The 56,023-nt window shown below is 67.1% G+C and carries 52 protein-coding genes (2 of these 52 running past the window's edge); 26 read left to right on the top strand and 26 right to left on the bottom strand.

Going from position 1 to position 56,023, the window contains the following annotated elements:
- The 6 genes from JOF47_RS14230 to JOF47_RS14205 all read left to right on the top strand — a co-directional run.
- Positions 1 to 1,064 carry the end of a Tex family protein gene (locus JOF47_RS14230; protein ID WP_209999586.1) on the top strand. Its footprint begins 1,366 nt before the window's first position, so only the last 1,064 of its 2,430 coding nucleotides appear in the window; its start codon lies beyond the left edge, outside the window; the stop codon is at positions 1,062 to 1,064.
- Positions 1,065 to 1,197: 133 nt separating this feature from the next.
- Entirely contained in the window at positions 1,198 to 1,668 is a 471-nt protein-coding gene (locus JOF47_RS14225) for a hypothetical protein (protein WP_209999585.1), read from the top strand.
- Positions 1,665 to 3,335 carry a multicopper oxidase family protein gene (locus JOF47_RS14220; protein WP_209999584.1) on the top strand — a complete coding sequence of 557 codons (1,671 nt, stop codon included), beginning with the start codon at positions 1,665 to 1,667 and terminating at the stop codon, positions 3,333 to 3,335. Before JOF47_RS14225 ends, JOF47_RS14220 begins: the two co-directional genes overlap by 4 nt.
- A gap of 96 nt (positions 3,336 to 3,431) precedes the next feature.
- Positions 3,432 to 3,803: an SdpI family protein gene (locus tag JOF47_RS14215; protein WP_209999582.1), complete on the top strand. Its 372-nt coding sequence runs from the start codon at positions 3,432 to 3,434 to the stop codon at positions 3,801 to 3,803.
- Positions 3,804 to 4,044: 241 nt separating this feature from the next.
- The gene (locus tag JOF47_RS14210; protein ID WP_209999580.1) at positions 4,045 to 4,539 is read left to right on the top strand and encodes a ferritin; all 495 of its coding nucleotides are present in this window, start codon (positions 4,045 to 4,047) and stop codon (positions 4,537 to 4,539) included.
- Positions 4,540 to 5,136: 597 nt separating this feature from the next.
- A complete protein-coding gene (locus JOF47_RS14205) occupies positions 5,137 to 6,090 on the top strand; it encodes an SH3 domain-containing protein (RefSeq protein ID WP_209999579.1) in 954 nt (317 codons plus the stop codon).
- A gap of 36 nt (positions 6,091 to 6,126) precedes the next feature.
- Here the strand turns inward: JOF47_RS14205 and JOF47_RS14200 are convergent, their stop codons facing one another.
- Complete coding sequence (locus JOF47_RS14200) at positions 6,127 to 6,414, bottom strand: hypothetical protein (RefSeq protein WP_209999577.1); 288 nt, start codon at positions 6,412 to 6,414, stop codon at positions 6,127 to 6,129.
- Here JOF47_RS14200 and JOF47_RS14195 point away from each other — a divergent pair.
- Positions 6,320 to 7,969, top strand: coding sequence for an SH3 domain-containing protein (locus JOF47_RS14195; protein WP_342592859.1), 1,650 nt, complete (start codon positions 6,320 to 6,322; stop codon positions 7,967 to 7,969). The genes JOF47_RS14200 and JOF47_RS14195 overlap by 95 nt on opposite strands.
- A gap of 107 nt (positions 7,970 to 8,076) precedes the next feature.
- Here the strand turns inward: JOF47_RS14195 and JOF47_RS14190 are convergent, their stop codons facing one another.
- On the bottom strand, positions 8,077 to 9,336 hold the full coding sequence (locus JOF47_RS14190) for an AI-2E family transporter (protein ID WP_342592794.1): 1,260 nt from the start codon (positions 9,334 to 9,336) through the stop codon (positions 8,077 to 8,079).
- Between the two features lie 373 nt (positions 9,337 to 9,709).
- Between JOF47_RS14190 and JOF47_RS14185 the strand changes: the two genes are divergently transcribed.
- Positions 9,710 to 10,072 (top strand): META domain-containing protein, encoded by a 363-nt coding sequence (locus tag JOF47_RS14185; protein ID WP_209999574.1) that lies wholly within the window; start codon positions 9,710 to 9,712, stop codon positions 10,070 to 10,072.
- A 205-nt stretch (positions 10,073 to 10,277) separates the two neighbouring features.
- On the opposite strand, the gene JOF47_RS14180 is transcribed toward JOF47_RS14185, so the two are convergent.
- The 4 genes from JOF47_RS14180 to JOF47_RS14165 all read right to left on the bottom strand — a co-directional run bounded on the left by JOF47_RS14180 (position 10,278) and on the right by JOF47_RS14165 (position 14,903).
- Positions 10,278 to 11,687: an NAD-dependent succinate-semialdehyde dehydrogenase gene (locus JOF47_RS14180; RefSeq protein ID WP_209999573.1), complete on the bottom strand. Its 1,410-nt coding sequence runs from the start codon at positions 11,685 to 11,687 to the stop codon at positions 10,278 to 10,280.
- Between the two features lie 214 nt (positions 11,688 to 11,901).
- A complete protein-coding gene (locus JOF47_RS14175) occupies positions 11,902 to 12,966 on the bottom strand; it encodes an aldo/keto reductase (protein ID WP_210001706.1) in 1,065 nt (354 codons plus the stop codon).
- Between the two features lie 334 nt (positions 12,967 to 13,300).
- The gene (locus JOF47_RS14170; protein WP_209999572.1) at positions 13,301 to 13,438 is read right to left on the bottom strand and encodes a hypothetical protein; all 138 of its coding nucleotides are present in this window, start codon (positions 13,436 to 13,438) and stop codon (positions 13,301 to 13,303) included.
- 277 nt (positions 13,439 to 13,715) lie between these two features.
- Positions 13,716 to 14,903, bottom strand: coding sequence for an acetyl-CoA C-acyltransferase (locus tag JOF47_RS14165; protein WP_209999571.1), 1,188 nt, complete (start codon positions 14,901 to 14,903; stop codon positions 13,716 to 13,718).
- Positions 14,904 to 14,954: 51 nt separating this feature from the next.
- On the opposite strand from JOF47_RS14165, the gene JOF47_RS14160 reads away from it, so the two are divergent.
- The 5 genes from JOF47_RS14160 (at position 14,955) to JOF47_RS14140 (ending at position 21,194) form a co-directional block, all read left to right on the top strand.
- Positions 14,955 to 15,752, top strand: a complete 798-nt coding sequence (locus tag JOF47_RS14160; RefSeq protein ID WP_209999570.1) for an alpha/beta fold hydrolase — start codon at positions 14,955 to 14,957, stop codon at positions 15,750 to 15,752.
- 66 nt (positions 15,753 to 15,818) lie between these two features.
- Entirely contained in the window at positions 15,819 to 16,637 is an 819-nt protein-coding gene (locus JOF47_RS14155; protein ID WP_209999569.1) for an ABC transporter ATP-binding protein, read from the top strand.
- A complete protein-coding gene (locus JOF47_RS14150) occupies positions 16,634 to 17,368 on the top strand; it encodes an ABC transporter permease (protein ID WP_209999567.1) in 735 nt (244 codons plus the stop codon). The genes JOF47_RS14155 and JOF47_RS14150 overlap by 4 nt, the downstream gene beginning before the upstream one ends.
- Before the next feature lie 34 nt (positions 17,369 to 17,402).
- Entirely contained in the window at positions 17,403 to 20,081 is a 2,679-nt protein-coding gene (gene hrpB, locus JOF47_RS14145; RefSeq protein WP_209999565.1) for an ATP-dependent helicase HrpB, read from the top strand.
- Positions 20,082 to 20,195: 114 nt separating this feature from the next.
- On the top strand, positions 20,196 to 21,194 hold the full coding sequence (locus JOF47_RS14140; protein ID WP_209999564.1) for an intradiol ring-cleavage dioxygenase: 999 nt from the start codon (positions 20,196 to 20,198) through the stop codon (positions 21,192 to 21,194).
- Between the two features lie 113 nt (positions 21,195 to 21,307).
- Here JOF47_RS14140 and JOF47_RS14135 read toward each other — a convergent pair whose 3' ends face one another.
- The 3 genes from JOF47_RS14135 to JOF47_RS14125 all read right to left on the bottom strand — a co-directional run bounded on the left by JOF47_RS14135 (position 21,308) and on the right by JOF47_RS14125 (position 23,943).
- On the bottom strand, positions 21,308 to 22,540 hold the full coding sequence (locus JOF47_RS14135; protein ID WP_209999562.1) for an acyl-CoA dehydrogenase family protein: 1,233 nt from the start codon (positions 22,538 to 22,540) through the stop codon (positions 21,308 to 21,310).
- Between the two features lie 89 nt (positions 22,541 to 22,629).
- Positions 22,630 to 23,223, bottom strand: coding sequence for a GNAT family N-acetyltransferase (locus JOF47_RS14130; RefSeq protein ID WP_245356376.1), 594 nt, complete (start codon positions 23,221 to 23,223; stop codon positions 22,630 to 22,632).
- A gap of 36 nt (positions 23,224 to 23,259) precedes the next feature.
- Positions 23,260 to 23,943 (bottom strand): TetR/AcrR family transcriptional regulator, encoded by a 684-nt coding sequence (locus JOF47_RS14125; protein WP_209999560.1) that lies wholly within the window; start codon positions 23,941 to 23,943, stop codon positions 23,260 to 23,262.
- Between the two features lie 253 nt (positions 23,944 to 24,196).
- Between JOF47_RS14125 and JOF47_RS14120 the strand changes: the two genes are divergently transcribed.
- Positions 24,197 to 24,646, top strand: coding sequence for a DoxX family membrane protein (locus tag JOF47_RS14120; protein ID WP_209999559.1), 450 nt, complete (start codon positions 24,197 to 24,199; stop codon positions 24,644 to 24,646).
- A gap of 101 nt (positions 24,647 to 24,747) precedes the next feature.
- Here JOF47_RS14120 and JOF47_RS14115 read toward each other — a convergent pair whose 3' ends face one another.
- The 3 genes from JOF47_RS14115 to JOF47_RS14105 form a co-directional block, all read right to left on the bottom strand.
- Positions 24,748 to 26,187 carry a DHA2 family efflux MFS transporter permease subunit gene (locus JOF47_RS14115; protein ID WP_210001701.1) on the bottom strand — a complete coding sequence of 480 codons (1,440 nt, stop codon included), beginning with the start codon at positions 26,185 to 26,187 and terminating at the stop codon, positions 24,748 to 24,750.
- Between the two features lie 194 nt (positions 26,188 to 26,381).
- Complete coding sequence (locus JOF47_RS14110; RefSeq protein WP_209999558.1) at positions 26,382 to 27,377, bottom strand: PhzF family phenazine biosynthesis protein; 996 nt, start codon at positions 27,375 to 27,377, stop codon at positions 26,382 to 26,384.
- A gap of 182 nt (positions 27,378 to 27,559) precedes the next feature.
- Positions 27,560 to 28,117, bottom strand: a complete 558-nt coding sequence (locus JOF47_RS14105) for an AMIN-like domain-containing (lipo)protein (RefSeq protein WP_209999556.1) — start codon at positions 28,115 to 28,117, stop codon at positions 27,560 to 27,562.
- Between the two features lie 175 nt (positions 28,118 to 28,292).
- Here JOF47_RS14105 and JOF47_RS14100 point away from each other — a divergent pair, with 175 nt between their 5' ends.
- The gene (locus JOF47_RS14100; protein ID WP_245356375.1) at positions 28,293 to 29,399 is read left to right on the top strand and encodes a mechanosensitive ion channel family protein; all 1,107 of its coding nucleotides are present in this window, start codon (positions 28,293 to 28,295) and stop codon (positions 29,397 to 29,399) included.
- Between the two features lie 48 nt (positions 29,400 to 29,447).
- Here the strand turns inward: JOF47_RS14100 and JOF47_RS14095 are convergent, their stop codons facing one another.
- Entirely contained in the window at positions 29,448 to 30,098 is a 651-nt protein-coding gene (locus JOF47_RS14095) for a YqaJ viral recombinase family protein (protein ID WP_342592791.1), read from the bottom strand.
- 272 nt (positions 30,099 to 30,370) lie between these two features.
- Between JOF47_RS14095 and JOF47_RS14090 the strand changes: the two genes are divergently transcribed.
- Positions 30,371 to 31,237: a sugar phosphate isomerase/epimerase family protein gene (locus JOF47_RS14090; protein ID WP_209999550.1), complete on the top strand. Its 867-nt coding sequence runs from the start codon at positions 30,371 to 30,373 to the stop codon at positions 31,235 to 31,237.
- 30 nt (positions 31,238 to 31,267) lie between these two features.
- On the opposite strand, the gene JOF47_RS14085 is transcribed toward JOF47_RS14090, so the two are convergent.
- Entirely contained in the window at positions 31,268 to 31,528 is a 261-nt protein-coding gene (locus JOF47_RS14085) for a thioredoxin family protein (RefSeq protein ID WP_209999549.1), read from the bottom strand.
- 140 nt (positions 31,529 to 31,668) lie between these two features.
- Here JOF47_RS14085 and JOF47_RS14080 point away from each other — a divergent pair, with 140 nt between their 5' ends.
- Positions 31,669 to 32,442, top strand: coding sequence for an ABC transporter ATP-binding protein (locus JOF47_RS14080; protein WP_209999547.1), 774 nt, complete (start codon positions 31,669 to 31,671; stop codon positions 32,440 to 32,442).
- A complete protein-coding gene (locus JOF47_RS14075; RefSeq protein ID WP_209999545.1) occupies positions 32,442 to 33,770 on the top strand; it encodes a permease in 1,329 nt (442 codons plus the stop codon). The genes JOF47_RS14080 and JOF47_RS14075 overlap by 1 nt, the downstream gene beginning before the upstream one ends.
- A gap of 83 nt (positions 33,771 to 33,853) precedes the next feature.
- Here JOF47_RS14075 and JOF47_RS14070 read toward each other — a convergent pair whose 3' ends face one another.
- From JOF47_RS14070 to JOF47_RS14040, 7 genes are all read right to left on the bottom strand, one after another.
- Positions 33,854 to 35,320, bottom strand: coding sequence for an amino acid permease (locus JOF47_RS14070; RefSeq protein ID WP_209999543.1), 1,467 nt, complete (start codon positions 35,318 to 35,320; stop codon positions 33,854 to 33,856).
- Between the two features lie 320 nt (positions 35,321 to 35,640).
- Positions 35,641 to 35,967: a hypothetical protein gene (locus JOF47_RS14065; protein WP_209999541.1), complete on the bottom strand. Its 327-nt coding sequence runs from the start codon at positions 35,965 to 35,967 to the stop codon at positions 35,641 to 35,643.
- Entirely contained in the window at positions 35,968 to 36,150 is a 183-nt protein-coding gene (locus JOF47_RS14060) for a hypothetical protein (protein WP_209999539.1), read from the bottom strand.
- 341 nt (positions 36,151 to 36,491) lie between these two features.
- A complete protein-coding gene (locus JOF47_RS14055; RefSeq protein ID WP_209999537.1) occupies positions 36,492 to 37,250 on the bottom strand; it encodes an iron ABC transporter ATP-binding protein in 759 nt (252 codons plus the stop codon).
- The gene (locus tag JOF47_RS14050) at positions 37,247 to 38,323 is read right to left on the bottom strand and encodes an iron chelate uptake ABC transporter family permease subunit (RefSeq protein ID WP_245356374.1); all 1,077 of its coding nucleotides are present in this window, start codon (positions 38,321 to 38,323) and stop codon (positions 37,247 to 37,249) included. Before JOF47_RS14050 ends, JOF47_RS14055 begins: the two co-directional genes overlap by 4 nt.
- Complete coding sequence (locus tag JOF47_RS14045; protein ID WP_209999535.1) at positions 38,316 to 39,356, bottom strand: ABC transporter permease; 1,041 nt, start codon at positions 39,354 to 39,356, stop codon at positions 38,316 to 38,318. Before JOF47_RS14045 ends, JOF47_RS14050 begins: the two co-directional genes overlap by 8 nt.
- 25 nt (positions 39,357 to 39,381) lie before the next feature.
- Positions 39,382 to 40,326: a siderophore ABC transporter substrate-binding protein gene (locus JOF47_RS14040; RefSeq protein WP_209999533.1), complete on the bottom strand. Its 945-nt coding sequence runs from the start codon at positions 40,324 to 40,326 to the stop codon at positions 39,382 to 39,384.
- 668 nt (positions 40,327 to 40,994) lie between these two features.
- Here JOF47_RS14040 and JOF47_RS14035 point away from each other — a divergent pair.
- Positions 40,995 to 42,041 (top strand): ABC transporter substrate-binding protein, encoded by a 1,047-nt coding sequence (locus JOF47_RS14035; RefSeq protein ID WP_209999532.1) that lies wholly within the window; start codon positions 40,995 to 40,997, stop codon positions 42,039 to 42,041.
- A 97-nt stretch (positions 42,042 to 42,138) separates the two neighbouring features.
- Here JOF47_RS14035 and JOF47_RS14030 read toward each other — a convergent pair whose 3' ends face one another.
- Positions 42,139 to 42,945, bottom strand: a complete 807-nt coding sequence (locus JOF47_RS14030; protein ID WP_245356855.1) for an MBL fold metallo-hydrolase — start codon at positions 42,943 to 42,945, stop codon at positions 42,139 to 42,141.
- Between the two features lie 146 nt (positions 42,946 to 43,091).
- Between JOF47_RS14030 and JOF47_RS14025 the strand changes: the two genes are divergently transcribed.
- The 3 genes from JOF47_RS14025 (at position 43,092) to JOF47_RS14015 (ending at position 47,391) form a co-directional block, all read left to right on the top strand.
- Positions 43,092 to 44,192, top strand: a complete 1,101-nt coding sequence (locus JOF47_RS14025; protein ID WP_209999528.1) for a FecCD family ABC transporter permease — start codon at positions 43,092 to 43,094, stop codon at positions 44,190 to 44,192.
- Between the two features lie 194 nt (positions 44,193 to 44,386).
- Positions 44,387 to 45,358 (top strand): FecCD family ABC transporter permease, encoded by a 972-nt coding sequence (locus JOF47_RS14020; protein WP_209999526.1) that lies wholly within the window; start codon positions 44,387 to 44,389, stop codon positions 45,356 to 45,358.
- Between the two features lie 8 nt (positions 45,359 to 45,366).
- Positions 45,367 to 47,391: an SIP domain-containing protein gene (locus JOF47_RS14015; protein ID WP_209999524.1), complete on the top strand. Its 2,025-nt coding sequence runs from the start codon at positions 45,367 to 45,369 to the stop codon at positions 47,389 to 47,391.
- A 107-nt stretch (positions 47,392 to 47,498) separates the two neighbouring features.
- Here the strand turns inward: JOF47_RS14015 and JOF47_RS14010 are convergent, their stop codons facing one another.
- Positions 47,499 to 47,951, bottom strand: a complete 453-nt coding sequence (locus JOF47_RS14010) for a MarR family winged helix-turn-helix transcriptional regulator (RefSeq protein ID WP_209999523.1) — start codon at positions 47,949 to 47,951, stop codon at positions 47,499 to 47,501.
- A gap of 106 nt (positions 47,952 to 48,057) precedes the next feature.
- Between JOF47_RS14010 and JOF47_RS14005 the strand changes: the two genes are divergently transcribed.
- Positions 48,058 to 50,031 carry an ABC transporter ATP-binding protein gene (locus JOF47_RS14005; protein ID WP_209999521.1) on the top strand — a complete coding sequence of 658 codons (1,974 nt, stop codon included), beginning with the start codon at positions 48,058 to 48,060 and terminating at the stop codon, positions 50,029 to 50,031.
- A 102-nt stretch (positions 50,032 to 50,133) separates the two neighbouring features.
- On the opposite strand, the gene JOF47_RS14000 is transcribed toward JOF47_RS14005, so the two are convergent.
- Positions 50,134 to 51,882: an HNH endonuclease signature motif containing protein gene (locus JOF47_RS14000; protein WP_209999519.1), complete on the bottom strand. Its 1,749-nt coding sequence runs from the start codon at positions 51,880 to 51,882 to the stop codon at positions 50,134 to 50,136.
- Positions 51,883 to 51,966: 84 nt separating this feature from the next.
- Positions 51,967 to 52,434 (bottom strand): MarR family winged helix-turn-helix transcriptional regulator, encoded by a 468-nt coding sequence (locus JOF47_RS13995; protein WP_209999518.1) that lies wholly within the window; start codon positions 52,432 to 52,434, stop codon positions 51,967 to 51,969.
- Positions 52,435 to 52,561: 127 nt separating this feature from the next.
- Between JOF47_RS13995 and JOF47_RS13990 the strand changes: the two genes are divergently transcribed.
- The 3 genes from JOF47_RS13990 (at position 52,562) to JOF47_RS13980 (ending at position 55,570) form a co-directional block, all read left to right on the top strand.
- Complete coding sequence (locus JOF47_RS13990; protein ID WP_209999516.1) at positions 52,562 to 53,137, top strand: NADPH-dependent FMN reductase; 576 nt, start codon at positions 52,562 to 52,564, stop codon at positions 53,135 to 53,137.
- 245 nt (positions 53,138 to 53,382) lie between these two features.
- The gene (locus JOF47_RS13985) at positions 53,383 to 54,534 is read left to right on the top strand and encodes a glutathione S-transferase family protein (RefSeq protein WP_210001697.1); all 1,152 of its coding nucleotides are present in this window, start codon (positions 53,383 to 53,385) and stop codon (positions 54,532 to 54,534) included.
- 109 nt (positions 54,535 to 54,643) lie between these two features.
- Positions 54,644 to 55,570: an SDR family oxidoreductase gene (locus JOF47_RS13980; protein ID WP_209999514.1), complete on the top strand. Its 927-nt coding sequence runs from the start codon at positions 54,644 to 54,646 to the stop codon at positions 55,568 to 55,570.
- Between the two features lie 57 nt (positions 55,571 to 55,627).
- Here the strand turns inward: JOF47_RS13980 and JOF47_RS13975 are convergent, their stop codons facing one another.
- A protein-coding gene (locus JOF47_RS13975; RefSeq protein ID WP_209999512.1) for a class I SAM-dependent methyltransferase crosses the window boundary here: on the bottom strand, positions 55,628 to 56,023 show its 3' portion. 339 nt of this gene lie beyond the right edge of the window; only the last 396 of its 735 coding nucleotides appear in the window; its start codon lies beyond the right edge, outside the window; its stop codon occupies positions 55,628 to 55,630.

Genomic DNA, 56,023 nt, shown 5'->3' with positions numbered 1-56,023 from the left:
CGATCGCCCGCCGCCTGCAGGACCCGCTGGCCGAGCTGGTGAAGATCGAACCCAAGTCGATCGGCGTGGGCCAGTACCAGCACGATTTGACCCCCGCCAAGCTTGACCGCTCGCTGGACGCCGTGGTGGAGGACTGCGTGAACGCCGTGGGCGTGGACGTGAACACCGCCTCCCCGGCGCTGCTGGCCCGCGTGGCCGGCGTCGGCCCGCTGCTGAGCCGCAACATCGTCGACTACCGCAACGCCAACGGACCCTTCGCCACACGCAAGGCCCTGCTGAAGGTGCCGCGCCTGGGCGCCAAGGCGTTCGAGCAGTGCGCCGGCTTCCTGCGCGTCACCGGCGGCAAGCAGCCGCTGGATGCCTCGGCCGTGCACCCGGAGGCCTATGGCCTGGCCGAGGCGCTGCTGGGTGCTGCGACGGCCAAGAACCAGTCGGTGGCCACCCTGAACGCGGCCGACTTCGTCACCGAGCAGTTCGGCCTGCCCACCGTGCAGGACGTCATCTCCGAGCTGGTCCGCCCCGCCCGCGACCCGCGTCCCGACTTCAAGACCGCCAACCTCAAGGAAGGCGTGGAGAAGATCGGCGACCTTCAGGTCGGCATGGTCCTGGAGGGGACGGTTTCCAACGTCGCCGCATTCGGCGCGTTCGTCGACGTGGGGGTGCACCAGGACGGCCTGGTCCACGTCTCGGCGATGAGCAACAAGTTCATTTCCGATCCGCGCGAGGTCGTCACCTCCGGGCAGGTCGTCAAAGTCAAGGTGCTGGAGGTCGATCCCGCGCGCAAGCGCATCTCGCTGACGCTGCGCCTTGACGACGAGCCCGCGGCCAAGCCCGCACGCGGCGGCCAGCGCCCCGAACAGCGTGGCCCGCGCCAGCCACGCGGCGGCGATTCACGCGGGGATTCACGCGGGGATTCACGCGGCGAAAATGCACGGGGCGATCGCGGCACGGGCAACGGTTCCCGCCCGGGAAAGCCGAAGCAGGCCAACGCCACCGGCGGTGCCGGTTCCAACGCCAACACCGCCATGGCCGAGGCGCTGCGCCGGGCCGGCCTGGGCGGCTGAGACACGACCCCGGGCGCCGTTCCCTTGCCGGGCGGATGGCGCTCAGGGTCATCCCCGATTGTGTCCCGGAACCATCCCTGAAATCACCTGTTTCCCGGCATCGGGGCCCCGTGCCGGTGGCACGCTGGAAGGCATGCAACCGCCACTCGCCTCCCAGCCGCACCCCATGTACCAGTCGCCCCTCCCGGGGCAGACACCGAAGCGCAGCGCCCTGCTCTGGGCGCTGCGCTTCGCCTCGCTGTTCCTGGTACTCGAACTCTTCCTGCAGGCCATGCTGGCCGCCCTGTTCGTGGGAGGCAGCGTCGGTTTGCTCTCGCTGCATGGAATCAACGCCTTCTTCATCACCGTTGTCGTATTCCTGTGCATGGTGCTGGGTGCCTGCTACCGCTGGGTCGCCCGCGGGCCGTGGTGGCCCATGCTGCTGGGCGGGCTGTTGTGGCTGGGCCTGTTCATCCAGGAAATCCTTGGCTACACCCGCATTGTCCCGTTGCACATCTTCTGCGGCGTCCTGCTGATCACCCTGTGCACGGTGTACTGCCTGGCCTTGTTCAGGCACGTGCACGCACCGCGTCCGTGCCGCGCCGCAGCAGGTGCCCGGGCATGAACGACGGCGACAACACACTGACACTGACCGCGGCCGGGCCCGGGCGAAGGACCGTGCTGGCCGCGGGGCTGGCCGTAAGTTTGGCCTGGGCCGGGGTGCTGGCCGGGTGCGGGAACCTGTTCGCGCGCAAGGAAGCGGTCTCGGCCCGCACCGGCACGGTGCTGCCCAGTGCCATCACGCTCCCTGAACCCTTCGCCGTCCGGCTCCCCACGGTGCCGGTCCTCAAGCCCGTGCGCAGGGACGCGGACACCGACTACTACGAGCTCGCCCAAAAGGTCGCCACGGCCGAGATCATCCCCGGCACGCGGACCGCCATCTGGGGCTACCACGGCATCTTTCCCGGCCCCACCCTTGAGGCGCGCTCCGGGCGCGCGGCCGAGGTGCGCGTCCGCAACGAACTTCCGGTGCCGACCTCCATGCACCTGCACGGGGGAGTGGTCGAACCCGGCTCCGATGGCTACCCGACCGACCTGGTGGTGCCCGAGGGCTACGCCAAGCGGGTTGATGCCTCCATGGTGCGGATGCACGCCAGGGCAGCGGGCCGCGGAAACGCCGTGCACGCACACCAACCGGTGCCGGAGGCGCCGGACCCGGGCATCTGGACGCTGCACGAAGGCGAAAAAACCTACAAGTACGCGTTCGGACAGCGTGCGGCAACCCTCTGGTACCACGACCACCGCATGGACTTCTCCGCCCCTCAGGTGTGGAAGGGCCTGGCCGGCTCCGCCATTGTCCGCGACGCCGAAGAGGAAGCACTTGGCCTGCCCGCCGGGGACCGGGAACTCTCGCTGATGGTCTGTGACAGGTCCTTCGACGCCGAAGGCCAGTTCCTCTACCCCGCGCTGGACCCCGAACTCAGCGACCCGGCCGGGGTCGAACCGAAGTACATGGACGGGGTGCTGGGGGATGTCATCCTGGTCAACGGTGCCCCGTGGCCGGTGAAGCACGTCGGTACCGGACGCTACCGGCTGCGGATCCTCAACGCCTCCAACGCCCGCCCCTACAACCTCGAACTCACCGGCCCCGACGGCCAGGTCCCGTTCACCATGATCGGCAGCGACGGAGGGCTGCTTCCGGCACCCCAGCGCCTCGAGTCGGTTCCCATGTCACCGGGGGAACGCTTCGACGTGGTCGTCGACTTTTCCCGCCTTTCGCCGGGCGACGAGGTGGTGCTGGGCAACACCCTGGGGGAGAGAAACACCGGATTGGTCATGAAATTCCTGGTGGACAAGGCAGTCGATCCCGGGCCGGCGGTCCCGGCGGTGCTCTCGGCCGGCTACGAGGCGCTGGAGCGCGGGAAGGCGCTGCAGGTGCGCCAATTCGACTTCAGGCTCGCACCAGGGGACGTGTGGACCATCAACGGCCAACCCTTCGACCCGGGAGCCTTGCTGGCCTCAGCGAGGCTGGGCACCGTGGAATTGTGGCGGTTCACCAGCGATTTCAACCACCCCGTCCACACCCACCTGGCGCACTTCCAGGTGATCTCGCGCGACGGGCGCCGTCCCGGCCCGGCGGACGCAGGATGGAAGGACACCGTGAACGTCACCCCGTACGGGGTCGTCGAGGTTCTGGTCCGCTTCACCGGGTTCCGCGGGAAGTACATGCTGCACTGCCACAACCTCGAGCACGAGGACATGGCCATGATGGCAAACTTCACCGTGGTGTGAGCCCAGAGCGCCGGGTCGCGTAGCGTTGACGGGGTAAACCGACGAAGTACACGCACAAGGGATGACACCGTTTTGGATGGCTGGACATTGACCGAATTGATCACGACCGTTTTCATGCTGCTGCTCATGGTCGGGTTGGGTTGGTCCATGAAGGCCGCGGCGACAGGGCAGATCAAGCGCAACTCCTGGATCGGCATTCGCACGGCAGCCACCATGCACTGCGACCAGTGCTGGCTGCTGGGGCACCACGCAGCGGCCCACAAGGGCATGTTGGGGGTTGTCGCGGCAGGCGTGGTCATGGCCCTGGGCAGCGTGGCTGCGCTCATCCCGGCGATGCCCGGGTTCCTGTACCCGGCCTCGCTGCTGCTCGGGTGCGTGCTGCTGCTCTCCGGTGTGCTGCTGGGTGCGAAGGATGCACGTTGGGCCACCTCCAAGATCCACGCGGGTGAGCAGAAGTCCCCAGCCTGAGCGAGGACCGGAATGCCGACCTTATCTGCAGCGTCCTGAAGAGTCTCTTTGCCAGGGCCGTGCGGCCAGGGACGCGACCCGGCACATTGCACCCGGAAGCCTGCACAGGCTGGAGTCCGTGGCAAGGTGAGCATCACCTTGCCACGGTGCCTGAGAGCTTAAACATGTGCCATATTTCTCTCCCGGTAAGTACGGCCATACTTCGGTGACAAGGTACGAAACAACCCGTAGCGTGGTCAGCATGGAACTTACAGGAAAGCTTGCAGACGCATTCAACGACCAGATCACCCTCGAACTTCAGGCGGCCACGGTATACCGCCAGCTTGCCATCGAGATGGATGTGCTGAGCCTGCCCGGCATCGCCGGTTGGTTCCGCGCCCAGGCAGCCGAAGAGCTTGAGCACGCCGAAAAGTTCACCACCCACATGGTTGATCGCGCAGCCCACCCCCGCATCGGCACCCTGAGTGCACCCGAGGTTTCCGTTGAAACCGTTCAGGACGCATTCGTTGCATCGTTGGCGCACGAAAAGAAGGTCTCCGAATCCATCCGCGATCTGTACCGATTGGCGCAGAACGAGGGAGACATCGACTCGGTGCCGCTGCTGAACTGGTTCATCGAAGAGCAGGTTGAAGAGGAAGCCACCGTTGGCGGCATCCTCGACCGCGTGAAGATGATCAGCAACGAAGGCAACGGCTTGCTGCGACTGGATGCAGAATTGGCGACCCGCCAGGCATAACGCACCAGTCATATCACCGCACGCGGGATGGCTCGGGCACAATCTTGCTCCGGAAGACCTAACCGGCCCCGGCATCTGAGCACCAGGACTCGGAGCGACTGATGAGTGAAGCAGCAGCCCCGTTGAATCCGGTAATCGGAGATTGCCTTGATGGTTGGGGACTCGAAGAACGCGGTCGGCAAGCCTGAACCCCATACTCGAAGACCTCCGCGTCGCTGGAATGCACGATCGCCACCGGATCATGGGTGCTTGGGGGATGCATGAGCCGGTCCCGTTGGGGACATTGGAACGGCGTGCGGCCAATCCATTGGAAAACACAAAGATCTAAGTAAAAGTACGGCTTGATTCCATGTCCCCAAGTGGGTGTGACAAAGGCCCCCGGTCGCTGACTGGGGGCCTTTGCCATGTGTGCAATAACATGTAGGTACGTACACGTAGCTTTCGGGCATTTTCGCGTGTTCCCGCCAGTGCCGCGGATCCCGGCGCCACCCAAATTTTCCAATTCACCCAGTGAGGTCATCAGAACGTGTTTCACGTATGTGCAATCCTCACCGCGAAAGAAAGCACCCCATGTGTTGCCCGAATTGCGGGTAATCCATGAAAAAAATCGATTTCGCGCGCACCAACCCGATCCCCATTCAGGTTGTCGTTGCCGGTCCTACGCATCGAACGACGACGGAGCTCAAGCTTCGCAAGGGGGCCGGGCGGCACTACGCCACACAATGCATGTTGGCCGAGGGATCGGAAGTCTATCTACTGCGTATCAGCGGTCTGTGGGCCAGCGTGCAACACCATCAGACCTTCGGTTGGCTGCCGGCTCAATGCCTGGAACGTCTTTCCGTCGGGCAACCGGCGAAACCGCCGGTTGCCCGTGCGTTAAAAGCCGCCCCCGTGATTACCCAAGGCTTCACCCCGCGCAGTGCGGCAAGTCCGGCTGAGCCCGTGGATGACGATTTTATCCCCACGCATCGCAGCACCGCGGACCTGAACCTGCGCAAGGGTTCCGGAACCAACTATCCGGTGTTGCGGGTGCTGGCTGCCGACGTGCTCATCCGCAAGCTTGACGAGGCCGGAACCTGGACCAAGATTTCCACTGGGCAAGACACCGGATGGGTTCCCAGCGCATACCTTGAACAAGTCAAGATCCAGCGCCCCGCCACCGGAATCCAGCCCCTTGCCCCCGTCGAATTCACGACAACGGTCCGTCTAAATGTGAGGACGGGAGTGGGCGATCAGTATCCCGTCATGCGAATCCTGCAGGCTGGAACCGCGGTCCGCGTGAACGGGTCTCTGGGTGCTTGGCGCAGGATCGTCATTGACCAGGATCACGGCTGGGTCCCCGCCAGCCAGCTGCAGCCCCGGTACCTCTCCTCAACCACTCCCGTGACCGCCGTGCAAACGACCCTGTATCAGGGCGCCTCGGCCAACTACCGCGCCCTGACACAGATCAATGCCGGGGAAGAACTACTTGCTATTGCCAATCGAGGGCAATGGACCAAAGTTCAGTACGGACGTTTCGACGGTTGGGTAAATACCGCCCACCTGCGTTAGAAACGCCGTAAAAAAGGGTTCTTCCCTGCTCGGTAATCACTTCTTGCATAAGGTAAAGAAGGATGCGATTAATCGCGTCAAAGATACCGGCAGCATTTTGGGTCCACAAGTGGGCCCAAAACTCTTGAGGGGGAGACCACTAGTGAAGACCGCACCGCGATATTTACGTGCGCTATTTTCCGGGGCAATTGCCGCCTCGTTGGCGTTCAGCACACTACCGGCCACGGCGATGGCGCCGATGGATACCGAGAGCGAAGCCCAGACTCGAACGCCGGCTTTCGTGCTGCCACTCAAGGCCGAAAAATATCGGATGACCTCGCCCATGGGGCCGCGTTGCATCCCGGTGGTCGGTGGATCAACATTCCACCTGGGTCAGGACATGGGTGCAAGTGACAACGAACCGATTTATGCCATCGCCGCCGGCAAGGTTCGCTCGATCGTAAAGGGCACCAACTCCAAGACCGGCATCATCGTTGTCGAACACTATATAGACGGTGCCAAGTATGAATTCGCCTACATGCACATGTGGCCCGAAGACGTCATGGTCGAGGTCGGCGACAAGGTCAAGGCTGGAGAAAAAATCGCCAGGGTAGGTGCCTCGGGGCCTGCAACGGGCCCCCACCTGCATCTGGAGATCTGGAAGGACAGGTTCTATTCTTCCGACGCCAATGTGGTTGATCCCGTCGCGTTCCTCAAGAAGCGCGGCGTGGATCTGAAGGCCAATGCCCAGGCGAACTTCGGCGAATACGACAGGAATTGCACCTATTTCGCGCGGGGCAAGACAGAAGTGTTTGCCTCCGCCTCCGCCGCTTCGAAGGTCTTGGGTCGTCCGGGACGAAACACCGAGGTCAGCAGCAAACCCGGTGCGATCAACGGGTTGCGCAATGGCGACTTCGTCAAGGTCAAGTACGGCTCGCTTTCCGGGTGGATGGACCGCTTTGCCGTCTCACCCGGAAAGCTTGCGGAAGCTCCCGTCGGATCGCTGACAACCGCCGGGACAGTGACCAACGGCGTAAAAATCCCGTTTGCGACCTACAGGAACTCCGGCGTGGTGAACATGCGTTCGGGTGCGGCCAGCTGGTACTCAAGGATCACGACCCTGCCCGCAGGCTCAACCTTCAAGGCGTATGAAAGCGCGAGTGGCTGGACTCGTGTGAAACACGGGAGCAACGAAGGATGGGTTTCGTCCGCGCTCATCAGCAAGATCTCAAACATTGATCCTGCGACGGTGGCAACGAGCCATCAAGTGGCCAGCGACCTGAAGCTCCGCAGCGGAGCCGGGTACACCTACAAGGAGACCGACGCGCTCAAACGCGGAACAAAGGTGAGCATCCGCCGTACCGTAGGCTCTTGGTCCCAGGTCCAGGCCGGGAAGCTCTCCGGGTGGCTCCGGACTGCGGACCTAAAGAAGATCAGTTCCGCCGCACGGCCTTCGACCGAAAAGCCACCGGCCGCGAGCAAGCCAGCGCCCTCCAAGCCGAAGCCGCCGGCAGTGACGTCCCTGAAAAAGAAGTCCTACACGACGAAGGCGAAGGTCACGCTACGGAAGTCTTCAAATTCCAAGTCGGCATCGGTTCGCAGCATCTCGGCGAAAAAGAAGGTCACCGTAAACGCGAAGAGTGGCTCGTGGTTGCGGGTGAGCTATGCGGGCAAGACCGGGTGGGTTCCGGCGAAACAACTGTCCGTGTACAAGGCGCCGGCCAAGACGAAAAAAACCAAGAGCGGCCTGCATCTGCGTAAGTCGCCCTCGACGTCCAGCAAATCGATTCGTGTGATTCCCAAGGGCAAAAAGGTGACGGTCAAGGCCACCAAGGGTTCTTGGTCACAGGTCCGTTACTCCGGCAAGACCGGGTGGGTCAAGAAGAAGTACCTGAAATAAGCTGAATCATCGCCAAAGGCGTGAGGATGTGAAAACGCCAATGGGCGGTGTAATCAAACGATTGTTTGATTACACCGCCCATTGCAATTCCGACATCTCAGTGGCGGCTATGCGGACGTTGCCGGTGGTGCAACCACGGGCACGGGCACGGGCAGCCCTGTAGTTGCCTGCCTGGACTCGTTCGACGTGTCTCCCGCAGTGTCGGTGTTGGCCTCGACTTCGGGGTTCAACGCGGCTTCCGTCGGCGTCAAGCCATGAGCGGCGGGCAATTCCCCTTCCGCCGGATCATCGGCGTCGTCTTGAGCTTTGGCCGACAGGTCACGGCCCGCCCAGATCTTGGCGATCGACCAAGCCACCGCAGTCAACGGAACGGCCAGCACAGCGCCTACCAGGCCGCCCAGCACGGTTCCGGCAGCCAATGCCAGTAGGATGACGAGCGCATGCAGGTTCAGTGCGTGGGCCATGACCACGGGCTGCAGGAAATTGCCCTCAAGCTGCTGGATCAGGATCACGGCACCGACCACGATGAGAGCGACGACCGGGCCGTTGGTGACCAAGGCGACCAACGTGGCGAGGACTCCGGCAAAGGTGGCCCCGACCATCGGGATGAATGAGGCCATGAACGTGACCACGCCGAGCGGGATCGCCAACGGCACCTTGAGAATCAACAACGCAACGGTAATGCAGATGGCATCGACGGCGGCGATGGTTGCCGTTCCACGCATGTACCCGCCGAGGGTTTCCACGGTGCGCTCACCCGAGGCCTGCCACCTGTGTATTTGGTGCCGGGGCATCCACGAAATGAAAAACGCCCAGATCTTGTCTCCGTCCTTGAGGAAGAAGAACAAGATCACCAACAGCAATACGAGCCCGGTGAGGAAGTTCCCGGCCGCGGAGATGCCGTTGAGTGCTCCGGCGCCAAACTGTGAGCTCGTGAGGAATCCTGTGACCTGTTTGATTGCCTGGTCGATTTGCTCTTGGGAAATTGTCCACGGCAACTGGTCCAGCATGCCTTGTGCCTTGTTGAAGCCTTCAACTCCCTTGGCCACCAAGGTGGGCCATTCGGCCAGCACCGCGTACACCAGCGCGGTGCCGATTCCCCCAAGGACCAGAAGGGAACCCAAGAAGACGCTCCAAGCGGCCAACAATGAAGACATGTGTTTGCGCAGCAATCGAACCAGGGGCCACAGTGCGCTGGAAATGATCAGGGCCAGCAGCACGGGCAGCGCGATGAGGCTCAGGCGCAGCAAGCAGAAGATGACGGCGGCGGCCAGGCTGACAACGACAAGGATCTGGATGGCACGTATGGCCGAACGTCCCAAACCATCGGTCCACAGGCCTGAGACCGTGTAATGCGGCGGTTCCACAACCGCGCTTGGTACGAATGGCGTTTCGTGCGTTTCCGGGCTCGGGCCCTTCCTCCGCTTTCGCTTCACTGACATATGGTGACTCCTTGCGATGGGCAATACCACCACTCTATGCAGTAATTGGGGTCCAGTGTATTTTGCAATGGATGGCGGACAACGAGTGCAGGCCAATGAAAGAATTGTAAGAATCGCGTTTTCGCGGAAAAGAACAGATTAGTGAATTGTCCATGGGGATCTTGGAGAAGGGGGCACCCCGCGCCGAAGCTTGGCATTTCGAATTTGCCGGGCGATGATCCCCGGAAAGTCTGTCATTAATCGTTGAGCGGCAGCTGATCTACTGCACTTGACGTGGGGCAGGTCGTAAGCTGAACACATGAAGAAGATCGGTCTGGCCGCCGCCTTGGGTGCCGCTTTGCTCTTGTCCGCCTGCGCTGCCGACCCCGCCGAACAACCGAATCCGGTGGGCACCTGGGGTGTGACGGAACAGGGAAAGCCGCAGCTTGTCCTGGAAGAAGGCGGCACCCTGCACGGCACAGACGGCTGCAACCGTTTGGTTGGAACCTGGGAAGAAACCGACGGAAAGGTCATATTTGGCCCGCTGGCCGGAACCCGGATGTTCTGTGAGGGCGTGGATACCTGGCTCTCCGATGCAACATCCGCAAAAATCGTTTCGGGGTCGCTGGAAATCTTCAACGCCAAGGACGCTGCCATCGGCACGCTCAAGCATTCCGAATAGGCGCGGACCGAAACCGAGCCGACTTGAGCGGGCCCACCCGCGGTCTTGAAGCCGCGGGTGGGCCCGCTTGCCGTTTCCCGGCGCATTCCAGCCCCGGTACGCCGGGTGGCTGCCTCCCTGGAATTTCAGGGAGGCCCTTAAAAGGCCTTGGCCGTATAGGTCCCGTAACGGGTCCCACACGGCCAAGGCATGTGTAGCTACGAAATTAGTCGGCTACGTAGAACAGGCGCTTGTTGACGAACTCTTCCATGCCCAGCGGGCCGAGCTCGCGGCCGAAGCCCGAACGCTTGACGCCGCCGAAAGGCATGTCTGCGCCCTCGGCCGCCGGGATGTTGACGTTGGCCATGCCGGTCTGTAGGCCTGCTGCAACCTTGGCTGCACGGGCCGGATCGGTGGAGAAGACTGCGCCGCCGAGGCCGTACTGGGTGTCGTTGGCCAGCTCGAGTGCTTCCTCGTCCGAGGACACCTTGTAGACAACTGCAACCGGGCCGAAGAGCTCTTCGTAGTAGGCCCGCATGTCCTTGGTGATGCCCGAGAGGATGGTCGGGGACAGGAACGCGCCCGGGCCCTCATGCAGCACGCCGCCGGCGTGCAGGGTTGCACCCTTGTCGATGGCGTCCTGAACCTGCGCGGCAAGACCCTCGGCCGCGCCGCGGGTGGAGAGCGGGCCGAAGGTGCCTTCTTCTTCCTTGGCGGGATCGCCCGGGACCAGACCGTCGGCCAGCTTGGTCAGTTCGGCCACGAAGTCATCGAAGATGTCTTCCATGATGATCATGCGCTTGTTGGAGTTGCAGGCCTGGCCGGTGTTCTCCATGCGGGTGCCCCAGGCAATCGCGGCGTCCTTCTGGATGTCGGCCGAATCGAGGATCACGTACGGATCGGAGCCGCCGAGTTCCAGGACCGCCTTCTTCAGGTTGCGTCCCGCCTGCTCGCCGATGATGGCGCCGGCACGCTCGGAGCCGGTCAGGGAAACACCCTGGATGCGGTCATCGGCAATGATCGTGGAGATCTGCTCGTGGCTGGCGAAGACGTTGTTGTACACGCCGGCCGGAACCCCTGCATCATCCATGATCTTCTGGATGGCCAGTGCCGAACGCGGGCAGGTTTCGGCGTGCTTGAGCACGATGGTGTTGCCGAGCACCAGGTTCGGGGCCGCGAAGCGGGCAACCTGGTAGTACGGGTAGTTCCACGGCATGATGCCCAGCAGCGGGCCGACCGGGAGGCGTTCGATGACGGCCTTGCCGCCGCCGATCGCCTTGATTTCCTGGTTGGCGGCGAGGGACGGGCCCTCGGTTGCGAAGTAGTCGAAGATGTCCTTGCAGAATTCTGCCTCACCCTTGGACTGCGAGAGCTGCTTGCCCATTTCCTCGGTGATGATGGCCGCAAGTTCGTCGGCTCGTTCTGCGAAGAGCTCACCCACGCGGGCAACGATCTTTGCGCGCTCGTTGATGTCGACGTTCTTCCAGGACTGGTAGCCGGATTCGGCCGCGGCAATTGCGTCCTGGATCTCGGCTTCGGTTGCGGTTGCGAATTCTTCAACCACGGCACCGGTGGCGGGGTTGATAACTCGGTAGCCTGGGGCTGTCGTCGTCTGGGCGTTGGCGGTCACTGCCATGCTCCTTCTATAGTCACTGGGCGGCGGAAATCTATGTTGCTCGCCACGTAGGGTTCCATCATGTCTTGAAAACCGCGATTTGTGAACCCCATCACGGGTCGCATATGAGCATATCTGCAGTCAATGAATTCAGCTACTTCGGTATTCGTCGTTAACCACTCAGAACCCTACGAAATACGCATTTCAGTAGAGTTCCGAGTCGTTGGACGGGCGCTTAGACGGTGGCTGCCGAGCGCCAGTGGTCGATGTCTGCCTCGCCGGAGGCGATCCTGTCGATCAGGTCCAGTTCTTCGGCGGTGAACGCGGTGTTTTCCAGTGCAACCAGGTTCTCGTCGAGCTGCGCCGTCGAGGAGGCGCCCAGCAGGACCGAGGTCGCACCGCCCTCGCGCAGCAGCCAGGAGATGGCCAGCTGCGCCAGGGACTGTCCGCGATCGGATGCGACGCGTGCCAGGTTGCGGGCCTTGCCGAGGTTTTCCTCGGTCAGGTGGCCAGCCAGCGAGGTGCGGCCGCCCGCTGGAACCGCGGATTCGTTGGTGAGGTACTTGTTCGTCAACAGGCCCTGGGCGAGGGGGGTGAAGGCGATCGACCCCATGCCGTGTTCCTTGAGCGTCTCGAGCAGGCCGTCTTCGACCCAGCGGTTGAGCATGGAGTAGGACGGCTGGTGGATGACCAGCGGGGTGCCCATTTCCTTGGCGACGCGTGCGGCCTCGGCGGTGCGCTCCGGCGAGTATGAGGAAATGCCGACGTACAGTGCCTTGCCCTGGCGGACCAGGGTGTCGAGGGCGCCGATGGTTTCCTCGATGGGGGTGTCCGGGTCCGGGCGGTGCGAGTAGAAGATGTCGACGTAGTCCAGGCCCATGCGGGCGAGCGACTCGTCGGCCGAGGCCATGATGTACTTGCGCGATCCCAGGTTTCCGTACGGGCCCGGCCACATGTCCCAGCCGGCCTTGGACGAGATGATCAGCTCGTTGCGGTAGGCCTTGAAGTCGCCGCGCATCATGCGGCCGAAGTTTTCTTCTGCCGAACCGTATGGAGGGCCGTAGTTGTTGGCCAGGTCAAAGTGCGTGATGCCGTGGTCAAAGGCGTGACGCAGCACCTCGCGCTGGGTGTCAAAGGGACGGTTGTCCCCGAAGTTCCACCAAAGGCCCAGGCTGATCGGAGGCAGAACCAGTCCGGAGTTTCCCACTCGGCGGTAGCCGGTGGATGCGTAGCGATCGGCTGCCGCAACATACGGTTGGTGTGTTTCGGGAACGGGGGAGTAGCGGAGCTCTTCGGCCATGGTGAGGGGGTTCTCCTGCGGGGTAGTGATCATGAGGGACATTTTGCCCTCGTCCATTCTTGTCCTCGCAGGCCCTCGGCGTCCATATCAAATCGGCGTTTTGTTCTAAATCGTGTGTTAATTTGTGCGAATATGACAGTTTTGGCGAAATGTCGAGAGCTATCGGCCAAAATTTCCGGCTCGAGGTTAAAAGTGAAGAACCGGTCGTGACGGCTAAGGAGGTGAAACTCCGCCGCGACCGGTTCTTCTGATCACTCGCACCTTGAGAAGGTAGCTTCAGCCTATTTTGCGAAGCTGTGTGGTGGCTGAGTATTTCTTGGCAGTATGCAATGAGCTAATAATTTGATGGTGGATCCGATGCCGGGAAGGATTCGTCTTCCCACTCCTCAACCAAAGCCTCGTCGTGCTCGCTGGCGTGGTGCTCGGGTTTTTCTTCGGGTTCGACGACTTCGTCCGCTGGTTTTTCACTCATCACGCGCGCTCCTAATCCGTAGTGCGAGGCGCCCTTCGTTTCGGAGGGTCCACTATGTCCAGTCTGGTCTCAAGTGGAAGCATTGTCGAGGGTGAAACCATCCTTCGCCCGGCGAAACACGCGGGCTTAAAAGTTTGAGCACCGGTCGGAAAGGTTTGGGGGAATAAACCTGAAATCCAACCGGTGCTCTCATCACTCGCACCTTCATGAGGTAGTAATTACTATAGGAACCCAAGCTATGCGTTCGCTGTATAAGCCCCGACAGCCACGTGTGAAATCATGCGCGCAGGATCAGCGCGTCGCCCTGCCCGCCACCGCCGCAGAGGGCCACCACGCCGGTTCCTCCGCCGCGACGGGCCAATTCCATGGCCTGGTGAAGCACCAGCCGGGCACCGGACGCACCAACCGGGTGGCCCAGGGCGATGGCCCCGCCCTCGCGGTTGATGGTGGCGGGGTCGAGCCCCAGATCCTTGGCGGACTGCAGCACCACCGAGGCAAAGGCCTCGTTGATTTCGATCAAGTCCAGGTCCGATGCCTTCAACCCCTCCTTGGCCAGTGCGGCAAGGATCGAATCGCTTGGTTGCGAATGCAGGGAACCATCGGGTCCGGCGGTCTGCCCGTGGGCGCCGATTTCACACAGCCAGCCCAAGCCGGCCCTGCGCGCCGCACCCTTGGAAGTAATGACGAGTGCCGCGGCACCGTCCGAGAGCGGCGAGGACGACCCCGCGGTGATCGTTGCGTCCGGATCCTTGGAGAACGCCGGGCGCAAGGCGGCCAGCTGCTCGGCCGTCGTGCTCGGCCGGATTCCCTCGTCCTGTGCGACCACCAGGTCCTCGCCGCGGCGCTGCGGAATGCTGATCGGTGCGATTTCGGCATCCAGGGTTTCCCTGGCCGCCGCCGCGCGCTGGTGCGAGGCGGCGGCGAAGGCGTCCTGTTCGGCGCGCGGAATCCCGCGTTCGATGTTGCCGCGGTCGGTCGCGGATCCCATGAGCTCGCCGGAGAACGGATCGGCAAGCCCGTCGTGGTTCAGCGAGTCCTCCATGCCGCGGTCCCCGATTGCAAGCCCCGAACGCATGCCTCGCACCAGGTGCGGGGCATTGGACATCGATTCCTGGCCGGCGGCGATGATGAAATCGGCCTCGCCGCAGCGGATCATGCGGGCGGCATCGATCACGGCGGTCAGGCCCGACAAGCAGAGCTTGTTAACGGTCACGGTCGGGACATTCCACCCGATGCCGGCCTTGATCGAGGCCTGGCGCGCCGGGCCCTGGCCCGCACCGGCCAGGATGACCTGGCCGACGATCACGTGGCCGATCCTTTCGGCGGGCACTCCGCTGCGTTCCAGCGCGGCGGCCATGGCATGGGCACCCAGGTCGTTGACCTGCACCGGGGACAGCGCGCCGCGGAACTTCCCGAAGGGCGTGCGGGCCCCGGCAACAATCACGGGGGTCAGGTCGTCATTCATCACAACTGTCCTTTTCTTGGGGCGGGGCGCCGTTGCCATAAGCTCGAGGGCATGCCCCACGCAGTAAATCCGGTTGATGCCCAGACTATCCATTTCGATGCCAGCACCACAGGCGCCCCGCCAGTGTTGCTGCTGCACGGTTCGGCGCTTTCGCGGTCGATCTGGCGGGGGCTGGGCTACGTCAGGGCGCTGGAACCGGAATTCTCCACCATCCGCATGGACCTGCGCGGGCACGGGCGGTCCGGCAAGCCGCACGAGGCATCAGCCTATTCCATGGACTCGATGCTCGGCGACGTCCAGGCCGTCCTGGAAGCCACGGGCCACGACTCGGTGCACATCGTCGGCTACTCCTTCGGCGCACGCGTCGGCCTGGCGCTGGCCGCCCGCTCCCCGCACCGGGTGCGTTCCCTCACGATGCTCGGCGGAACCCACGCCATCGAGGCCGGTCAGCTTGCCGCGCTCTTCTTCGACGGGTACCTGGAGGTGCTCAAGGCGGGGGACATGGAGGGCTTCATCGCCGGCATGGAGGCCGACGGCGGGAAGCTGGACCCGGCCACCCGGCTGGCGTTTGCCTCCAACGACCCGCTGGCGCTCGCGGCCTACTTCGAGGCCACCGAGTCCGGCCCGGGAATCAGCGAGATGCTGCTGCAGCAGATCCACACCCCGACGCTGCTGATGACCGGCACCCGGGACTCACCGCGCATCGAGCACTCCCGCCTCATGTCCTCCCTGATGCCCGACGCCCGGCTGGTCGAGCTTCCCGGGCGCACCCACGGCGGAACCCTGTTCCCGCCCGGACCGATCCTGGATGAGCTGCTGCCGTTCCTGTGCCGGCACGAGGGCGCCTGACCCCGCCCGGCCACGGGCCGCCAACGGGCCCTTGACCGGGGGTGCCCCAAGGTCAAGACTCAAGAAATGGATGCACAAACGGCTGCTGTCTCAATCACCGGGTTGAGCGTGGTGCGCGGGAAAACCCCCGTGTTGCACGGCCTTGACCTCGAGGTCCCTCGCGGGGACGTGGTGGGTTTGCTGGGCCCCAGCGGCTGCGGCAAGTCCACGCTGATGCGCTCGATCGTCGGCACCCAGGTCATTGCTGGCGGACTGGTGGAGGTGCTGGGGGACGAGGCCGGGTCCGCGGCGCTGCGCCACCGGGTCGGCTACATGACCCAGGACGCGGCCGTCTACGACGACCTGCCGGTGGCGGCGAACCTGCGCTACTTCGCAAGGATCATCGGCGCCGACGACGGACAGGTCCAACGGGTCATCGAACGCACCGACCTGGGCTCGGTGGCCCGCTCGATGGCCGAGGAGCTGTCCGGCGGGCAACGCAGCAGGCTCTCGCTGGCCGTCGCGCTGCTGGGCGCGCCCGAGCTGCTGGTGCTCGACGAGCCGACGGTCGGCCTGGACCCGGTGCTGCGCGTCGAGCTCTGGCGGCTCTTTGCCGAACTGGCGGCCGACGGCGTGACGCTGCTGGTCTCAAGCCACGTGATGGACGAGGCAACCCGCTGCGACTCGCTGGTCCTAATGCGCGAAGGACGGATCATCGCCCAGGACACGCCCGCGGGCCTGCTGGCGCGCACCGGGACCGCGACCGCGGAGGACGCGTTCCTGGCCTTGATCCGGTCCGGCGAAGAGGCCGGGGCGGAAACCGGGGCGGCACCAGGCGGGAAAACCGCACCGTCGGCACTGGCCGCCGGCCCGGGCAAGCACCGGGCGACGGGGGAGACCCCGTGAAGCCGACCCGGGTCCTGGCCACCGCCGAGCGGGTGCTCACCCAGGTCCGCCACGACCGCCGGACCCTGTTGCTGTTGCTGCTGGTGCCCGCGCTGCTGATCGGGCTGGTGGCCTGGATCTTCACCGACACCCCGGTGTTCGGAAGCATCGGCCCGGCGATGATCGCGCTCTTCCCGTTCATCGTCATGTTCCTGGTGACAAGCATCGCCACGCTGCGCGAGCGGCGCAGCGGCACCCTTGAGCGGCTGCTGTCGCTGCCGCTGGGCAAGGCCGAGTTCATCTTGGGCTACGCGCTGGCCTTCGGGCTGTTGGCGGTGGTGCAAACGGCAATTGCCGTGGGCTTTGCCGTGTGGGTGTGCGGGCTGGAGGTCTCCGGCAGCCTGGGACTGCTCTTTGCCGTGGCGGTCGCCGACGCCCTGCTGGGCACCTCGCTGGGCCTGCTGGCCAGCGCCTTTGCGCGCACGGAGTTCCAGGTGGTGCAGTTCATGCCGGTGCTGATTTTCCCGCAGATCCTGCTCGGCGGGATCTTCCTGCCGCGCGACCAGCTGCCGGCCGCGCTGGAGGCCATCGGCGACTGGCTGCCGCTGAGCCAGGCGATCGACGCGCTGAACGCGGTGGCCCGTGGCGACCAGGACGCGGGATACATCTGGCTGCGGCTCGGATTCATCGCAATCTGGATCGTGGTTGCGATCGTCCTGGGGTCGGTGACGCTGCGCCGGCGCACCAACTAGGGCACCTGTGACCGGACACCCAAGACCCGGGATAATGGACCGGGTGAGTGAGCAGCTTTTGCGGGCAACCCCCGGCACCGTGGACCCAGGCACCTTCGACCTCGAAAACATCGGGCGCGGGCTGGTCTTCGCGCAATCCCTGCCCGGGCTTGCGCGGGTCCTCGATGCGGGCGGGGAATCGGGGACGGCCGTCATCCAGGCGCCGCCCGGCACGGGCAAGACGACCCTGGTGCCGCCGCTCGTGGCAAACCTGGTGTTGAAGCGGGGTGAGCCGAAGCGCGCGGGGGGAGCCGGGCGCATCCTCGTCACCCAACCCCGCAGGGTTGCCGCGCGCTCCGCCGCACGGCGCCTTGCCTCGCTGGACGGAAGCCCGCTGGGCACCCGCGTCGGATTCAGCGTACGCGGGGAAAACAAGGCCGGCCCGGAAACGCTCGTGGAATTCGTGACCCCCGGCATCTTGCTGAGACGCCTGCTGGCCGATCCCGGGCTGGACGGGATCGACGCGGTCATCATCGACGAGGTGCACGAACGCGGCCTCGAGACCGACCTGCTGGTCGGCATGCTGCGCGAGGTGCACGAACTGCGCGGGGACCTGATGCTGCTGGCCATGTCCGCAACCCTCGATGCCCCGCGCTTTGCCGCGCTGATCGGCGATGCCGCCGGGCAGGGCCCCGCCGCCGTGGTGGACTGCCCCTCCGCGCTGCACCCGCTCACCGTGGACTGGGTGCCGGGTGCCGGCACGCGGCTGACCGACCGCGGGGTCAGCCGGACCTTCCTGTCCCACGTCGCGGCCACCGCGGCGTCCGCCCATGCCCGGGCGCTGGCCGGCAACCCGGCCATCGACGCGCTGGTCTTCCTGCCCGGCGCCTGGGAGGTGGCGGAGGTCGCCGCGCAGCTGCGCACACTGGCCCCCGGCACCGAGGTGCTGGAACTGCACGGACAGGTCCAGCCCGCGCTGCAGGACCGGGCCGTCTCCGGGCGCGAGGCGCAGGGGGCCCCGCGCATCATCGTCTCCACCTCGCTGGCCGAATCCTCGCTCACGGTGCCCGGCGTCCGGCTGGTGATCGACTCCGGGCTGGCCCGCGAACCGCGCCGGGACGCCACCCGCGGCATGAGCGGGCTGGTCACCGTCTCCGCCTCGCGGGCTTCCTGCGTTCAGCGCGCCGGCCGTGCCGCCCGCCAGGGGCCGGGCACCGTGGTGCGTTGCTTCGAGGAAAAGAGCTTCGCCGCGGCACCGGCGCATCCGCGGGCCGAAATCACCGTCGCGGACCTGGCATCGGCCGCCCTGGTGCTGGCCTGCTGGGGTGCACCGGGCGGGGAGGGCCTGCACCTGCCGGAGCCTCCGCCGGCCAACAGCCTTGCCGACGCGCTCACGGTGCTGGCCCAGCTGGGCGCCATCGACGCGACCGGGCATGCCACCGCCCTGGGCCGCAGGCTGGCCTCGATCCCTGCGGATCCGAGGCTGGGCCGGGCACTGCTGGACGGGGCCCCGCTGGTGGGCACCTCCCGGGTCGCCGCCCTGGTCGCGATGCTCGCCGGGGACTACCGGGCGCAGGCCGCCGACCTGGGGGAGTTGCTCAAGTCCCTGCAGCGCGGCACCCACCCGCAGGCCAGAGCCTGGAAGCAGGAATCGACCAGGCTGCAGCGCCTGGTGGAACGCACCGGGGCCGGGGCTGCCGCGGCTACCGCAAATGCCGTGTCCTCCGGCGAGGACGCGGCCGGACTGGTCGTCGCCCTGGCCTTCCCCGCCCAAGTGGCCCGCCGGGTGCCGGGTGCCGCCGGCGCCACCTACCTGCTGGCCTCGGGAACCCGTGCCGGGCTGCCTGCCGGAAGCGCGCTGGCGCACCACGAATGGCTGGCCGTCGCGGAGGTCGCCCGCGCGGCGGGCCGCGACGCTGCCGGTACCGGGGCATTGATCCGCTCCGCGGCGCCGCTGGATGCGGACACCGCAGCACGGGCCGCCTCCCACCTGCTCGGTGAGGAAACCCGTGCACGGTTCGCCGCGGGAAAACTCACCGCCCGACGGGTGCGCACCCTGGGCGCCATCGAACTTGAAAACACCCCGGTGACGCCCACGCGCGCCCAGGGGCGGGACGCCGTGCTGGCGGCCCTGCGGGAAAACGGGCTTGGCATGCTCACCTTCTCCGCCTCCGCCGACGCCCTGCGCCGCAGGCTGGCCCTGGTCCACCGCGAACTGGGCGACCCGTGGCCGGCCATGGACGACGACTCCCTCATCGCCGATGCCGGCAACTGGCTGGCCCCCGAGTTGGAGGCGCTCGCCGGCGGCAAGCCCGCCTCCGCGCTGGACCTCACCGATGCGCTGCGCCGGCTGCTGCCCTGGCCCGAGGCCTCAAAGCTCGGGGAGCTGGCCCCCGAACACCTGGCGGTGCCCAGCGGCTCGAACATCCGCATCGAGTACCCGCCGGTCGACGAACCCGGGTCCAGGCCGGTGGTCTCGGTGAAGCTGCAGGAATGCTTCGGCCTGGCCGAATCCCCGCGCCTGGTGCGCGGCCGGGTCCCGATCCTCTTCCACCTGCTGTCCCCGGCCCGGCGGCCGCTGGCAGTCACCGACGACCTGGCGTCCTTCTGGTCCGGCCCCTACTCCCAGGTCCGTGCCGAAAACCGCGGCCGCTACCCCAAGCACCCGTGGCCGGAGGACCCCTGGACCGCGCCGGCAACCCGGCACGTCAAGCGCCGGATGGGCGAGGCATAGGGAGCGCATAGGCGTTGCCGGGGCGCGGCACAGCCGGGCCATAGCCGGCGGTCATAGCGTGGGGGCCAGACGACAGCTTGCTCCGCCGGAGCGAAGAAGAAACGAGGACCCACCATGGAACCAACCCAAGGCCACGACCCATCCGGCGCAGTCCACCCGCGTTTCCAGGGCAGGGTCCTGCCGCGGCCCGAGGAGGACCTGGAGGACCAGGGACTCGGGTTCGACGTCCAGACGTTGCTGGGGCGCCGCACCGCGCTCAAGGCCTTCGGCGCCGGCGCGCTGGCACTGGGGCTGGCCGCCTGCACGGCGACCACCAAGACCGCGGACGCGCCGGGCACCTCCGCCGGGGAGATCCCCGACGAGACGGCCGGCCCCTACCCGGGCGACGGTTCCAACGGTCCGGACATCCTGGAGCAGAGCGGCATCGTGCGCAGCGACATCCGCTCCAGCTTCGGGGATTCGACAACCACGGCAGCGGGCATCCCCATGACGCTGGAGCTGAACCTCAAGGACCTGGCCAACGGCGGGACAGCCTTTGCCGGGGTCGCGGTGTACGTGTGGCATTGCGACCGCGAGGGCAACTACTCGATGTACTCCGCGGCGGTGGAGAAGGAGAACTACCTGCGCGGCGTGCAGATCGCGGATGCCGCGGGGACCGTGCGCTACACCAGCATCTTCCCCGCCTGCTACACGGGTCGCTGGCCGCACATCCACTTCGAGGTCTACCCGGACGCGGCCTCGATCACCGACGTGTCCAAGGCGATCGCCACCTCCCAGGCGGCCCTGCCGCAGGACGTTTCGGAAGCTGTCTTCGCCACCGACGGCTATTCGGCCTCGGTCAAGAACCTGGCCCAGCTTTCCCTGGCCACCGACAACGTCTTCGGCGACGACTCCGGAGCCAGCCAGCTTGCCACCGTCACCGGGGACCTCGCCAACGGTTACAAGGTGGTGCTCGATGTCGGCGTCGACACCCGGACCGCGCCGACCGGGGGCTCCATGCCCGGCGGTTCGGGTGGTGGCCCCGGCGGCGGGAACGGCGCGCCGCCCTCCGGCGGCCCGGGCGGAGGGCCCGGCGGCACCCCGCCAACGGCGCCCCCGAATTCACAGAGCTAGCTCCCAGGGCCGTGCGCAGCAAAAACCGTGTGCAGCAATAAACGGTGCCGCCGCATCGCCCGTGTGAATCGGGCAAAGCGGCGGCACCGTGTGTTTGGCGGTCAATCCCCGGTCTAGGCGAAGGCGGAAATCCCGGTGATCGAGCGGCCGATGATCAGCGCCTGCACGGTCTCGGTGCCCTCGTAGGTGTGGATCGCCTCGATGTCGGCGATGTGCCGCGCCACTCGGTTGCGCAGCAGGATGCCGTTGCCGCCGAGCAGGTCGCGGGCGTTGGAGGCGATGGTCCGGGCGATGCGCGTGCAGGTGAACTTGGCCAGCGAGGCCTGCACCGGGCTCAGCGTCCCGGCCTCCTCGCGGCGGGTGGCCTGCATGACCATCAGCTGCATGGTCGCCAGCTCCGAGTGCATACGGGTCAGGCGTTCCTGGACGATCTGGCTGGCGGCCAGCGGGCGGCCGAACTGGATTCGTTGCGCGGCATACTGCACGGCCGTCTCGTAGCAGGCGGTCGCGTGCCCGACCGCGGACCAGGCGACACCCAGCCGGGTCGCGAAGAGCACCCCGGCGGTGTCCTTGAAGCTGTTGGCGCCGGGCAGCACGTGCGAATCCGGGACAAACACGTTCTCCAGGCGGATGTGCGCCTGCCAGATGGCACGCAGCGAAAGCTTGCCCTCGATCGTGGTGCCCGTGTAGCCGTCCCATTCCTGCTGGACGATGAAGCCGCGGACGCTGCCCTCCTCGTCGCGCGCCCACACGATGGTCACGCCGCCGACCGAGCCGTTGCCGATCCACTTCTTCTCGCCGCTGATGCGGTAGCCGCCCTCGACGCGCACGGCGCGGGTTTCCAGCGAGACGGAGTCCGATCCGTGCGTCGGTTCGGTCAGCGCGAACGCGCCGAGCACCTCCGCGTTTGCCAGCTTCGGGGCCCATTGCGCGATTTGCTCGGGCGAGCCGCAGTCCACGATCGAGCGCAGCGCCAGGCCGGCCTGCACCGCGGCGATGGTGCCCACCGATCCGTCGGCGCGGGAGAGCTCCATGTTGACCAGCCCGGCGGCGAGAACGCTCATTTCCGGGTAGCCCTCGAGGGCCAGGCCGTCGCGCAGCAGGTCAAGCTCGCCCAGGCGCTTGGCCAGGGCCAGCGGGTATTCGGCCTTGTCCCAGTGGCCGTCGATGACCGGGCGGACCTCCTCAAGGCCGAACTTCCGGGCGCGGTCCCAGTAGGCGCGGTCGGCCTCGGGGATGTCCTCGAAGGCGCCCGCGGGGTCGGTGTCGACCTCGCCCCACAGCTCGTATTCCGGTTCGACGACCCCGGCGGGGAATTCGGTGTTGAGGTTGGTTTCGATGCTCATGAGCCGGTTTCGGCCTTTCTCCTGCGACTGAAGTACCACGTCGCACCAGCATACTGGAACCGAGTGTCAGGTCAAGGTACTGCGTTTCATTACCGTTGCCGTTCCCGCCATTCATCGGCGAGCATCGCGTATTCAAAACCGTCCAGCCAGCCGTCGTCGCGGTGCAGCGCGGCCGCGACCAGATGGGATTCCCGACGCATGCCCAGGCGTTCCATGAGCCGCCACGAAGGCTGGTTGTCGGCGAAGCAGCGGGCGTGTACCCGGTGCAGCCCAAGGTCGGTGAAACACAGCCGCAGCACCCGAGCGATGGCCTCGGTCGCCAGGCCGCGTCCGGAGAACCCGGGATCCAGCGACCAGCCAAGCTCGGCTTCGACTCCGGCTCCGACTTTCGAAACCTCGCTCTGGGTCCACGCATCGTTCAGCCGCACGACGACCTCGCCGATGACCCTGCCCTCGGATTCAATGACCAGCCGCTCGCCCAGGCGCGCGGGATCCCGGAAGGATCGGGCATAGCTTTCGTAGTCCTTCCAGGCGCTGGTCACCCAACGGGAGGACTCGGGCAGCCGGCGGTAGGCCCACGTGGCCTCCGCATCACCCGGAGCCGCGGGGCGAATGCCCAGGCGCTCGGTCAGCAGGGGCCATTCGGGACCGGCGTGCAAGGTCATCGATGCGGAGGTGTCCATTCACCGATGTTAATGCAGCCGGTGCCGACCCGGAGGTCAGCCGTTGGCGCGGTTCAGCGCCTCGCGCACCTGCTCCACGATGGCCTCGGTGTCGGCGGCGCCCCCGGACACCGTGACCACCACGGTTGTCGGCTGGCTGCGTTCCGGCTCGCCGGTCGCCTCGAGTGCCGGGGTGAAGAGCGCCGCCAGGGCCAGCAGCTCGCGCTCCAGCTCGGGGCGGCGGGTGTCCTCGGGGTGCTTGAGCCAGCGCCGCAGGTGGTCGTTGTGCACCGAGACCACTCCGGAGGCGAATGCGATGCACAACGCGCGGCCGTGCGGCAGGTCGTAGAGGCCGCGGTCGCGCAGGTGGTTGCGGAAGGCGCGTTCGTAGCGGTGAGTGGAGACGAGTTCGCGGTCGCGCAGTGACGGCACGTCCTGCAGCAGCCTGTGGCGCAGGCTTGCGGCCTCCGGCCGGGCGGTGTGCTGGTCGAAGACCACCAGTCCCGCATTGACCAGGGTTTGCGCCGGCCCCAGGGAGGAGGTTGCCAGCATGGTCTCCAGGTGGTGGATGATCATTTCCTGGTCGGCGAAGACCATCTCTTCCTTGGAGCCGAACCGCCTGAAGAAGGTCGAACGCGAGATGCCCGCGGCCTGGGCCAGCGCGTCGACGCTCGTCGCATCGAAGCCGTTTTCAACAAGGAGGCGCAGTGCCGCGTCGGGCACGGCGGAAGAGGTGATCATGCACGCGAATCTAGCACGGGGCGTCCGCCGCGGAGATATTCTGCCGGTGGATGTCCCGGGATGTGGGCAAGCCAATAGCCCGGCCCGCCGCGCTTTCCCGGACGGCCGGCGGAGGGTGCCGTGAGGTGTGCCGGGGCTCCGGTGCTCCGGGAACGACCCGCCGATCGGGAAGAAACCCTAGCCGTGCCTTGCCGGTAAACCATAAGGTGGGGATGGAACCGACGGACACACCCAACGACCAGGAGAATTCCCCATGGGCTTGAACATTGCAAACATCGCGCTGCGACTGACCTCGGGTGCCTACATCCTCAACAGCGGCGTCGGAAAGCTGCGCCTGCCCGCGGAAGTCGCGCAGGGCCTGCAGTCGATGACGGCCAACGCGATCCCGCCGGTGGAAAAGGTGGATCCCGCAGTTTTCGGCAAGGCCGTGGCCGTCGGTGAAATCACGCTGGGCGCGATGCTGCTGACCCCGTTCATCCCCTCGAGGCTTGCCGGCCTGGGTCTTGGCGCCTTCGCCGGGTCGTTGCTGGCCATCTACCTCAAGACGCCGGGCATGACCGAATCCGACGGCGTCCGGCCCTCGCCCAACGGCGTAGCCATGGCCAAGGACTTCTGGCTGGCCGGCATGGCCGTCGCACTGGTGTGCGGCCGCGGCAAGGCCAAGACGAAGATCAAGGAAGTCGCCAAGCCCGTCAAGCAGTAGCTGCGGCTTCCCGGGCGCCGAACGCAAAAGCGCCGGAGGGCTGTGGCAACGATTCAGTTGCAGCAACCCTGCGGCGCTTTTGCGTGCCCGGCAGGTCGACGTCAGTCGGCCCGGGGTTTCGAGCCCTTGCGGAAGCCCAACGCCACCACGGAAGCTGCGATCGCCACCAGGCCCGGCAGCAACAGCGACTGGCCCAGTGCCAGCGAGAACGCCTGGTGCAGGAACTCGGGAACCACGGAGCCCATCCCGGGCTCGCCGCCGACGGCCAACGCCGCCGAGCCGTCCGAACCGACCTTGGCCATCTCCGAAATCGCCTTCTGCGACTCGGCGGAGATGCGCGATTCCATCATCAGGGCGATCAGCGCGGAGCCGAGCACGGCACCGACCTGGCGGGTGGTGTTGTAGATGCCCGATCCGGCGCCCGCGTCGGCCTGCCCCAGGTCGCGGGTGGCGGTCAGCGAGACCGACGGCCAGATCATGGCCGAACCCAGGCCCATGAACACCGGCGGGATCAGCAGCACCCAGAACGGGGTGTCCTCGCGCAGGACCAGGCCGTACGCGGTGATCGCCGAGCCAAAGAGGAAGAAGCCGGGGACGGCGAAGTACTTGGCCTCCACGCGGCTCACGCGCTTGCCGATGATGGGTGCCAGCACGCCGGCGACCACGGCCATAGGCGCGAGCATCAGCGCCGAGAGCGTCGGGGTCAGCCCGCGCACGGACTGCAGGTAGAGGATCATCGGGAAGCTCATGGCGGTGATCGCCAGCCCCATGAACGCGATCGCGACGTTGGCCAGCGAGAAGTTGCGGTCCTTGAACAGGCCCAGCGGCACCAGCGGCTCGGCCTTCGTCTTGGCCTGCCAGAGCACAAAGAGCCCCAGCAGGACGATGCCGGCGATGATCAGGTGCCAGGAACCGATCGGGCCCAGGAACGGGCCCCAGTTGTGGGAGTTGCCCTCCTGGATGCCGAAGACCAGCAGGAACATCGCGGCCGCGCTCATCACGACGCCCAGCCAGTCGAAGGAGTGCGAGTGGCGCTCCAGCTCCGGCACCTTCAGCAGCACCCGCCAGATGGCAAAGATGCCCACCGGCACGTTGACAAAGAAGATCCATTCCCAGCCCAGGGTGTCCACGAACACGCCGCCGAGGATCGGGCCGACCAGCGTGGCGATGCCGGCGACCGCGCCCCACAGGCCCATGGCCGCGCCGCGGCGGGCGTAGGGGAACATGCGGGTAATGAACGTCATGGTCTGCGGGCTCATCATGGAGGCGCCCAGCCCCTGCACCACGCGGGCGGTGATCAGCGTTTCGACGTTCGGCGAGAGCCCGCACCACAGCGAGGAGAGCGTGAAGATGGCCAGGCCGATCAGGAAGATGTTGCGCGGGCCGAACCTGTCGCCCAGGCGCCCGGTGATCAGCAACGGCACCGCAAACGCCAGCAGGTAGGCGCTGTTGACCCAGATCACCCCGTTGATGTCGGTGTCCAGGCCGTTCATGATCGCCGGCATGGCGGTGGAGACGATGGTGGAGTCCACCAGGATCATGAAGAACCCGATGACCAGGGCCCACAGGGCACCCCACGCCACCTTGTCTTGGGCAGCTTGTGCCGTTTCGGCTTCGGTCTTGTTCTCGTTCACCGCACGAGCCTACGCCCCAAGTCCGCGCCGCAACAGGGTCTTGAGCCGCAGCTCACACCCATGGCAGCCGGCCCGGCGCCGCCGGCGGGATGGCGGTGCCACTAGGGAAGATGGACGATTCCGTCGATGCAGGTCACCGAGTTCCCGGAAATCCAGACTCCCTCGGCATTGCGGTCGACATGCAGGATCGCCGAGCGGCCCAAGCGGGTGCCCTGGCGCACCGTGTAGTTCTCCGGGGCCAGCCCGGAACCCGTCAGCCAGATGCCGAACCCGGCGTTCAGCGACCCGGTGGCCGGGTCCTCGGGCAGGCCCTCGCCGGGGATGAAGGCGCGGACCTCGTAGTCGGCCGGGGCCCCGGTGACCGAGTTGGTGAATCGCTGGTTGGAGCGTCGCTCGTCGGCCTCGGAGACCGGGCGCAATTCCTCGCGGGCGCCTGCCGGACGGTCGGCCCGGGACTGCGGGTCGTAGGACGCGGTGGGGATGCCGGCGTTGGTGTACGGGCCGATGACACCGACCTCAAGGCCGTGCAGGGTCTGGTAGTCGGGTTCGAGCCCCAGCACCAGGTCGGCGTCGCGCAGCAGCAGCCCGGCAAAGTTCGGCCCGTTGACCAGCCACTGGTGGGCCAGCACGTCCTCGCGCCGCAACCCCAGACCGGCCAGCGCCCATTCGAGCACGTCCGACTCAAGCTCCCCGGTGCGCACCAGGGGCGGTGCCTTGAACGCCAGACGCTCGGGATCCGTCGCTTCCTCGCCCGGCACCCGGCGGACCTCGATGAGCCCGGCCCCGCACTGCTGGATCACGGCGGCCGGATCCTTGGGGACCCCGCCAGCCTCGAGCCATGCGTGGGCGGCGCCCAGGGTGGGGTGGCCGGCAAAGGGCAGCTCGGTGGTGGTGGTGAAGATCCGCACCCGGTAGTCGGCGGTCGGCTCCGTGGCCGGGAGCAGGAACGCGGTTTCGGCAAGGTTGGTCCAGTTGGCGAAGTTCAGCATCTGCTCGTCGCTGAGGCCCTCGCCGTTCAGGACAATTGCCAGTCCGTTGCCCCGGTAGGGCGCGGAGGAGAATACGTCGACTTGTTTGTACGGGCGGGCGATACTCATAAGAGAATCGTGGCACACCGGGCGCTGTGCCGTGCAGGATGACGCCGCTTTGTCATGCAATGCGGATGGCCCGGGCCCGATCGTGGTCGCGTTGAATCCGACGACGACCACCACCGGAACGGCGATGCTTCACCGCGGGGCTCTTGCCGTTGGTGAAGCATCGCACATTGGTTCGGCGGCGGCTACCATCGGTGGGCCACGTCGATCACCAGCATGCTGGTGCTGCCGGCACCGGTGAGCACAAAGGTCCTGAACGGCAGCCGTGCGCGGACACCGAGCCCGAAGGACGTCTGGCCCTCGAAGCTGCCCAGGAAGGCCACCTGCCTGAAGGTGGTGTATCCGGCGACATTCTTGGCGTGGGCCCAGTTGGACGGGTTGTAGGTCGGGTTTCCGGAGAAGCTGTAGGCCGGCGCCATCACCACGATCTGCAGGTCGGCGGCCCCGGCGAGCGGAACCCGCTTTCCCTGTCCCTCGGTGTAGACGGCGGTGACATAGCGGACGTCGTAGCCCCGGACCTTGCCCTTGAGGTCGATCACCAAGCGGTCGAAGCACGCGTGCCTGCCGGTGCGGACGTTGGTGATGTGGCCGGTCGAATAGTGTGCGGCCGAATCGGCGGCCGAGCCCCAGGCGATTCCGCAATACGGGGCGGCCATTGCGGTGGCCGATGGTGCCGCGGGTGAGATGCCGAGGCCGGCTGCCACGAATACAGCGGCGACGGCGGCACCGAATTTCTTGTTCATTTTTTACACGCTTTGGAACGGTGGGTGGATAGTGCACGCACAGAATGCGCGCACCGCGGAGACAACGCAATGGGGTATGCCGGATCCGCATCACATTGCAACCCGTACGAGACCTTCGCAACGCGGGCGCCGTATTTTCAGGTTTCGCCCAATTGCATGTGCCAACCTTGTATATATGCTGCTTTTTGCCACAGGAACCCTGGACAACACCCTCGACAGCACCGTTGACGGCGTCCTTGAGAACACGAACGCGTTACCCGAACCCATACGGCCGTGGATAGTCATTGCGCTCGGCCTGCTGGCCGCAGCGGTGATCGCCATCGTGGTTTCCTTCGTGGTGGCCAGGGCGCTGAGCAACAAGCCCGAGATCGCGAAGGACGCGGCCCGTGCCCGCATGCCCCTGTGGTGGGCCCTGAACTTTGCCTTCACCAAGATCGCGATCGGGCTCACCCTCAGGGACAACGAATGGGTCAGGCTCTGGCAATTCCTGTTGCTGCTGGGCCTGGTGCTCTCCATCGCGTGGTTGGTGACGGTGTTGCTGGGGCTGCTCGAGGACATGGTGCTGGCCAAATACCGGAACGACCTGGACAACCCCCGCAGGCTGGCCAAGATGGAAACCCAGGTCGGGCTGCTGCGCAGGGTGGCCACCGTGGTGGTCATGGTGCTCGCCGTGGCCGGCACGCTGCTGACGATCCCGGAAGTCAGGGCGCTCGGCGCCGGCCTGCTGGCCTCGGCCGGTTTGATCTCCGTGGTCGCGGCGCTGGCCGTGCAGTCGTCGCTGGCCAACGTCTTTGCCGGGTTGCAGATCGCCTTCACCGATGCCATCCGCGTCAACGACACGGTCGTGGTGGAAACCCAACGCGGCAACATCGAGGAAATCACCCTCACCTACGTGGTGGTGGTGCTGCTGGACGGGCGCCGGATGATCATTCCGTCGACCTATTTCACGACGACGCCGTTCGAGAACTGGTCGCGCCGCACCACCGAGATCAACGGGTCGGTCTTGCTGGACCTCGGCTGGAATGCGCCGATCGAGCACTTGCGTGCCCGGACCGAACAGCTGCTTGCCTCCACCGACCTGTGGGACGGCCGGGTCGGTTCCTTGAACGTCACCGATGCGATCGGAGGCATCCTCAAGGTCACGATCGCCGTCAGCGCGCGCAACCCCGGGGACCTGTACGACCTGAAGAACTACCTGCGTGAAAACCTGATCGCCGAGCTGCACCAAGACTACCCGGACGTGCTGCCCCAGCCGATGGTTCCCGGCGTGCCCGCCGTCTAGGAGTCGGCAGGAGCCGCAGGAGGTCCCCCGCGCCGGGGCGCTTCCGTCCTACAGGCGCAGCGCCGCCGGCCCGTAGTCCTCGCGCCGGCGGGCGGCCGCGGTCCGCTGCTGCAGGATCGCCACCATCTGGTCGACCTTGCCGATCAGGTCGCCGATCTCCGAATCGTCGCGGTCGACCCAGCGGGTCAGCGGCTCGTCGTGCGTCGGCACGAAGTCGACGTGCGGTTCCCACACAAAAAGCGTGCGTTCGGCGCCCAGCACGTACTGCTGCCAAAACATCTGGCGCAGGTAGTGCCGCGGGATCGACTTGAACGGCTTGTTGGTGGTCTTGATTTCCGACAGCTCCACCGCGCCCGTCTCCCGGATGCCCAAACCGTCCGGGGTGGCCAGGTGGATGCGGTTCTCCGCCGCGTGGAAAAGCTGGGTGGAGGGTGCGATGCCGAAGTTTTCCTGCACCCACGCGGCGATCACCGGCTCGCGGTTCCGCCCGTGCTCGGTGTACGGGTTCCCGCCGAAGTTCGAGCCGTTCAGCTTGTCCCAGGCCGCGGACTGGATGCTGCGCGGGGTTGAAAGCTTCGCCGCATCGGTGGCGGTAATGCCCTGGGAACGGGCCCGCAACCAGGCGATCCGGTCGGAGGAATCCGCAACGATCCTCTCCAGGCAGGGCGCGGCGGGGGCATCAATCGGCAGGGAAGTCACCCGCCCCATTCTTCCCAACATTTGCCCGATCGACTAACCGGGACCCCGCCCGGGGTGTTTCCCCACGTCGGCGCGGGCCCACAGGACGCCGCCCGACGCCGCCCGGCTCCCGGCAACCGCGGGGCCGTGCGAACCCCTAACCGGAAACCTAGCCGGAAACACCGCCCGCGCGTAGCCTGAGACCATGGGCAGGATTGCGGTTTCATGCCGCAAGGATGCAGTATCCAGGTCCGGAAAGCGTCGGCCCGACCACCGCAAGGGAGACACCCGCCATGGAACGCATACTCGGCGTCAACACCTGGGTTTGGACCTCCCCGCTGACCGATGCCTCGCTGAAGGAAGTCGCCGCACATGTCGCGAGCCTGGGGTTCGACGCCATCGAGCTCCCGCTGGAACACCTGGGCGACTGGGACGCCGCCGCGGCCCGCGAGATCCTTGCCCACCACACGCTGACCCCCGTGATCATCGGAACGATGCCGCCGGGTCGCAGCCTGGTCGATGCTTCGCCGCAGGAAATCTCGGCCACGCAGGACTACCTGCGCGGAGTCGTGGATGCGGCGGCGACCCTCGGCGCGGCGACCGTCGCCGGCCCGTTCCATGCAGTGACCGGCCGCACCCGGGCCATGGGTGACCCCGAACGAGAGGCGGCCTACCTGCAGCTGCGTTCCAGCCTTGCCCCGCTGGTGGACCATGCGGCCGCACGCGGCGTCACCCTGGCGATCGAACCGCTGAACCGCTACGAAACTTCCCTGGTCAACACCGTCGACCAGGCCTTCGACGCCCTCGAGCCGCTGCTCGGCCCCGGGCTGGGGCTGGCGCTTGACACCTTCCACCTGAACATCGAGGAGCGGGACATCGCGGCGTCGGTGGCCCGGGCCGTGGGGCACATCGCCCACGTGCAGGTCAGCGGCAACGACCGCGGCACCGTCGGCGCCGACCACTTCGACTGGCACGGGTTCCTGCACGCGCTGGACCTGGCCGGCTACGCCGGGCCGCTGTGCGTCAAGAGCTTCACGGGCGCCAACGACTCCCTTGCGGTGGCCGCGTCCATCTGGCGCCCGCTGGCCAGCACCCAGGACGCGCTGGCCGCGGATTCGCTGGGCTTCCTCAGGAACCTGCAGTCCGGGGGACTGCGCTGAGCGGCCCCGTCGCCACCTCTCCCGGCACGGCTAGTCCAGCGCCAGGGCGGCCGCGGCCAGCACTTGCTGCACGCTGGGCACCCCGGAGGCCCTGAACACCTCGGTCCCGTTCCTGCGCACCACCAGCGTGGGGGTGGATTCTATGCGCAGTTCCTCGGACTCGCGAAGGTGCGAGAGCACGTCGACCTCCCGGATCCGGGCCTGCGGCAGCAGCGTGCCGGCGTCCCTGAGCACGGAGCGGGCGCGCACGCAGGGTGCGCAGAAGGTGGAGGTATAGAGCACGAGTTCCATCACCAGTGTGCAACCGCGAACCGCCGGATTCGATTCCCGCGCGCCGTCCGGCCCGTCTCCACCCTGGGTAGGAGGCCGCGTTCGCACAAGTCATCACCTGCTCCGATGCCCGACGGCACGGAACTTGAAATGCTGGTGGCATGATCGACGCAAACCTCGCACCAGAGACCCCGCCGAACCCTGCAGCACCCCCGGCTGCATCCCCGTCCCCGCATCCCGTGCTCGGCGCCCGGGCCCTGCGCCGCGCCTACGGATCGACCTTGGCGCTGGACGGGGTGGACCTGGACATCCGGGCCGGCGAGTCCGTTGCCATCATGGGCCCGTCGGGCTCGGGCAAGTCCACGTTGCTGCACACCCTGGCCGGGATCGAGCGCCCGGACTCGGGCTCCGTGCTGCTGGCGGGAGCCGGCACCGCGCCGCGTGAAATCACCACATTGGGGGAGGGGGAACGCTCCAGGCTGCGCCGCGAGTCCTTCGGCTTTGTCTTCCAGTCCGGGCTGCTGATCCCGGAGCTCACCGCGGTGGAAAACGTCGCGATGGCGCTGATGATCAACGGCGTGCCCCGGGCCGCGGCCCTGCCGCGTGCCGCGCAATGGCTTGCGGCGCTGGGCCTGGCCGGCCTGGAGGAACGGCGCATCGGCCAGCTCTCCGGGGGCCAGGCGCAACGGGTGGCGATCGCCCGCGCCCAGGTCACCGGCGCGCGGGTGACCTTCGCCGACGAGCCCACCGGCGCACTGGATTCGGCCACCGGTGCCGAGGTGCTGGCCGTGCTGATGGATTCCACCGTGGGACGCGGCAACACGCTGGTCATGGTGACCCACGATGCCGACGTCGCCGCCCGCTGCGACCGGATCATCCGCCTGCGCGACGGCCGCATCATCGCCGAGCACCAGGCCCCGGGCCGGGCGGCCTGATGCGCGCCCTGTCCCTGGCCTGGCTGCTGGGCAAGCCAAGCCGCGAACGCCGCGCCCCGATGCTGCTCACCGCCGGCGCCTACGCGCTGGTCTCCGCACTGGTCCTCACCGTCACCGCGGGCGCCCTGTCCTTCAACCGCGTCCAAAACGAGGCGACAGGCATGTACCTGATGCTCGCCGGGCTGGCCGTGGTCCTGCTGGTGGTGCCGCTCGCGGTGCTTGGCGCCGCGGCCGCGCGGCTCTCGGCCCGCAGCCAGGACCGGCGCCTGTCAACGGTGCGCCTGCTCGGCGGCACCCCGGGGCTGGTCGTGGGCATCACCGTGATCGAATCCGCCGCCGTGGCGCTGGCCGGGGCGCTTGCCGGCACGTTCCTCTATGCGGGGCTGGCGCCGGTCGTCGGGCTGGTCCACTTCCAGGGCTCGGCCATCGGCGCGGCCATGTGGCTGGACCCGGGGGTGATCGCCCTGGTCGTCGCCGGCGTGGTGGTGGTCGCGGCGCTCTCCGCCGGATTCGGGCTGCGCCGGATCATCGTGTCCCCGCTGGGCGTGCGCAACCGCACCCAGGCCCCGGCGCCGCGCTGGATCCGCGCGCTCATCGTGGCGGTGCTGGTCCTCGGCGTCTACCAGGCGTTTTCGATGATGGCCGCATTCCAGTCCCTGGCGATCATCATCGCCGTGCTGCTGGGCGGCTTCGCCATCGGGCTCGGCGCCCTGAACCTCGTGGGCCCGTGGGCGCTGGGGCTCATCGGCAAGGCCAAGCTCAAGCGCGCCGAAAGGCCCGAACAGCTGCTCGCCGCCCGCATGATCCTGGAGAACCCCGCGCAGGCCTGGCGGCAGGTCTCCGGCGTCGCGATGACCTGCTTTGTCGCAGTGGTCGGCGGCAGCGGTGCCGCGCTGATGCAATCCGCGGCGGGGGAGTCAGCCCCCGGCAGCCCCGATGCACTCATCGGCGCCGACGTGATGACCGGCGTGCTGATCACCATCGCGGTGTCCTTCCTGTCGGTCGCCTGCTCCACCGCGATCACGCAGGCCGCTGCGACCCTTGACCGGGCCGACCTCTACGCGGGCCTGCACATGCTCGGCGTCGAACTCGCGACCATGGAAAGGGCCCGCACCGGTTCTGTCATGGCCCCGGTGATCGGCGTCGGGATCGGCGCGATCGCGGTCAGTGGCGTGCTGGTGCTGCCGCTGGCCGGCATGGCGATGGTCATGGCACCGCTCTCCGTGGCCATCATCCTGGGCACGCTGGTTGCGGGCACCCTGGCCGTGCGCGGCGCGGTGGCGCTGACTTCCACAGGGCGCGCGCTGAAGCCCGGCCGCGTCGGCTGACCCCGAAAACGGTGCTGCCCCGGGCACCGATCGATCGGCACCCGGGGCAGTCGTTGTCCAATGCGCGGTCAAGCGCGCGGAAATCAGGAAAGCGGCGCGTTCCAGCTTGCGGCAAGCTTCGATTTCCGGCGGCCGTAGCCCAGGTAGATGACCGCGCCGACGGCCATCCAGATCGCGAAGACCACCCAGGTCGTCACGCCGAGGTTCAGTATCAGGTAGCCGCAGAAGGCGATCGCGAGGATCGGGGTCAGCGGGTAGAGCGGCACCTTGAAGGTGCGCGGCAGATCCGGCTGTGTGCGGCGCAGGAAGATGACCGCCAGGGACACCAGCGAGAACGCAAAGAGCGTGCCGATCGAGGTCGCGTCGGCCAGCTGGCCCAGCGGCACCAGGCCCGCCACCAGCGCCACGGAGCCGCCGGTGATCCAGGTGCCGGCCACCGGTGCGCCGTTGCGCTTGGAGATCCGCCCGAAGACCGCCGGCACCATGCCGTCGCGGCTCATCGCCACCAGGATGCGGGTCTGCCCGTAGAGCACCGTGATGACGATGGAAACGATGGACAGCACCGCGCCGGCGGCGAAGAGCAGCGCCACCCAGCCCTGGCCGGTGACCTCCTGAAGCAGCTGCGCCAGTGCGGCCTCCTTGCCGTCGAACCAGTTCCACTGGCGGGCGCCGATCGCGGAAACCGCCACCAGGATGTACAGCGCGGTGATGATCACCATCGAGAGCACGATCGCCCGCGGCAGGTCGCGCTGCGGGTTCTTGGCTTCCTCGCCGGCCGTGGAGGCGGCGTCAAAGCCGATGTAGGAGAAGAAGAGGCGGGCCGCCGCGGCCGAGACGCCGGCGGTGCCCATGGGCAGCAGCGGATCGAAGTTGCCGGAGGTGAAGGCGCTGAAGGCGATCACGATGAAGAAGAGCAGCACGGCAATCTTGATGAACACCAGCACCGTGTTGACCACCGCCGATTCGCGGGTGCCGCGCACCAGCAGCACCGTGGCGAACAAGACGATCGCCAGCGCCGGGATGTTGAACACGCCGCCGTCGGTGCCCGGGGGATTGGTCAGCGCGGCGGGCAGGTCTACGCCCAGCGTGCGGGCCATCTCGTTGAGGTACTCGCCGGCGCCCACGGCGATCGCGGCGACCGACACCGCGTATTCGAGCACCAGGCACCAGCCGCAGATCCAGGCCAGGCCCTCGCCCATGGTCGCGTACGTGTAGGTGTAGCTCGATCCGGACACCGGCACCGCGCCGGCCATTTCCGCATACGACAGCGCCGCGAAGAGCGCCGCAAGCCCGGCGATCGCAAAGGAGATCCACACCGCTGGACCCGCCATCGGCACCGAGGAGGAGAGCACTACGAAGATGCCGGTGCCCAGGGTGGCGCCGACGCTGATCATGGTCAGGTGCAGCAGCCCGAGCGTGCGGCGCAGCTTGGGCCCGTCGCCGGTTCCGTTGCCCGCCTCGGCGATGAACGCCTCGATCGGCTTGCGCGCGCCAAGTTGTTGGCGCAGCGTGGGCCTGCTCGTGCCCGGTGCTATGTTTCGCGTGGTCATGCAGAGAATCTTCGCACCCTTCGGCACCGGCGGATTCGGCCTGGTTTCGCCCCTGACCCGCGAAAAACCCCGCAATATGCAGGTCAATGAATAGTTATGAACATCGTGCGGGTGCCCGGGATGTGGGCAAACTTACCCCGAACCCCTAGTGGTTAATCGGTTTTTAGGGCCGATCGCGCACTTTGTGGAATGAAAAACCCGAAAACGCGCAATGCAAATTCACTCACTCCCGCGGGGTCGCATGCACAACGCTGCAAACGACGCGTTGCCCTTGCTGGATTCCAACGTGCAGCTGCGTCATGCGGGAACCCGCGCCGCCCTTATGGGCGAAACGGTTCCGGGTCTTTCGGTGCGAAGCCCTTGTGCCGGTTCGGGCGAGGGGTTTTCTTGCCCCGCCTGCGGTACTCGGCGGGATCGTACTCGAAGAAGCCCTGCTCGTACCCGCCGTACCCGCCAAGGGAATCCTCCTCAACGCGCACCTTTCCGGCACTTTGGCCGTCGATCTTCCGCAGCGCCAACAGCGCCTGCTCGGCCGCGTCCCTGGTGGTGAACACGCCGTGAAGCAGCTCGGCATGGCCGGCGCGTTCATTGCGTTCGTTCTGCCATCGGTAGACCAGCCAAAGGGGTTCACACTCCGGCTCGTCCATCTAGACCGCCACCGGTTCTGGGAGCAGCACATCGAGTGGCAGCTCGCGGATGTCCCATGCATCGGGATAGTCGATGAAGCCTTCGGCATCACGATGGCGGGCGATGGCCTCGCGCGCCGCCTGTTCGGAGGCGAAGAACCCGCGCGTGATGATGCTTTCCCTGTCCCTGTGGACATTGGGCAACTTGCGGATCCGCCGGTGGCGCAAAAGCCATATGGTCCCTACCGCGAGTTTCCCCTTGCTCCGCGGTTGGTCGGCTGTTATCCGGAGCATAATCGATGCGGATCCGCGCAGGAACCATCCAAGGACTGCAGCCCCGGGGGTGTCGGCCCATGCGGCGGCCCCCGCCTGCCAACGCAACGCAAAAAAACGGGAGCGCCCGTAGGCCCCAAGGCCAACAAACACTCCCGTTCCGCGGTCAACCATCCAACCGACTTCCAGTCCGGCATCGCAAAGCAACTTCCCCGTAATCCCGCGCAGAAATCGGGCAAATCACTTGCGACGGGAAAGAATCCGGGCAATCCCTACGCGAAGTACACGCCGATCCTGTTCCCGTCGATCTCCTCGATCCGGATGTCGATGTCGTACACGTCGCGCAGCACCTCGCCCTGCATGATCTGGGCGGGCGTGCCCTGGTGCACCAGCACGCCGTTGCGCATCGCCAGGATCGTGTCCGAGTAGCAGGAAGCGAAGTTGATGTCGTGGATGACGATCACCACGGTCTTGCCCAGCTCGTCGGCCAGCCGGCGGATCATCCGCATCATCTCGACCGAGTGCTTCATGTCCAGGTTGTTCAGCGGCTCGTCGAGCAGCAGGTAGTCGGTGTCCTGGGCCAGCACCATGGCGATGTAGGCGCGCTGGCGCTGCCCGCCGGAGAGCTCGTCCAGGAAGCGGTCGGCAAGCTCGGTCAGGTCCAGCTGCGCCATGGCCGAGTCGATGTGCACCCGGTCCACGGCCGTGGGGTGTCCGCCGGAGTGCGGGAAGCGCCCGAATCCCACCAGGTCGCGCACGCGCAGCCGCATGGTGATGTGGTTTTCCTGCCGCAGGATCGCCATCGAGCGGGCCAGGTCCTTGCTCGGCGTGGTGGACACGTCCAGCCCGGCGATTGACACGCTGCCGGCATCCATGGGGGACAGGCGGGAGATCAGCGAGAGCAGCGTGGACTTGCCCGCGCCGTTGGGCCCGATGATGGAGGTGACGCCGCCGGCCGGGATGTCGGTGGTGACGGAATCGACGACCCTCGTCCCGGAGTAGGACTTGACGAGGTTTTCGATGCGGATCACTTCAGGGAACCCTTCAGGAGCAGGTAGAGGAACAGCAGGCCGCCGGCGAACTCGATGATCACGCTCAGCGCCGTGGCGAAGCCGAAGACCCGCTCGAGCACCAGCTGACCGCCGACCAACGTGATGACACCGAGCAGGCATACGATCGGGATCAGCGCCGCGTGGGAGAACTTGCGCACCGTTTGGTAGGCGAGGGAGACGACCAGCAGGCCGAAGAACGTCACCGGCCCCACCAGCGCGGTGGACACCGCCACCAGCACCGAGCAAAGCACCAGCACCAGGGTGACGATGCGCCGGTGGTCGACGCCAAGGTTGATGGCCGTTTCGCGGCCCAGCGCCAGCACATCGAAGCTCTTGCGCAGACGCCAGGCCACGGCGGCGACCAGCGCGACCACCACCGCGGAGATGCCCAGCAGCACCGGGTCCACCTGGTTGAAGGACGCGAAGAACAAATCCTGCAGCACGATGTACTCGCTGGGTTCCATCAGCCGCTGCAGCAGCGACGAGAACCCGCGGAAGAGCGTGCCGATCACGATGCCGACCAGCAGCATCAGGTGCAGCGACCCGTTGCCGCCGGTGAACAGCCAGCGGTAGAGCAGCCCGGAGAACACCACCATCAGCCCCACTTCCACCGCGAACTTCAGCGACGGGGACGCCGTGAGCAACGTGGAGGAGCCCAGCGTGAAGACCAGCGCGGTCTGGATCAGGATGTACAGCGCGTCGAACCCCATGATCGACGGGGTCAGGATCCGGTTGGACGTCACGGTCTGGAACATCAGCGTGGACAGGCCGACGGCGACGGCGACCACCAGCATGGCGCCGACGCGGATGCCGCGCCGGGTCAGCGCGTAGGAGAGGTTCCCGCGCAGGTCGATCGTCATGAACAGCACGATGCTCAGCACCGCCAGAACGCCCAGCAGCGTGATGAGCACGGCGGGGGACATGCGCTTGAGGGAGAACGATCGCGGGGCGAAACGCCGCCCGGGGCGGGAGACTCCGCGCGAATGCCCGGGGGTGAGGTCGCCGTCGTCACCGGGGGAGACCGGGGTGGATGGGGCCAGGGGCTTAGCCATGGGACTTCCTGGTTCGTAGCAGCAGCGCCAGGAAGACGGTGGCGCCGAGCACGCTCATGACCATGCCCACCGGCACCTCGTAGGGGTAGCGGATGGTGCGGCCGATCACGTCGCAGACCAGCACGAAGCCCGCGCCGAAGAGCGCAGTCCACGGTACCGCGCGGCGCAGGTTGTCGCCGAAGAGCAGCGAGACGATGTTCGGCACGATCAGCCCCAGGAACGGCACCGCGCCCACGGTGGTCACCACCACCGCGGAGATCAGCGAGACCAGCACCAGGCCCAGGCGCATGATCGCCTTGTGGTTGAGCCCCAAGTTCGTGGTGAAGTCGGCGCCCAGCCCGGCAACTGTGAACCTGTCCGCCGCGACGTAGCCGATCACCGTGAGGATCGCGACGATCCACAGCAGCTCGTAGCGCCCGCGCAGCACCCCGGAGAAATCGCCGATCATCCAGTTGCTCAGCGTCTGGAGCAGGTCGTACTTGTAGGCGAAGAAGGTCGTCACGGAGCCGATCACCCCGCCGAGCATGATGCCGACGATCGGCACCAGCAGCGTGTTGCGGACCGGCAGCCGGGACAGCACCGCAAGGAAGAGCGCGGTGCCGCCGAGCGCGAACACGGACGCCACGCCCATCTTCAGGATCATCGGTGCGGCCGGCAGCGCGACGGTGACCACCAGGATACCCAGCGTCGCCGATTCCACGGTGCCCACGGTGGAGGGTTCGACGAACCTGTTGCGCACCATCAGCTGCATGATCAACCCCGCAACGGCCACCGCGGTCCCGGCCAGCAGGACGGCCAGGGTGCGCGGCAGGCGCGAGATCCACAGCAGCTCCCAGGCCTCGGCGTCGCCGGAGAGCAGCTGGGGCAGCGTGACGTCGGAGACGCCGACGAACAAACTCGCGAACGCGAGGCCGAGCACGCCCGCGGAACCAAGGACCAGCCAGGTGGTTTCGGAAATCTTTCGGGTACGCCGAACGGCCGCCGCGGGAATTTCATCCGCGGCGACCGTCTCGGGCAGCACTGGTGCACTCATGGTCTGACGGGGGTTGTGTCCGGGCCTAGAGGCCCGCCGCAACCTCGTCGATCATCTTGTTGGTGTTGTTCAGGCCGTAGCCGATCATGTACCAGGCGTTGGAGTCCAGGTTGACGATCTTCTCGTTCTTCGCGGCATTGGTGGACTTGACCAGCTCGTTGTCCAGCACGGCCTTGGAGGCCTCGCCCGCGGTGCCCATGGCCGAATCGCGGTCGACCACGTACAGGGTGTCCGGGTTGTTGGTCTTCAGGAATTCGAAGGAGATCGATTCGCCGTGCGCGCCCTCGGACTTGATGTCCGCGACGGTTGCAACGCCGAGCACGTCGTGGATCAGGCCGAAGCGCGATCCCGCGCCGTAGGCGGTCAGTTCGCCGCCGGAGGTCATGATGATCAGGCCCTTGCCCGCGTTGGCGCTCTTGGCCTTGGTGTCGGTGATCTTCGTGTCCAGTGCGGCGAGCTGTTCGTCGACCTTGGTTTCGACGTCGAAGATCTTGCCGATCTTGCCGGCCTGTTCCTTGAAGGACTCAAGCGGATTGGTGGCATCCACCGAGAGATCCACGGTCGGGGCGATCTTGGAGAGTTCCGCGTAGGAACCCGAGGTGCGACCGGTGATGATGATCAGGTCCGGGTTGCCGTTCGAAATGGCTTCGAAGTCCGGTTCCTTCATGGAGCCGATCTTGGTGACCTTCGCGTCGTTGTACTTGGCGAGGGACTCCGGGTAATTGGTTTCCGGAACGCCATCGGCCTCGAGGCCCAGTGCGTTCATCGAATCCAGTACGCCCAGGTCGAAGGTGTAGACGGTCTCCGGGTTCACCGGAACCTTGGTGGTGCCCTGCTTATGGGTGATCTCGACGGTCTTTGCGTCTGCTGCATTTGCACCGGATTCGGTGGAGCCACCGCAAGCGGTCAGAGCGAGCAGGGATACGCCGGCGGCTACGGCGCCGAGGGCAGTTCGGAAGGAAATCTTCACTGTCTTTTCTCCGTTGATGGTGCTGAAACAAGAGGCGTCGGGCAATTAGCGAACAACCTCATTGCGTAAATGGACTTAGGTGCAACGCTATAGATAAGGCGCACCTATGCGCAAACCACGGCGCCTCGAATGGGACGAGGTCCCGAGGTAGGTTTACCTAATAAACCCTATGACCTTGCGGTTTTGGCGAAAATAAGTCTCGAAATGTGATCTCGGACATAACTCAAGTTGCTGGTCAGGAACGTGTCGGTTCCCTGGTTCTCGCGAATGCTAGGGGCGGATATGGGTGTGGGTCCGTTCGTAACGGACTCGCCCGTGCGCGGTCATGCGATCGCGTGCCGCGTGCCGCCGTCTACCCCTCCTTTAGCCGTGCGGTTCGCAGGCAGGAAGATCGCTTGCGGGGAAGAGCCTGGCGGGTGCGGGGGCTTTTTGGCGAATGGCGGCCGGGCATTCCCGGCGTGTGTTGCTGATCACGCAAATCTTCGGGGGGCGCAGCATCTAGGGGATTTGCTCCATCGCGTGCCGTTGGCGCATGACGAATAGATCCAACTTGTGTTGCGTAATTTCTTTTTGCGAGGTTAGCCTTACTCGTCACCTGCTTGCGCAACGATGCGTTCCCCCTCCAGCTTGCGCAGGCACCCTGTATGAGTCATCGAAGGATTTATTTCATGGAGTTCTCCCGACGCGCCGGCATCTTCGCCGCAGCAGCCGCAGCCCTTGCCCTGAGCTTGAGCGCATGCGGCAGCGCCGCTCCCGAGGCCGCAAGCACCTCGCCTGCCGCAGCAGAGTCCGCCTTCCCCGTCACCGTTGAGCACATCTACGGCACCACCGAGATCGCCAAGAAGCCGGAGCGCATTGCGACGGTTTCCTGGGTGAACGCCGATGCCGTGCTGGCCTTGGGCGTTGTGCCGGTAGGCATGGCAACCGACGTTTGGGGCAACAACGCGAAGAACTCCACCGACTGGAAGGACGCCAAGCTCGAGGAGCTCGGTGCCCCGATCGGCAGCGAGAAGGCTCCCGTGCAGTATGCGGAAGCCGACGGCGTGAATTTCACCGCCATCGCCGAAACGCAGCCCGACCTGATCGTCGCCGGCTACTCGGGCCTGACGAAGGACGAGTACGAGAAGCTTTCCAAGATCGCACCCGTCATCGGCCCGGTGGCACCGAACTACACCGCCAGCTGGCAGTCTGTGACCTCGGCCGTGGGCAAGGCGCTGGGAAAGGACACCGAGGCCAAGAGCCTGATCGCCGAGCTTGAAGGCAAGCTCGCCGCTACCGGTGAATCCAACCCTGTCTTCAAGGACACCACGTTCATCGCGGGCAACCTGGAACCGGCCGACGGCGGCATCAACCTCTACGCCTCGGGCGACAACCGCCCGCGCTTCCTCTCCGCACTGGGCATGACCCAGGCGAAGATCGTGGACGAGAACGTCAAGGAAGGCGAGTTCTACCTGCCATGGTCGGCGGAGCGCGCCAACGAACTGGAATCCGACGTGTTCTTCACCTGGATTCCTGCCGGATCGAGCACCAAGGCGATCACCGAGAACAAGCTCTTCGCCCAGATCCCGGCCGTGGCCAAGGGCGGACTGGTGGCCGTGGACAGCGACATGGACGTGCTCTCCGTATCCGCAACCTCGCCATTGTCCGTGCAGTGGGCCATCGACAAGGTGGTCCCGAAGCTGGCGGCCGCCGCCCAGGCAGCAACGGGAAAGTAACCGAGAAGCAGTGATCCCCGCCGGCCCGGAAGGTCGGGACGGCGGGGATCGCCGCCGATCAGTGCCCATGATCCCCGTGCGCAGCGTCCGCGAGCGCTCAGTACTCGCCGAGATCTCCGAGGTAGCGCAATTGCGCAGCCACGGAGATTTCTGCTGCCCGGCGCACGGAGGGATCTACATCCGCATAGACGACGTCCGCGACCTGGACGATGCCGGGCTCGCCGACGCCGGAGGCACGCAGACCCGCCAGCGCCGCACGGATCTGCTCCAGGCGCGCCAGACGATGCGCGCGGTACTCGGCAACGACCTTGTGCAGCGAGACCAGCACGGGCCCGTGCGCCGGCAGCACCAACGCATCGGGCGCCTTGGCCAGGCGGTCCAGGGTGCCCAGATAGTCGCCCAGCGTGCCGTCGGGCGCGTCCAGGATGGTGGTGCCGCGGCCCAGGATGGTGTCACCGGTGAGCATGGACCCGTTGGCGCCGTCCTCGGGCAGGAAGAAACTCAACGAATCCGAGGTGTGGCCCGGGGTGGCAAGCACCTGGATTCGCGTTCCGGCGGCCTCGATCCATTCGCCGTCCGCGAGCGGATCGGCGGCCCGGCAATGTTCGGGCAGGAACGCGCGGACGGGCGCGCCGGTGAGGCGATGCAGGGTGTCGATGCCCTCGGTGTGGTCGTGGTGCCGGTGGGTGATGAGGATCAGTTCCACGGACTCGGCGGCCAGCGCGGCCAGGTGCCCGGCGTGGTCGGGCCCCGGATCCACGATGACCGCATGCTCGTTGCCTGCCCCGCGCAGGATGTAGGAATTGGTTCCCTCCAGCGACATCGGACCCGGGTTGGGGGCCAACCGGACCGCGGCCCGGGAAGAGAGTTGCAAGGCTGGGACAAATTCCGTGTGGGGCTGCATGCTCATGGGCCCAGTCTAGGGTGCGCTCGCTGGGGAACCCCGGGGAAAACCAGTAAAATTCAGTGGTCGCTGTCGGCGGCCGTGAAACATGACGCAGTGCGACGCCTGCCGGGCACAGCCCAGGGCCGCAACACAGGGACAGAGGCATGAGACAGAATCCACAAACCGCGGCCACGGCGCCCCGGGACCAGGTGCCGGCCCCCGTGGCCAGCCCGGGACCGGTTCCCGCCGATGCACATGCAGTGCGGCGCCGGGCGCTGCACCCCGCGGGCCTGGTGCTGGTGCTGCTCGCCGCGCTGCTTGCCGCCGTGTTCCTCTCGCTGCTGGTGGGCGCCCGGCCGATCGCCCCGCACACGGTGTGGGAGGCGCTGACGAACTTCGACGCCGCCAACGGCGACCACGCGGTGGTGCACTCCCGCGTCCCGCGTACCGTCGCCGGCCTGCTGATCGGCGCGGCGTTGGGCCTGGCGGGCGCCGGAATGCAGGGCATCGCCCGCAACCCGCTGGCCGACCCGGGCATCCTGGGCGTGAACGCCGGTGCCGCGCTGGCCGTGGTGCTGGGCATCCACTTCTTCGCGGTGGGCACCCTGCAGGGCTACATCCTCTTTGCATTCGCGGGGGCCGCGGCAGCCGCGGTGCTGGTCTACCTGGTCGCGAGCCTTGGCCGCGAGGGCGCCACTCCGATGAAGCTGGCGCTCGCGGGCGCCGCGATGGCGGCGGGCATGGGCTCGCTCACCAGCGCGGTGCTGATGCTTGGCCCGGAGGCGCTTGACCGTTTCAGGTTCTGGCAGGTCGGCACGCTGGGCGCCCGGGAGGTCCCGGAGATGCTCTCGGTGCTGCCCTTCCTGGCGCTCGGTGCGGTGCTGGTGCTGTTCGGCGCCAGGCTGTTCAACGCGCTCTCGCTCGGGGACGATTCCGCGCGCGGACTCGGCTTCCAGGTCGGGCGCGGGCGGGCGGTCTCCGCCGCGGGCGTGGTGCTGCTCTGCGGCGCCGCCACGGCGCTGGCCGGGCCCATCGGGTTCGTCGGGCTGATCGTGCCGCACGCCGTGCGCGCGCTCATCGGCTCCGACTACCGCTGGCTGCTGCCGCTTTCCATGCTTGCCGGCCCGGTGCTGCTGCTCTGCGCCGACGTGCTGGGCCGGGTCATCGCACCGCCCGCCGAGGTGCAGGTCGGCGTCATGACCGCGGTGATCGGCGCCCCGATCTTCCTCTGGCTGCTGCGCCGCGGACGGAAGGTGTCCCTGTGAGTGTTCGATCCGCATCCGTACCCACGTACGCCGGGGAACCGGCGGCAACAGCAGCCGCTGCGGATCCGCGCGGGAACCCCGAGGGGAATCCTGGGCGGAACTCTGGCCGGAATTCCGGCCGGGATTCCGGCGGGGTTCGCGGCGGCAATCCACGCGGGGCCGGCCGCCCGCGGGCGCGCGTTCGGCGCGGTTCCGTGGCCTTGTTCAACGTGCTGGCCGCGATCGGCGTCCTGGTCGCCATCGCCCTGGACCTGTTGGCCGGGCGAAGCCCGATCGAGCTGCCCGACCTGCTGGCGGCCCTGGGCGGCGAACGCGTGCCGGGCGTCTCCTTCATGCTGTGGGAGGACAGGCTGCCGCAGGCGGCGGTCGGCGTGCTGGCGGGCGCCGCGTTCGGCGCCTCCGGGGCGATCTTCCAGCGCATGCTGCGCAACCCGCTGGCCAGCCCCGACGTGATCGGCGTCGGCTACGGCGCCAGCGCCGCGGCCGTGACGGGCATGCTGCTCTTCGGCGCGCAGGGGATCGGACTGTCGCTCATCGCCTGCGCCGGCGCGCTGGCCGTGGCGCTGTTCATCTACGCGATGGCCGATGCCGGCAAACACACCGGCCCGCGGCTGATCCTCGCCGGGATCGCGGTGGCGGCGCTGCTGCAGGCGCTGATCCAGTACCTGCTCACCCGCACCGACGTGCGCACCGCCGGGGACGCGCTGCGCTGGCTCACCGGATCGCTCTCCGCGAGCACCTGGGAACGCGCGGGGCTGCTGGCCGCGGCGCTGGCCATCCTCATGCCGCTGCTGGTGCCGGCCGCCGCCAAGCTGCGCATCCTGGAGCTGGGCGACGACTCGGCCGCCGGCCTGGGGCTGGCCGTGCGGCCCGCCCGGCTGGGGCTGATCCTGCTGGGCGTCGGGCTCACCGCCGTGGCCACCGCGGTGACCGGCCCGCTGGCGTTCGTCGCCTTCCTGGCCGGGCCGCTGGCCATCCGCCTGTGCGGGGGCCGCAGCCACCTGGGATCGGCCGCGCTCATGGGGGCGCTGCTGGTGGTGGGCGCGAACTTCATCGCCTCGAACATCGTCCCCAACGTAGAATTGCCAGTCGGCGTCGTCACCGGCGCGCTGGGAGCACCGTTCCTGATTTGGGTCCTGGTGCGCACCAACAAGGAAGGAACCTGAGGGTACACATGGCACTTCTTGAAGCACAGGACCTCACGCTCGCCTACGATGCGGTGAGTATCGTCGACGAACTTTCGCTGCAGCTGCCCAAGGGCGAGGTGACGATCATCGTGGGCGCCAACGGCTGCGGCAAGTCGACGCTGCTGCGCGGCCTGGCCCGGCTGCTGAAGCCGGCCGGCGGCAAGGTGCTGCTGGACGGGCAGGACATCCACACCCGCCCCGCGCGCGAGGTCGCCAAGATGCTGGGCCTGTTGCCGCAGACCCCCACCGCGCCGGACGGAATCACCGTGCGCGAACTGGTCGGCCGCGGCCGCTACCCGCACCAGGGCTGGTTCAAGCGCTGGAACGCGGAGGACGAGGCGGCTGTGGAACGCGCCATGAAGCTCACCGGCACCACCGACCTGGCCGAGCGCCCGATCGACGAGCTCTCCGGCGGGCAGCGCCAGCGCGTCTGGATCGCCATGGCCCTGGCCCAGGAAACCGAGCTGCTGCTGCTCGACGAGCCGACCACCTACCTGGACGTGGCCCACCAGCTGGAGGTGCTCGATGTCATCTCCGAGCTCAACCGCACCCGCGGCACCACCGTGGTGATCGTGCTGCACGACCTGAACCTCGCCGCCCGCTACGCCGACCACCTGGTGGCGCTGAAGCACGGCAAGATCGTCGCCGCCGGGCACCCCGCCACGGTGGTCACCGAGGACCTGGTCAAAAACGTCTTCGGCATGCCGTGCCGGGTGATTCCCGATCCGGTTGCTGGCACCCCGCTGGTGCTGCCGATCGGCCGGCACCGCGTGCTGCGCGCCGAATCGGTGCTGGCGGCCAGGGGCATCTACCGCACCCAGCCGCCGGAGGTCGAGCCCGCACCGGGCAGCGGCGCCCCGTCGACGGTCCGGGCCGAGGCGGCCGAGGAGGCCGTTGAAGCGACCGCGGCATCGACCGGGGATCCTGCGGAGGGCGCCGGCGCCCCGGCGCCGGGCCCCGGGGATTCACCGATGCCCGGGGCCCCGCCGCTGCGCCGTGCGGAGGAAATCAGCGAGATGCTGGCCTTCGCCACCCGCGTGGTCGATGTCGCAAGCGTCGGGAAGAACTTCAAGCGCGTCACCTTTGCCGGCGCCGATCTGGCGCACTTCGGCGCCGGGGACGCCCCGCTGGACCTGCGCATCAAGCTGATGATCCCGCCGACCCCCACCCACGGGGCCGGGGTGCTGGAAAACGCCACGGGCGCCGAGCTGCCCGACGAGTTTTCCTCGCTGCGCCCCGGCGCGCTGCTGGCCGAGGACGAGGCCTCGGGCTGGTACCGGCGCTGGCTGGCGCTGCCGGAGGGCGAGCGCGGTTCCATGCGCACCTACACGGCGCGCGCGCTGCGCCCGGCCGGGCACCGCGACAACCGCGGCGGCGAGCCGGAGATCGACATCGACTTTGTGCTGCACCTGCGCACCGAGGGCGGCCGGCTCACCGGCGGCCCCGCCACCGTCTGGGCCGCGCAGGCCCAGCTGGGCGACGAGCTGCTGATCCTGGGACCGAACGCGGCGCTGTGCGACGCGAACTACGGCGGCATCGAGTTCCGCCCCGGGACTGCCACGCGCATCCTGCTGGCCGGAGACGAGACCGCCGCCCCGGCGATCTGCTCCATCCTCGAGTCGCTTCCGGCCGGCATCACCGGGCACGCGCTGATCGAGGTCCCCACCACAGAGGACATCCAGGGTTCCTCGACCCGGTCGGGTGTCTCGGTGCAGTGGCTGCCGCGAGGGTCGCATCCGCACGGCGAGCTGCTGGCCTCCGCGGTCCGCTCCACGGTGGCGATCCCCGCCGCGGGCGCCGTGGTCACGGGCGCTGACCCGGAGGACGTCGACGTCGACGAGACGATCCTGTGGGAAACGGCCACCGCCTCCACCCAGCCGTTCTACGCCTGGCTGGCGGGCGAGGCCGGCATGATCAAGGAGCTGCGCCGCTACCTGGTACGCGATGCCGGCATGGACCGCAAGCAGGTCGCCTTCATGGGCTACTGGCGGCGCGGCAAGTCCGAGGGCTAACCCAGACCGAAATCCGGTCGAAACCCGACAGGGCGCGTTGCCCGCCACCCGCGAGGTGGTGCGGCAGCGCGCCCTTTGTTGTGGACCCTGCGGTTCGTCGCGCAGGACTACATCGGGCCAAGCTGGGCCAGGATGCGGGCGAGTTCGGCGCGGTCGTTGGCGTTGAGCCTGCCAAAGTACTGCTCGGTGTGGCCGCGGCGCGCGGCCCGCACCCGGTCGGAGAGTTTTTGGCCCTCGGGGGTGAGCTTGACCAGGGTGGCGCGCCGGTCCACGGGGTCCGCCGCGCGCTGCACCAGCGACTTGGCCTCGAGCTGGTCCATGACCTCGGTGGCCGAACGCGGGGCGATGTGCAGGCGTTCGGCAACGTCCTTGAGACGCAGCCCCTCGCCGCCCGGGGAATCGAGGGAGGTGCGGGCCAGCGCCTGCATGGCGCGGAACTGGTGCGGGGTCAGTTCGAAAGGGGCCAGCTGCTCCACCCAGGAATGCCGAAGCGCCCGGAACGCGCGGTGAAACAGCTCGGAAAGGTCGCCCTGTGCGGGGGATTCGGTGCGGGGTTGCATGCGCCCAACTCTACGCCACATTTGACCGGTAGCCACATAGTGAGGTAACCTCAACAAAGACGTGGTGCGAACCCCGCACCCATAACCACCACGAAAGGTGGTGCGCATGTTGGAATCGAGTTCATCTTCCAGCGCGGCCCGATCGGGCCAGGGCCATTCGGCCAAAAACCCCGCCGGTGCCGCGCCCGGCGGCGGGGGAGGACGCGGCACCGGCGGCCCGGTCGGCCCCGTCGCCCGCCTGAACCCCGCGGACCTCAAGCAGGTCAAGCTCCATCCGGTGAAGCTCTCCCGGATCGCCGCCCTGTTCAAGCCGCACAAGTTCACGATCGCCGTGGTCGTGCTGCTCATCTCCGCCGCCTCGGTCATCGGGCTGGCCCAGCCGTTCCTGATCCGCGCCATCATCGACGACGCGCTGCCGCACCAAAACCTGGCCCTGCTGGCCTGGCTCGCCGGCGGACTCGTTGCCGTCGCCGCGGCCACCGCCGCGATCGGCGTCGTGCAAACCTGGATGGCCACCAAGATGGGCCAAAGGGTCATGCACGAGCTGCGGACCAGGTTGTTCACGCACCTGCAGGCCCAGTCGCTGGGCTTCTTCACCCGCACCCGCGGCGGCGAGGTGCAGTCGCGGCTGACCAACGACATCGCCGGCATGCAGAACGTGGTCACCTCCACCGCCACCTCCATCGCCTCCAACCTGACCACGGCCGTGGCCACCGCCATCGCGATGGTCGCGCTCTCCCCGCGGATGAGCCTGCTCTCGCTGGTGGTGCTGCCGCCGTCGATCTGGCTTTCGCGCAAGGTTGCGCTGATGCGCCGCGACGTGACCACCGCACGGCAGCAGGAGCTCGCCGGCATGTACACGCAGATCGAGGAGGGGCTCTCCGTCTCAGGGATCCGCCTGGCCAAGACCCTTGGCACCACGGGCCGCGATGTGTTGCGCTTCTCCGCCTCCTCGCACCGGCTCATCGACCTGGAAATGCGCAGCCAGCTGGCCGGACGCTGGCGCATGGCCACCATGAGCATCGTGTTCGCCGCGATCCCCGCGGTCATCTACCTGGCCGCCGGCTTCCCCGCCACCTCAGGCGGGATGACCATCGGCACGCTTGTTGCGTTCACCGCCCTACAGGGCGCGATCTTCCGCCCGATCATGGGGCTGCTGAACGTCGGGGTCCAGTGGGTCACCGCCATGGCCCTGTTCAGCCGCATCTTCGAGTACCTGGACATGGACCCGGAGATCAAGGCGCCGGCCAGCCCGACGGGGCTTGACCCGGAAACCGTTCAGGGGCGCGTGCGCTTCGAGGGCGTCGGCTTCGCCTACATCGACGGGACCGAGGTGCTGCACGGGATCGACCTGGAATTGGAACCCGGCACCGCCACAGCGGTCGTCGGGCCCACCGGATCGGGCAAGTCCACGCTCGGCGCCCTGCTGCCGCGCCTGCACGACCCGAGTTCCGGCCGGATCACCATCGACGGGATCGACGTGCGCGAGCTCGCCCCGGAGACCCTGAACAAGATCGTCGGCGTGGTCTCCCAGGAAACGTACCTGATCCACGCCTCGATCCGCGAGAACCTGCTGCTGGCGGACCCGGACGCCGACGACGCGACGCTGTGGAAGGCGCTGGCCTCGGCGCAGATCGCCGACCTCGTGGCCGGGCTGCCCGACGGCCTGGACACGTTGGTGGGCGCCCGCGGCCACCGTTTCTCCGGCGGGGAGCAGCAGCGGCTGGCCATTGCCCGCACGATCCTGCGCAACCCGCGGGTGCTGGTGCTCGACGAGGCGACCAGCGCGCTGGACAACACCACCGAGGCGCTGGTGCAGGCCGCACTCGACCGACTGGCACGGGGCCGCACCACACTGATGATCGCCCACCGGTTGTCCACGGTGGAGAACGCCGACCAGCTGGCGGTGCTTTCCGGCGGCTCGATTCTTGAACGCGGGCGGCCGGCGGAGCTGCGCGAATCCGGCGGGGCCTATGCCTTGTTGGTTGCCGCAGGCGAGACCGAAGCAGTCAGTACGGAAGAAGCGGCCGAATTGGGAACCGCGCAATCCGCCGAAGCGTTGCTCGCGCCGGCCGCATAGGCTCGCAAAGGGCCGCGCCGCGCCACACCCGCGCAAGCTCGGGCGCCGCTGCAGAAGGCCCGTTCCCGGTCCGCGGGGAGCGAGCCAACTGCATCCTGGCGGCTAGAAAAGCGTGGGGTTCACCGGCTGCCAGTACGTATTTCTGCGCGGAATCTGTTCCGGGTCCAGATACCGGGGCAGGACCACATGCGGCAGGCCATTGTGGATGATGACCCTCAACTCGCCGTTGTCGATCATTGTGTGGTGGGCGGGGCAGCCTGGATGCGAGTTGGCCACGCTGGTCACCCCGTCGTCTTGCCATTGCTCGATGTGGTTGAACTCGCAGAGCTCCGGCGGCACCGTGCACCCGGGATAGATGCATCCGCCGTCACGGGCCAGCACCGCACGTTTCATATGGTCGGGAAGCAGCCGCTTCTCCCGGCCGACATCGAGAATCTCGCCCTGGCCGCCGAGCACGATGGGAATCACCCCGTCGCTGGCGAGCATGCGGCGCACGCGGCCGATCGGTATCTCCAGCCCGTGCGCAGTGTATCCGGACCCCTTGGCCAGGCCCATGAGGGCCTCGAGCTGGATCAAGACGACCAGTTGCGCAGCGGGCAGCCCGGTGGCGCCCTTGCGTCCCGGGTTGGCCTTGGCGCCCGGTGGCTTGCCGGCCGAACGCATCACGTTGATCAATGTCTGCAGGTGCCGTTGCGGGGGAGTCAAGCCGTCCGGGCCCGGGCTCGCGGAGTTGAAGCGGTCCTTGAAGGCGTCGCCGAAATCGAAATCCTGCAGCGCGGGAAGTGTTTCGATGGAACCGGCCGGCGGGTCCGGGACGAACCACGGTGGCGGTCCGGGGGAGTCGCCGGCAGGCGGGTTTGCTTCCCGGTTTGCGGCAGTGGCTTGTGGTCTTGCCGCATCCGCATCCGCATCTGAACGCGAACCCGGAATGGTTGCGGCATCGGCCATCGCCTGGCGGTCACCCGCCTTGGTGCGCGGGTTGTCCGATTGGGCGAAGTGCGAGAGGAAGATCTCGGCATCGTCGTTGAGCATGCACACGTTCAGGTATGTGAAGTGGCGGGTGCGGCGGGTGACGAAAACGCCCGTTTTCTCGCGGACCTCGGCCGGCGTGGGCAGGTTGTTGGCTGCTTCGAGCCGGTCGGAGATGGCGTCGAAAAGCTTGTTGGTCTCCCTCGGGGTGTCCTCGGCGACGGAACGTGCCACCCGTTCCTCGACGCGCCTGGCCAGCTCGCCGGCGTCGGGTCGGGCGTCGATGCCCGGGCGCAGCCTGTCCAGCTTGCGGGCCGCTGCTGCAACCTCCTTGACGCGGGCGTTGCCGGAGACGATCTGCCCGGCAAGGACGGGGAAACGCGGGCCCCGGGGGATCCCGTTGCTGTCTGTGCCGGGCAGCAGGGACCAAGCGGCATGCAGCCTGTCGCGGGCCTCGAAGTAGGAGATGCGCAGCATGCGCTGCAGGCATTCGAGGGTGTTCCTGAATTCGGGCCGCCCGGTCGGTGCGGCCCGTGGATCCTCCGGCAGGCTGCTGCGCCCCTGGATGTAGTCGCGAGGGTCGTCGGCAACATTGCGCAGTGTGGTCAGGGTTTCCGACGGCAGTTCGTGGACGAGCGTGCGCTGGGCGAGCGCCGCGGCCTTGATCTGGGCGAGCTCCATGCGTTGGGAGGCGCGTTCAACCGCGCCGGCAAAGAGTGCGGCGCGGGTGGGAGAGCTGGTGTCCCGGTAGATTTCCTCACAGAGCGAGTCGCACATGTCCATCGAGACCAACAGGGCGCGCAACTTGTCATCCGGGGTCGCCTGGCGCCCCGGATCTTCGCGGTGTCCCACGACGGATACGACGAATTGCGTTGTCTCCATGACCCCCAGCATGCGGTTGCGCGCATCGGGCGTCCCCGATCGAGGTGCGGGTTGTGGAAAAGTTCCGGGCGGGGATGCTCCGGGCTACCAGAGCTCGCGTTCGACGACGGCGGAGCGGACCTTGGCCAGGATCGTGCGCAACTGGTCCTGCTCGTCGCAGGAAAGCGAGTCAAAGAGGGCCTCGCGCACGAATCCGACGTGGTCGGGTGCGGCCGAATGGATGGTGTCCCAGCCGGCGTCGGTCAGCTTGATTTCTTGGCCGCGCCCGTCGCAGCTTGCCGCGCAGCGTTCGATCAGGCCTTTGGCTTCCATGCGGCGCAGCAGGTGCGAGACGCGGGAACGTTCCCATTGCAGCGTGCTGGCCAGGTCGCCGGAGCGCAGGCGATCGGGAGCGGCCTGGGAAACTGCGGCGAGCACCGAGTACTCGCCGGTGGACAGGCCGGCGTCGCGGCTGAGTTGGCGGTCCATCGCGCTGGGGAAACCCCAGAGGAACTCGCGGAATTCGAGCCAAAGTTCCTGTTCGTGGCTGCTGAGCCAGCGGGGCTCGGGCATGGTGCTCCTCACAATTCTTAACACATGGTTGACATGTCAATCGTCTCGTAGCATGATTGAAACATCAAGTTTTAGTTGACACGTCAGCAAGATCGCGGATGTGTCGCTCAGTTCAAGGAGAACACGCATGACCAAGATTGCCATCATCACCGGTTCGACTCGTCCGGGCCGCAACAACGCAGGCGTTGCGCAGTGGGTCCTGGAGCAGGCACAGTTGCGCGGCGACGCCGACTACGAACTGGTCGACATCGCGGACTTCAACCTGCCGGTTCTGGACGAGGCCTACCCGGCCGGCTACCAGAACTACCAGAACGACCACACCAAGGCGTGGGCCGCCAAGATCAACGAGTTCGACGGCTTCGTGTTCGTGACCCCTGAGTACAACCACTCGGTGGCGCCGGCCCTGGCCAATGCGCTGTCCTACCTGAACGTCGAGTTCGCCAACAAGGCCGCCGGCATCGTCTCCTACGGTTCGGCCTTCGGCGTGCGCGCCGTCGAGCACCTGCGCGGCATCCTCTCCGAGCTGCAGATCGCCCACGTGCAGAAGACCGGCATGTTTTCCCTGTTCACCGACTTCGAGAACTTCTCCGTCTTCAAGCCGACCGAAATGCAGGCCGCATCGCTGGCACCGGTCCTGGACCAGCTGGTTCCGTGGACCGTGGCCATGAAGTCGGTTCGCGAAGCCGCACTGGTCTCCGCCTAACCACGGGCGACCATCTTCGGGCGACGGCCCGGGCGACTTGGGGTTGCCGGGTCGCCGCCCGATCATGATGGACCCGCTGCCGCACCCTGCCAGGTGCCGGCCGCGGGTCCGTCAACCAGGGCCTGCCCGCGACGTTCCGCGGTGCAGGCCGCTTTTCTTTCCGCCATGGTGCTTTGTGGCACGTGATTATAGGGTTGGTTATGAGCGAGCAAGTTTTGGGAGAAGACGCGTTGCGTGAAGAAGAAATGCGTGGGCAGGCGTCCGACGGCCAGCCGTTGGACGGCACCGAAGACGGTGAACACAGCACCGCCGGCACCTATGTAACGGGTGCCGAATTCACGCGCGACACCAACTACATCCAGGACCGCATCGTTGCCGATCCCGCGGCCGTGCGCGCCACCGGCGGGCCGACCGGCGGGACCATCGGCAACGTGCACGCGGGCGTCGCCGACGGCGCCGAGCTCTGGCCGGTCGAGGCCGGCCGCTACCGCCTGGTTGCCGCCCGCGCCTGCCCGTGGGCCAACCGCACCATCATCGTCCGCCGCCTGCTGGGCCTGGAGGACGCGATCTCGCTGGGCACCCCCGGCCCGGTGCACGACATGCGCTCGTGGACCTTCGACCTTGATCCGGGCGGTGTGGACCCGGTGCTGGGCACGCAGCGCATCCAGGAGAACTACTTCAAGCGCTTCGCCGGCTACCCGCGCGGCATCACCGTGCCGGCGATCGTCGACGTGCCGACCGGGGCCGTGGTCACCAACGACTACCCGCAGATCACCCTGGACTTCTCCACGCAGTGGAAGGAATTCCAGCGCAAGGGAGCCCCCGACCTGCTGCCGGCGGACAAGCTCGAGGAGATGCAGGACGTCATCAAGCGCATCTTCACCGAGGTCAACAACGGGGTCTACCGCTGCGGCTTTGCCGGCGACCAGCTGGCCTACGAGGAGGCGTACGATCGCCTCTGGGTCGCCATGGACTGGCTGGATGAACGCCTGGCCACCCGGCGGTTCCTGATGGGGGATTCGATCACCGAGGCCGACGTGCGGCTGTTCACCACGCTGGTGCGCTTCGACCCGGTCTACCACGGGCACTTCAAGGCCAACCGGAACAAGCTCATCGAGATGCCGAACCTCTGGGCCTACGCCCGCGACCTATTCCAGCTGCCGGGCTTCGGCGACACCGTCGACTTCGAGCAGGTCAAGGAGCACTACTACGTGGTGCACACCGACGTAAACCCGACGCAAATCGTGCCCAAGGGCCCCCTGCTGGAGAACTGGCTGGAACCGCACGGCCGCGAGGCGCTGGGGGGCAACCCCTGGGGCAACGGAACCGCGCCTGAACCCGTGCGCGAGTCCGAGCGCGTGGCCGCCGGCCACAACCCGCTCTACCCGCTGGCCTAGCCGGTATAGGACCAATACGCACCGAAGCCCGCCCGCTGGATGATCCGGCCGGCGGGCTTCGCCGCACAAGTCTGGCGGACCGCGCGGCCGGCGGGTTAGCGTGGTTTGCATGGAACGCAGGAGCGGGGCACTTCAATCCAAGGTCGCACTGGTGGCGGGCGCCACGCGCGGGGCGGGCCGCGGCATCGCGATCGCACTCGGGGAAGCCGGCGCCACCGTGTATTGCACGGGCCGCAGCACCCGGCAGAAGCGCAGCGAGTACGACCGCCCCGAGACCATTGAACGGACCGCCGAGCTTGTCACCGAGGCCGGCGGTCGGGGCATCGCGGTGGCGGTGGACCACCTGGAATCCGACGCCGTCGCGGCCCTGGTGGCCCGCATCGATGCCGAGCAGGGCAGGCTCGACGTGCTGGTCAACGACGTGTGGGGCGGGGAGAAGCTGATCGACTGGAACGCTCCGATCTGGAAGCACGACCTTTCCGCCGGGCTGCGCATGCTGGAGCTCGGCGTGAAAACCCACCTGGTCACGGCGCACCACGCGCTGGGGTTGCTGAGCCGGAACCCCGGCGGGCTTCACGTCGAGGTGACCGACGGGACCGCCGCCTACAACCGGGCCAACTACCGGCTTTCCACCTTCTACGACCTGGCCAAGAATGCGCCGCTGCGCCTGGCTTTCGACCTGGCCCGCGAACTGGAGCCGTACGGGTGCACGGCGCTGGCGCTGAGCCCGGGCTGGCTGCGCTCGGAAATGATGCTGGAGGCGTTCGGCGTCAACGAGTCGAACTGGCGCACCGCCACCGCGGAGAACGGGCATTTTGCCGCGATCAGCGAATCCCCGCGCTTCGTGGGGCGCGCCGTGGCCGCGCTCGCCGCGGACCCGAGCGTGCATGCGCGCACCGGAGGGTCGTTTTCCAGCGGGGAACTGGCCCGCGACTACGGGTTCACCGACGTCGACGGCTCGGCCCCGGACTGCTGGCGCTACCTGGTCGAGGTGCAGGATGCCGGGTTGCCCGCGGATTCCACGGGGTACCGCTGAGTCCGCCGGTGTCGCTGTCCGCCGGGTGTCGCCGTGTCCCGGGGGTCTTGCGGGGCGCTAGGCGTATGCGGTGACGATCAGTTCGCCGTCGCCGGCTCCCACGGGTTGCCCGGCCCAGCCGCCGAACACCGGCCCGACCGTGAACCCGGTCTCGGCCAGGTCCCGGCGCAGGGCAGCCTCGCCGCGGAACGCCAGCAGGGCATCCTCGAATTCCCGGTTGCCGTCGGCAAGGAACCGGTGCTCGGTGATGCCGACCAGCCCCTGTTCAAGTTCGGCCGCGTCGATCCAAAGCTGAAGCGCCGTGCCGTCGGGCAGCGTGAGGTGGCTGCGGGTGTTCGCCGGGGTCCAGCGTTCCCAGGCCCGCGCCTGCGGATCCCTCGAGTCGAAAACCAGCCGCCCGCCGGGCACCAGCGCGCTGCGGACATCGCGCAGCGTTCTGGCCCACTCCTGTTC

The organism is Paeniglutamicibacter kerguelensis, from assembly GCF_017876535.1.
Classification (GTDB): domain Bacteria; phylum Actinomycetota; class Actinomycetes; order Actinomycetales; family Micrococcaceae; genus Paeniglutamicibacter; species Paeniglutamicibacter kerguelensis.
Note: the sequence above shows the minus strand (reverse complement) of the source record. Positions and strands in the feature narration are given on the sequence as shown.

What these genes read in the sequence shown, in the direction of transcription:
- JOF47_RS14225 (WP_209999585.1), top strand. Translation starts at nt 1,198, where the DNA reads ATGCAACCGCCACTCGCCTCCCAGCCGCACCCCATGTACCAGTCGCCC.
- JOF47_RS14220 (WP_209999584.1), top strand. Translation starts at nt 1,665, where the DNA reads ATGAACGACGGCGACAACACACTGACACTGACCGCGGCCGGGCCCGGG.
- JOF47_RS14210 (WP_209999580.1), top strand. Translation starts at nt 4,045, where the DNA reads ATGGAACTTACAGGAAAGCTTGCAGACGCATTCAACGACCAGATCACC.
- JOF47_RS14205 (WP_209999579.1), top strand. Translation starts at nt 5,137, where the DNA reads ATGAAAAAAATCGATTTCGCGCGCACCAACCCGATCCCCATTCAGGTT.
- JOF47_RS14195 (WP_342592859.1), top strand. Translation starts at nt 6,320, where the DNA reads ATGGCGCCGATGGATACCGAGAGCGAAGCCCAGACTCGAACGCCGGCT.
- JOF47_RS14200 (WP_209999577.1), bottom strand. Translation starts at nt 6,414, where the DNA reads ATGGGCGAGGTCATCCGATATTTTTCGGCCTTGAGTGGCAGCACGAAA.
- JOF47_RS14185 (WP_209999574.1), top strand. Translation starts at nt 9,710, where the DNA reads ATGAAGAAGATCGGTCTGGCCGCCGCCTTGGGTGCCGCTTTGCTCTTG.
- JOF47_RS14180 (WP_209999573.1), bottom strand. Translation starts at nt 11,687, where the DNA reads ATGGCAGTGACCGCCAACGCCCAGACGACGACAGCCCCAGGCTACCGA.
- JOF47_RS14175 (WP_210001706.1), bottom strand. Translation starts at nt 12,966, where the DNA reads ATGGCCGAAGAGCTCCGCTACTCCCCCGTTCCCGAAACACACCAACCG.
- JOF47_RS14170 (WP_209999572.1), bottom strand. Translation starts at nt 13,438, where the DNA reads ATGAGTGAAAAACCAGCGGACGAAGTCGTCGAACCCGAAGAAAAACCC.
- JOF47_RS14165 (WP_209999571.1), bottom strand. Translation starts at nt 14,903, where the DNA reads ATGAATGACGACCTGACCCCCGTGATTGTTGCCGGGGCCCGCACGCCC.
- JOF47_RS14160 (WP_209999570.1), top strand. Translation starts at nt 14,955, where the DNA reads ATGCCCCACGCAGTAAATCCGGTTGATGCCCAGACTATCCATTTCGAT.
- JOF47_RS14155 (WP_209999569.1), top strand. Translation starts at nt 15,819, where the DNA reads ATGGATGCACAAACGGCTGCTGTCTCAATCACCGGGTTGAGCGTGGTG.
- hrpB (WP_209999565.1), top strand. Translation starts at nt 17,403, where the DNA reads ATGGACCGGGTGAGTGAGCAGCTTTTGCGGGCAACCCCCGGCACCGTG.
- JOF47_RS14140 (WP_209999564.1), top strand. Translation starts at nt 20,196, where the DNA reads ATGGAACCAACCCAAGGCCACGACCCATCCGGCGCAGTCCACCCGCGT.
- JOF47_RS14135 (WP_209999562.1), bottom strand. Translation starts at nt 22,540, where the DNA reads ATGAGCATCGAAACCAACCTCAACACCGAATTCCCCGCCGGGGTCGTC.
- JOF47_RS14130 (WP_245356376.1), bottom strand. Translation starts at nt 23,223, where the DNA reads ATGGACACCTCCGCATCGATGACCTTGCACGCCGGTCCCGAATGGCCC.
- JOF47_RS14125 (WP_209999560.1), bottom strand. Translation starts at nt 23,943, where the DNA reads ATGATCACCTCTTCCGCCGTGCCCGACGCGGCACTGCGCCTCCTTGTT.
- JOF47_RS14120 (WP_209999559.1), top strand. Translation starts at nt 24,197, where the DNA reads ATGGGCTTGAACATTGCAAACATCGCGCTGCGACTGACCTCGGGTGCC.
- JOF47_RS14115 (WP_210001701.1), bottom strand. Translation starts at nt 26,187, where the DNA reads ATGATCCTGGTGGACTCCACCATCGTCTCCACCGCCATGCCGGCGATC.
- JOF47_RS14110 (WP_209999558.1), bottom strand. Translation starts at nt 27,377, where the DNA reads ATGAGTATCGCCCGCCCGTACAAACAAGTCGACGTATTCTCCTCCGCG.
- JOF47_RS14105 (WP_209999556.1), bottom strand. Translation starts at nt 28,117, where the DNA reads ATGAACAAGAAATTCGGTGCCGCCGTCGCCGCTGTATTCGTGGCAGCC.
- JOF47_RS14100 (WP_245356375.1), top strand. Translation starts at nt 28,293, where the DNA reads ATGCTGCTTTTTGCCACAGGAACCCTGGACAACACCCTCGACAGCACC.
- JOF47_RS14090 (WP_209999550.1), top strand. Translation starts at nt 30,371, where the DNA reads ATGGAACGCATACTCGGCGTCAACACCTGGGTTTGGACCTCCCCGCTG.
- JOF47_RS14085 (WP_209999549.1), bottom strand. Translation starts at nt 31,528, where the DNA reads ATGGAACTCGTGCTCTATACCTCCACCTTCTGCGCACCCTGCGTGCGC.
- JOF47_RS14080 (WP_209999547.1), top strand. Translation starts at nt 31,669, where the DNA reads ATGATCGACGCAAACCTCGCACCAGAGACCCCGCCGAACCCTGCAGCA.
- JOF47_RS14075 (WP_209999545.1), top strand. Translation starts at nt 32,442, where the DNA reads ATGCGCGCCCTGTCCCTGGCCTGGCTGCTGGGCAAGCCAAGCCGCGAA.
- JOF47_RS14070 (WP_209999543.1), bottom strand. Translation starts at nt 35,320, where the DNA reads ATGACCACGCGAAACATAGCACCGGGCACGAGCAGGCCCACGCTGCGC.
- JOF47_RS14065 (WP_209999541.1), bottom strand. Translation starts at nt 35,967, where the DNA reads ATGGACGAGCCGGAGTGTGAACCCCTTTGGCTGGTCTACCGATGGCAG.
- JOF47_RS14050 (WP_245356374.1), bottom strand. Translation starts at nt 38,323, where the DNA reads ATGGCTAAGCCCCTGGCCCCATCCACCCCGGTCTCCCCCGGTGACGAC.
- JOF47_RS14045 (WP_209999535.1), bottom strand. Translation starts at nt 39,356, where the DNA reads ATGAGTGCACCAGTGCTGCCCGAGACGGTCGCCGCGGATGAAATTCCC.
- JOF47_RS14035 (WP_209999532.1), top strand. Translation starts at nt 40,995, where the DNA reads ATGGAGTTCTCCCGACGCGCCGGCATCTTCGCCGCAGCAGCCGCAGCC.
- JOF47_RS14030 (WP_245356855.1), bottom strand. Translation starts at nt 42,945, where the DNA reads ATGCAGCCCCACACGGAATTTGTCCCAGCCTTGCAACTCTCTTCCCGG.
- JOF47_RS14025 (WP_209999528.1), top strand. Translation starts at nt 43,092, where the DNA reads ATGAGACAGAATCCACAAACCGCGGCCACGGCGCCCCGGGACCAGGTG.
- JOF47_RS14015 (WP_209999524.1), top strand. Translation starts at nt 45,367, where the DNA reads ATGGCACTTCTTGAAGCACAGGACCTCACGCTCGCCTACGATGCGGTG.
- JOF47_RS14010 (WP_209999523.1), bottom strand. Translation starts at nt 47,951, where the DNA reads ATGCAACCCCGCACCGAATCCCCCGCACAGGGCGACCTTTCCGAGCTG.
- JOF47_RS14005 (WP_209999521.1), top strand. Translation starts at nt 48,058, where the DNA reads ATGTTGGAATCGAGTTCATCTTCCAGCGCGGCCCGATCGGGCCAGGGC.
- JOF47_RS14000 (WP_209999519.1), bottom strand. Translation starts at nt 51,882, where the DNA reads ATGGAGACAACGCAATTCGTCGTATCCGTCGTGGGACACCGCGAAGAT.
- JOF47_RS13995 (WP_209999518.1), bottom strand. Translation starts at nt 52,434, where the DNA reads ATGCCCGAGCCCCGCTGGCTCAGCAGCCACGAACAGGAACTTTGGCTC.
- JOF47_RS13990 (WP_209999516.1), top strand. Translation starts at nt 52,562, where the DNA reads ATGACCAAGATTGCCATCATCACCGGTTCGACTCGTCCGGGCCGCAAC.
- JOF47_RS13985 (WP_210001697.1), top strand. Translation starts at nt 53,383, where the DNA reads ATGCGTGGGCAGGCGTCCGACGGCCAGCCGTTGGACGGCACCGAAGAC.
- JOF47_RS13980 (WP_209999514.1), top strand. Translation starts at nt 54,644, where the DNA reads ATGGAACGCAGGAGCGGGGCACTTCAATCCAAGGTCGCACTGGTGGCG.